Raw genomic sequence first — 57671 nt, 5'->3', positions numbered from 1 at the left:
GCGCTGATCAAGGTCGGCATGCTGCCGCGGCTGGCGATGAATCCCATGACCGGCTTGCGCGACCTTGGCGTGCAACGGGTGCTGAAAAAAATGGGGCCGGCGGTATTTGCCGTCTCGGCGGCGCAGATCAGCCTGCTGATCAACACCAATATCGCCTCGCGCCTGGGCCACGGCAGCGTGTCGCTGCTGACCTATGGCGATCGCCTGATGGAATTCCCGACCGCCCTGCTGGGCGTCGCGCTGGGCACCATCTTGCTGCCCAGCCTGTCGAAAGCGAATGCCGACAAAGACCTCACCGAATATTCATCGCTGCTGGATTGGGGCCTGCGCCTGACCTTCCTGCTGGCGCTACCGTCCGCGGTCGGACTGGCTACCTTGTCAGTGCCGCTGACCTCTACCCTGTTCCAGCACGGTAAATTCGACGCCGCTTCGGTTGCCGTCACCAGCCAGGTGTTGATCGCCTACGGCGTCGGCCTGATCGGCCTGATCGTGGTGAAAATCCTGGCGCCGGGCTTTTATGCCAAGCAGGATATCCGGACCCCGGTCAAGATTGCCGTCGGCGTCCTCATCGCCACCCAGCTGATGAACTACGTGTTCGTGCCAATCTTCGCGGTGGCCGGGCTGGCGCTGTCGATCAGCATCGGCGCTTGCCTGAACGCCGGTTTCCTGCTGTGGAGCCTGATGCGGCGCGGCATCTACAAGCCGGACGCCGGCTGGATCCGCTACTTCCTGCGCCTGCTCGGCGCCCTGTTCCTGATGGCTGGCGTCGCCCTCTGGAGCTCGCAGCAATTTGACTGGACCGGACCGCACACCAGTTCGCTGATGCGGATCGGCGCTCTGTTTGCCGTGATGGCGGCCTGCGGAGCGACTTACTTTGGGGCGCTGCTGGCCATGGGATTCCGTTTCCAGGATTTCAAACGGATTGCACGCTAGGACGTCAGCGTCAGAGAAAATAGTTTGCCGGTGGACTGTTACAATCGAATCGAGAGCGAAGGGCGCGTACACGGCACGCGCTCTTGATTTGGCTGTAACAGTCCACTAGGATAGGGGTCATGACGATCACATCTCTGGAATACTTTACCTCGCTGGTGCAGCCCGCCAGCGATGTTCCCTTGTTCGAGGCAGCGCTGGCGATTGCCCAGGATGTCTATCCCCAGCTGGATTTCGACGCTCCGCAAAACGAGATGGACCGGCTGGCCAACACCTTGCGCCAGCGCCTGGCGGCAGATACCACCGCTATCCAGAAACTACGTTCGCTAAATCACTTTTTCTACCAGGAGCTGGGATTCGCGATCAACGTCAATCATTATTACGATACCGACAACAGCTACCTGCACCGGGTCATCGCCAAGCGGCGCGGCATTCCGATCTCGCTAGCGCTGATCTATATCGAACTGGCGCAGCAGGTTGGACTGCCGGTGCAAGGAGTCTCGTTCCCTGGCCATTTCCTGATGAAACTGACAGTGCCGTCGGGCGACATCATGATCGACCCTGCCAACGGCGCCAGCTTGTCGCGCGAGGAGCTGGAAGAACGGCTGGAGCCTTATCTGCCGACCAGCAACGATGAAGAAAGAGCGGCCAGCAGGCTGTCCCTGATCAGCTATCTGCAGGCAGCCCATCCGCATGACATCCTGGTGCGCGTACTGCGCAACCTGAAAGCGATTTATCAACAAGGCAATCACTGGCGAAGGCTGCTGGAAGTGCAGCAACGGCTCCTGATCCTGCTGCCGGACGACGCTGTCGAACGGCGCGACCGCGGGCAGGCCTTTGCGCAACTGGATTGTCCGCAAGCCGCTTTGGAAGATCTGGAATACTATCTGGCGCAGCGGCCGCATGCAGCTGATGCGGCGCTCTTGCGGCAGCAGGTCATCGACTTGCGCGAAGCCAGCCGGCGCCTGAATTAGCTGGACGTCGTTTAACTCGGTTTAAATCATGCAGCGACCGCCGCCGGCCACTCGCTGCGCAGCAGCGACAACTGCAGCATGTCGTGATACTGGCCGCGCCAGTACCCTGCCTGGCGCAAACATCCTTCATCGACAAAGCCAAGCTGGCGCAACAGTTTGAGCGACGCCAGGTTATCGGGGTGGACCATGGCCTCGATGCGGTTCAGCGCCATGTGCTGAAAGCCCCAGCTCATCACGGCGGACAACGTTTCCCGCATATAGCCCTGCCCCTGCGCGTGCGCCGCCAGCTCATAACCGATCATGCATTTGCGCCATGCCGGGTTCCATCTGAACAAGCCGCAGGTGCCAAGCAAGCCAGGCTGCCGGCGGGACTGGATCGCCCAGCGCGTGCCCGGATTCTCATCCAGGCGCCAGCTGGCGAATTTCCTGATCAAGCCTTGCGCCGCAGCCAGGTCAGGCAGCGGATCGGTGCCGAACCAGCGCATCAGATCGGGGTTGCCGTGAATCGCAAAGATAGCTTCAGCGTCTTGTTCGACCGTCTCGCGCAACAACAGGCGCTCGGTGTGAATCACCGGAAACACATATTCTCCACTCATCGTCGCCGCCCCCTCTTGCTGCGTCAATCCTTGCTGCATCAGCCCTTGCTGCGCGCCTCGATCACTTCCCACTTTTCCAGGCTCTCCAGCAGCAAGCCGTCGATTTCCGCAAAACGCTCGTTGAGGCGCTTCACTTCTTCCGGCTTCTGCTTGTACAGATCGGGATCTTCCAGCTGGCCGGTAATCGTCTTTTGTTCTGCTTCCAGCTTGGCGATCAGTACAGGCAGCTCTTCCAGTTCGCGCTGTTCCTTGTAGCTCAGCTTTTTCTGCTTGGCTACCGGCGCGGCCGGCTCGGCTGGCTTCACTTCGGCTTTCGCTTCGCTCTTGGCCTTGGCGATCACCGCCGACTGGCTGGGACGCACGCGTTCCCAATCCGTATAGCCGCCGACATATTCGCGCCACATGCCATCGCCTTCGGCAGCAATCACCTGCGTCACCACGTTATCGAGGAAGGTGCGGTCATGGCTGACCAGGAATACGGTGCCGTTGTAGTCTTCCAGCAGTTCTTCCAGCAGTTCCAGCGTATCGATATCCAGATCGTTGGTCGGTTCATCCAGCACCAGCACGTTTGCCGGCTTGGCGAAAAGACGCGCCAGCAGCAGGCGGTTGCGCTCGCCGCCGGAAAGCGATTTGACCGGCGAGCGCGCACGTTCCGGCGCGAACAGGAAATCGTTCAGGTAAGTCATCACATGCTTGCGCTGGCCGTTGATCTCGACCCAGTCGCTGCCCGGCGCGATGGTGTCGGCCAGGCTGGCGTCTTCATTCAGCTGCGCGCGCATCTGGTCGAAATACGCGATCTGCAATTTGGTGCCCTGCTTGACCGTGCCGCTGTCCGGCTGGTCTTCGCCCAGGATCAGTTTCAGCAAAGTGGTCTTGCCGGCGCCGTTCTGGCCGATCAGGCCGACCTTGTCGCCGCGCAGGATGGTGGCGGTGAAATTATTCACGATCACCTTGCTGCCGTATGCCTTGTTGATGTCGGTCAGCTCGGCGACGATCTTGCCGGAGCGTTCGCCGGAGGAGACATCCAGCTTGACCTGGCCTTGCTGCTCGCGCCGTGCGCTGCGCGCCAGGCGCAAGGCTTCCAGCCGGCGTACTCGGCCTTCGTCGCGGGTGCGGCGCGCTTGCACGCCTTTGCGGATCCAGATTTCTTCCTGCGCCAGGAATTTGTCGAACTTGGCGTTCTCGACTTCTTCGTTTTCCAGCTGCTCGGCCTTGCGCACCTGGTAGGCAGTGAAATTGCCGGGGAAGGACAAGATGCGGCCGCGATCCAGTTCGATGATGCGGGTGGCGACGTTATCCAGGAAACTGCGGTCATGGGTGATGAACAGCACGCTGCCCTTGTAGTCGCGCAGCAGACCTTCCAGCCACATGATCGAGCTGAAATCCAGATGGTTGGTCGGCTCGTCCAGCAGCAGGACGTCCGGCGTGCTGACCAGGGCGCAAGCCAACGCCACGCGCTTTTGCATACCGCCGGAAAGCTGGCCCATCAGCAGGCTCTTGTCGAGGTTGAGGCGGTCCAGCGTGGTTTCGACCTTGTTGGTCAGGCTCCAGGCGTCGGCGGCATCGAGCTTGCTCTGGATCTCGTGCATGCGCTCCATGATGGCGTCGTCGTTGTCGCCGCCGAACTGGCCGGTGAGCGCATCGTATTCGTTCAGCAGGGCCTGCATCTCGCCCATGCCAGCGGCGACGGCGTCGAATACCGACATGTCCGATTCAAAATGCGGTTCCTGATCGACGTAGGCGATCTTGATCCCCTGCTGCATCACCATCAAGCCGTCGTCCAGCTTGGAGACGCCGGCGATGGTTTTCAGCAGCGACGATTTGCCGGTGCCGTTACGGCCGATCAGGCCGACCCGCTCCCCTGCTTCCAGAGAAAATTCCGCGCGGTCCAGCAACGCGACATGACCAAATGCGAGTTGCGCATTGGAGATAGAAATGACAGCCATAATTTGGATGAGACCAGAAAAAGAAAGACCTGCCGTCTACCGGGATCCGGCAACACGCAGTCAATTGGATGAATGAACCGCACATTGTACCCATACTGGCGCGCCCGGTTATACATTTGTCGCTTTCATCCCTTTCCACCGCCTGTATTCCAACAGAAAAAACAGAAAAACACAGAGCGGGCCCCTGTCGCCGGCCTCTGTCCGGCTGCGGCTCCTGCCCAACAATACGTTACCAAATTATTTCCCCGCACATATTGTCAGCGAGAAACTTAAGCCCTATATTATTTCTACGTGGAAATATATATCCGGGTAGAGATATAGGCCACGGCGCAGTACGCATTACTTAAATTAAAAACAATATAGCTGCAAAAACAATGGCAAGAGATGCAGCCATGCGCCGCTTGCCGCTCATGTTCAAACAGGGAGAAAACCATGGATCCATTGCTAGGCCAGTTGTTGACGCCCAGGTATGACGCTGCGCTAGTGCTGCTGTCGTACCTGATTTCATTCTGGGGCGCGTTACTGGCTCTGCAATGCGCCAAATCCATGTTCCGCAAAGACGGCACGCTGGACCTGGGCATGACTGTCTGCGCCGCCGCCTCGCTGGGCGGCATCGGCATCTGGTCCATGCATTTCCTTGCCATGCAGGCTTATCGCCTGTCCGTCCCGATTGCCTACGACGTCTGGCTCACCTTGGCATCGCTGCTGGCCGCCATCCTGATTTCCGGCATTGCGCTGTATCTGGCAGGCAGCCACGGCAAGTTCAAGATCGGCGGCTGGCTGGCCGGCAGCCTGCTGGCAGGCGTGGGCGTTTGCGTCATGCACTACATGGGCATGTATGCAATGAACCTGCGCGCCACCATGTCATTGAATCTCACCACAGTCGCGATCTCCATGGTGATCGCCATCGTCGCCGCCAGCGCCGCGCTGTGGCTGGCCTTTAACCTGCACCAGCTATTGCACAGGATAGCGGCGGCGCTGGTGATGGCGCTCGCGGTGTGCAGCATGCACTATGTCGGCATGTACGCCGCCAACATGATCTGCACCACCGACGCTCCGTTGATCCCGCTGAAAATCGGCGGCAACTATCTCGATGTCTCTGTCTATGCCGTCGCCGGCATGCTCTCCCTGTGCATCTTCTGGGTGGTGCTGGGACGCAGCATGGATGACAACAAGCTGGCCGAACCCTTGCACTGAGGATCAGAAAAGCAGCCTCAGAGATCAAAGCGTTTCATGACGCCGACTGTCATCAGGTCGGCGTCGTTTTTATTCCTGAAGGTAACCGCGCGCCCGAAACTGGCAAAGCCTTTCAGGTTGCTGCCAAGATCGCGCCCAAGCTGCAAGGTGATCAGGCCGTTGACTCGCCAATCGCCGCCATCCCTTTTATTGGCCGCCAGATAAGGGCCGGCGCCGGCGCTGATATCCCAATGCTCGGCAATCGGCTGCACATACCAGCCTTGCATCGCCACGCCCTTGCGGTCCACTCTTACCCCGTCGTCGCCTTCCTCTATGCCGGAAACCGAGGCAGCCCATTGCCCGTAATATTTTTTTGCTTCAAGCGCGTAACTGAAACGTTTCCCCGGTCCCGATTGATTGGTCTGCGCAAAACCTCCCAGCGCCGCCAGCCACAACGAATGGTCGGCGGCTGCATCAGGCGCGCTCACATGCGCGGCGCCGAGCTCCTTGCCGATGCCCAGCAGCAAGGCATCCGAGGAAGGCGCTCCGGGTGTGAGCACATGGTTATACGCCAGCCGTATGCTCAAGCCGGGCGAATATTGGTCCAGTCGGCCAAGCAGCGCCACAGACAGCAAAGCTCCCAGGCGCGCGTCATCGTGCTCGGCGCCGTTGACCGTGGTTCTGTTCATGCTGAAATAGGGACCGGCGCCAAGTTCCAGGCCGAAATGCGGCTGCAGGTTTTTCCGGTACACCGCCTGCAAGGCATAGCCGTCGCGATGGTTATTGTCGGGATGGCCTTCGTTGTAATACACATAATCGAGCCGCATCGTATCGCCTGCCGGCATGCGCCCGAAGAAATCGACATCCTGTCCGAACCTGATTTCCGCCGCGCGCCAGCGCATGGGCTTCTGGCCATCCATGCCGACGCCGTAGAGGATGCCGTTGCCGAGCGCGACCGAGGCATAGCTGCCGTTGCGGTCCGGCGTCCCCTCGGTTGCGGCGGAGGTTTCTGCCGCGTAGATAAAAGGAGGCAGGCAAAGCAGCGTACACGCCAGTGCAAGCTTCTGAAATTTTCTGTTTTTATCAGACATGTGGCTTCCTCATATGAAGAACATCCTTCTGTGACGATCAAATTAAGCGACCCGATGATGCAGGTCTATCTATATGAGTCAATCAAGCCGAATTTGTTTCATGTCGTTTTTACATTCCAATTTCAATAATGCATGTTGAAACAACATGGCCTGGATGAAAAACAGGGACGTCAAGCGCCCCTGTTTTTCATTGCCGCGATATTGCTTCAGGGTTGCACTGCGGGCTTGCCCGGTCCGATATAGGTTTCCAGCCAGCGGTTCGATTCGGCCAGCATCTGCATGATCGATTCGCGTGCGCGATAGGCATGCGCTTCGTTCGGCAGCATGACCAGACGCGCTGTCCCGCCCAGGCCCTTGATGGCCGCATACATGCGCTCGCTCTGCACCGGGAAGGTGCCGGGATTATTGTCCTGCTCGCCGTGAATCATCAGCAAGGCATCCTTGATCCGGTCGGCATAATTGAACGGCGACATGGCTTGGTAGACGTCCCTGGCTTGCCAGTAATTGCGTTCCTCGGCCTGGAAACCGAACGGCGTCAGCGTACGGTTGTAGGCGCCGCTGCGGGCGATGCCGGCCTTGAACAAACGCGTATGCGCCAGCAGATTGGCCGTCATGAAGGCGCCGTAGGAATGGCCGCCGACCGCAATGCGGTCGCGGTCGGCGACGCCCAGCCGCACAACTTCATCCACCGCCGCCTCGGCGCTGGCGACCAGCTGCGCCACGTAAGTGTCGTTCGGTTCCTTGCTGCCTTCGCCGACGATCGGCACCGAAAACTCATCGAACACGGCGTAGCCCATGGCCAGGAAAGCCTGGGGCCGCCAGAAACCGATGCGATTGAAACGATACGGTGAATCGGTCGTCTGGCTGGCCGCTTCGGCCGATTTGTATTCGGCCGGATAAGCCCACATCAGCATCGGCAGCGGACCATCGCGCTTGGCATCGTAATTGGGCGGCAAGAACAAGGTGCCGGTCAGCTCCACGCCATCCTTGCGCTTATAGCGGATCAGCTGCTTGCTGACGCCTTGCAGCTGCGGCGTCGGATGCGGGAAATGCGTCAGCGCGCGCGGCGCCGACTGCACATCCGCACCGAGCTCGCGCACGAAAAAATTGCCGGGCTCGGTGGGCGACTCGCGCGCTGTCAGCAGCCGCCGGCCGCTATCGTCCAGCAGCACCTGCGGCGCTTCGTAGTACGGCGCTTGTGAATGGAACAGACGCGTGGCCTGCAGCGTTTGCAAGCTGACCTTGTCGAGGAAAGGCCGGTCGCCTTCCGGCGATGCGCCGCTGCCGATACGGAAGATGCTGTCGCCGTCGGCGCTCACCAGCAGGCGCGTTTCGCCATGCTCGTCGCGCACCGTGACCGGCCTGCCGGGATCCTTGTAGCGGTCTTCCGACGAACCTTCGCGTATCAGTTGCGGCGCCCGCTCTGGATGGTCCGGCGCGATACGCCATTCCTTGACCTGCCGGCTCTTCCACCAGTACTCGTTCAGCAGCGCCAGCTCGCCATTGCCCCAGTGGATACCGGCATAGCGCGAATTCAGACGCGCCAGCGTCTGCGGCGCCTGCTCGAACGGCGCCGCCTGCATCAGCACCAGGTCGCGAACCTCAGCCTGGCGCGCCGGATCGCCGCCATCCTGCGCCTCTGCCCAGACCAGGGTGGCCGGCGCATCGTTGCGCCAGTCTATCCTGCGCACACCGGTAGGCACGGCGTCGTTGCCGGTCGGCAGGCCTTCCACCAGCGGCAGGCTGGCGATTTGCTTGACCAGCTTGCCGCTGCGGTCCAGCACCTCGATCCGGCGCGGAAAACTGGTAACCGGCACCTGGTAGGAAAACGGCCGCTCGATGCGCTGGCGCAGCACATAACGGCTGTCCGGCGACGGCTCCAACGCCAGCGTCAACGCCGGCTCTCCCAGCTTGACGACCTTGCCGTCCAGGTCGATCAGCGCCGCCTGCGCGCACAAATAATGCTCAAGCGTGAGCGCATCGTCCTCGTTCTTCAACAGATCCTGATAGGTAGGATTGCTCTTGACGCCGGCACCCGCCAGCGTCATCTGCGTATTCGGGCCGCGCGGAATGCCGTCCGACAGCGGCGCCGCACCTTCCACCCGCAGTTGCACCAGCAGCTGCCGGCTGTCCGGCATCCAGCGATAGCCGTTTCCCGCGACCGTATTCAAGGACAGCTTGGTCAAGCGATGCGCGCGGCGCGCGGCGACATCGACCAGCCATAGCTCATTGGCGCCGGCCTTGGCATCGACCTGATTGAAAGCGATATAGCGCTGGTCCGGCGACCAGCTTGAACTGGCGATAGCCAGCGGCTGCGGCAAACCCTGCAGACGGATTTCCTTGCCGCTGGCGATATCCAGCAACTGCAGATCGCTGCCAAAGGAAAAGCGGCTTTGCGCATAGGTGCGCGGGTTGATGCGCAAGCCCGCCAGCTTCAGCTCGGGCTGGGCGACGGCGTCGATGCCGGGCAAGGACGGCGTCTGCGTCAATGCCAGCAGGTCGCGCCGCGGACTCACCGACAACTGCGGCGGCAGCGGCGCATCCACCACGGCTTGCAGAGGCAGCGGCGGCAGCTCATAGCCGCCTGCTGTTTTGGCCGCAGTTTGCGCCATGATCGCTGGCGGCTGCGCCACCAGCAGGGAACCGATGAGGGCGAGACCTTTGGAAGACAATTTCATATCGATGGCTATGTGGGTTAATACGATGAATGAATGTAATAGACCGGATCAAGTGCGATGTGACGCTAGCGCCGGACTAGCGGCCGGCAAAACGCCGGGGCGTCCATTATGACCGAACTTTTCCGGATGACAACAGTGGCGCTTCGTCTGCCAGAAAGGCATTGGCGTGCCGAACGCCCGTTCCGGTGAAAAGCTTCAATCTGGGTATACTGCCTTTTCAAAAATCCACATCGGGAAAATACCGTGCTCCTCAAGACCTGGCTGCTATTCGTCACTACCGTATTCTTCATTTCAGCCACGCCGGGGCCCAACATGCTGCTGGCGATGACCCATGGCATCCACCATGGCGTGCGGCGCACGGTTGCAACCTGCCTCGGACTGATGTGCGGGCTGGGGTTGATCATGATCTGCTCGGTCGCCGGCCTGGGCGTCCTGCTGGCGACTTCGGAAAAACTATTCTCGATCGTGAAATATGCCGGCGCCGCCTACCTGGTCTACCTGGGCATCAAAACCTGGCGCACCATGCCGCAGCAATTGCAAGAAAACCCCGAAGGCGGCGGCAAGCACAAGCCCTGGACAATGTTCCGCACCGGCTTCTGGGTGGCATTGAGCAATCCGAAGGCGTTCATTTTCTTCGCCGCCTTGTTTCCTCAATTCATAGATGCCAAGCTGTCCCAAGGCCCTCAGCTCGCCATCCTGTCAGCGACGTTTTTCGTGATTGAAGCGTGCTGGCAGTTCGCCTATGCCAGCGGCGGCGCCCGGCTGTCAGGCTGGCTCAGCAGCGCGCGGCGCCTGAAGCTGGTCAATCAGGTATCGGGGGGCGCTTTCGTTGGGGCTGGCGTGCTGCTGTCGGCGATTTCCCGTTCTTGAGCAGTCGCGAGAGCAACAAAATCCCGATGTACCGACCAATAAGAGAGCAAGCATCGCTTGGACTGATCCAACGCAACTCAGTAGCTTTTGGGCTTTCATGAAACGCAATAAACGCTTGATTTACTCAATATTTCAATTATTATTGAAATATGAAAACAAATTCAGCTGTTGCCGCCCTAGCGGCGCTTGCTCAAGATTCGCGCCTGGCGATCTTTCGTGCATTGGTACAAGCCGGGCCTAACGGCCTGCCCGCTGGCAAGATCAGCGAAGCCATCGGCATATCCCCATCGTCGCTATCGTTCCACATGAAAGAGCTGACGCACGCCGATATGGTGACGTCTCGTCATGAAGGACGATTCGTGATCTACTCCGCGAACTTTGCAACCATGAGCGGCCTGCTCGCATTTTTGACCGATAACTGCTGCGGGGGCAATCCCTGCACGCCTACTCGCAATTTTGCCTGCCTCACTCCGGAAGACGCGGCGTCATGAAGCCCGCGCCTGTCTCCGCCGCCGCAGACGACCGGGCAGATGCCAACCGGCGTACTGCGGGCGGTTCCATGAATTTTTTTGAGCGATATCTGACCGTTTGGGTGGCGCTTTGCATCGTTGCCGGCATCTTGCTTGGGCAGCTCTTTCCTGTTGGGGTGCAAACGATAGGCTCGCTAGAAATTGCAAAGGTAAATCTGCCGGTCGGCGGCCTGATCTGGGTGATGATTATTCCCATGCTGCTGAAGATCGATTTCTCCGCCTGGAACCAGGTCAAAGGACATGTCCGCGGCATCGGCGTTACCTTGTTCATCAACTGGGCTGTCAAACCATTTTCGATGGCATTGCTTGCCTGGATATTTATCCGCCATTGGTTTGCGCCATATCTGCCCGCTGATCAACTCGATTCCTACGTAGCCGGCCTGATCCTTCTGGCGGCGGCGCCATGCACAGCCATGGTGTTTGTATGGAGCCGGCTCACAGGCGGCGATCCGTACTTCACGCTGTCGCAGGTTGCGATGAACGATCTGATCATGGTGTTCGCATTTGCGCCGCTGGTCGCTCTGCTGCTGGGCGTGTCCAGCATTTCCGTGCCATGGGCAACGCTTCTGACCTCGGTGATGCTGTATATCGTGGCGCCCGTAATCATCGCGCAACTCTGGCGCAAATCTCTCCTGCGCGGTGGCCAGGCCAATTTTGACAAGCTGATGGAACGCATCCAGCCCTGGTCGATTGCGGCGCTGTTGCTGACCCTGGTTCTGCTGTTTGCCTTCCAGGGCAATGCGATCATCGACCAGCCGCTGGTCATTGCATTGCTGGCGATTCCTATCTTGATACAGGTCTTCTTCAATTCCGCGCTGGCTTACTGGCTCAATAAAATCGTCGGCGAAAAGCATGCGATTGCTTGCCCCTCTGCGTTGATCGGCGCCTCTAATTTCTTCGAGCTGGCCGTGGCAGCAGCGATCAGCCTGTTTGGCTTCAAATCCGGCGCTGCGCTCGCTACCGTAGTTGGGGTATTGATCGAGGTGCCCGTCATGCTGCTGATTGTCGGCATCGTGAACCGCACCCAAGGCTGGTACGAAGGACGTTGATACATGACCGGCTGACTAGCCGCCGGCCTTACGGAAAGCTGAACCATGAAAATGACGATTTATCACAACCCCGAATGCGGCACATCTCGCAATACATTGGCGTTGATACGCAATACCGGTGTCGAGCCTGAAGTGATCGAATACTTGAAGCAACCGCCATCACTGGAAACACTCGCCAGGCTGATCGCCGACAGCAGCCTGACGGTACGCGAGGCCATTCGGCAAAAGGGCACACCCTATGCTGAACTTGGGCTGGATGCGCCAGACCTGACGGATAGGCAATTGCTGGACGCCATGCTGGCGCATCCGATCCTGATCAACCGGCCATTCGTCGTCACGCCGAACGGCACCCGCCTATGCCGCCCGTCCGAGCTGGTGCTGGATATCCTTCCATTGCCACAAAAGGCTGCGTTTGCCAAAGAAGACGGCGAAGTGGTGATCAACGCGGAGGGGCAGCGCGTTAAGTAATCTGCCTGATCTATCCATCGGTGCGGTGCAGCCGATGCAAGGTGAAACACTGGCGGCAATCCTGCCACGCCAAAATTAGCTAAGCAATACCAACTGAAGCGTCTGGTCGAATGACTGGATAGCCCTGCACCTGCTTGCATGCAAGGCACGGCCCCGCCAGAACCCAGGCGCGATCGTGCCTTTATCAACTCAACGGCGTGAAGCCAGCGCCGGCTTGTCGGCGGCGCCCGGCGCCGACCAGAGCTGATTGATCTGCGCAGGAATGGTCTGGTCCGTCGGCGGCACGCCGCTGTTGCATGGATAGATCGCGACCGTTGACGACGGCGTCAGCCGGCCGTAAGAGATATCCAGGCATTGCGTGTTGCCGATGACCGGATACGATGCCGCCGCTCCGCTGGCCGGCTTGGCGTTGACCAGCATGCCATTGAGGTAATAAGTGAAATCCTGGCCTTGGTTGCTCAGGTCACGCGCTTTCAGCACCGCCTGCCCTCTGTCCGCCGTCAGGCAGGAGGCTTGCCCGGACAGGCAGACGCGGTTATTTTTCAAGTCCCGTTGCCATAACTGCTGAGCTCCGCCGTTGCAGCTTTCAATCGTCAGCGAGCTGCCGTCGGCATGCCCGGCCAGGCAAAGACCTGTCGCCTCGTTAACGAAAATCGGCCCGGTCGGCGCGATGTCAACCGGCGCCTGGCTGGCGGCCACGGAAATCCGGTACATGGCATTGCCGTGGGCCGGCAGCGCCGGCACCTTGAAAGTATTGGCCGCCGAAACGGTGCTGGTTCCCGACCAGAGGTCGGTGATGGTCACTGTCGTGCCGGCGGCTGCGGAAGCGGGATAGCCAAGGGTGGCCAGGCTGAACGTGGTGGCCGCAGATGCGCTTGCGCCTTTGTTCAGGACCACGACCGCGGTATCGTGGTTGGCGAGAGGCTTGACCACGATGTCCATGCCGCTATCGGCCGCCGCGGTCGATTGCCAGGCGATGTAGCCGCCGGCGCCAAGCGGGTCTTGATCGACCTTGATGATCGCCGCATTGGAAAGAGTCTTGAGGGCCGAGCGGAAGTGATCGTCCAGATGCTCGTTGGCGTTGTACATGGGCACGTGGCCGATCTCGCTCAGGTTGGCGGCCGTGAGCTTGCGGATGTCGGTGCTCAGGATCAAGGGCGCCCCCAGGATGGACCACAGCGCGAACTGGCTGCGTTCTTCATCGGCGGTCTGGCCATTGTCGCCGATCAGCAGCTGGTCGGGGTCGTTCCAGCGTGCAGGAGCGACATAGCGGGCAAGGTTCGCCGCCTGCCGGAAGCTGGGATAAATGCCGGCGTCATAGCCGCCCGAGGTGGTCCATGGGTCTACTGCGTAACCGGTGGTCGGGTCGACTGAATAATTGGCTATGTCGCCGCTAACGCGCCACATTTGCCCGTAGCCGCGCACGAAATCCATCACATCGTAGAACTGCGCGCTTTGCTGACCAAACGCCGCCGGCAATGAAATATCGAAAAGAATCTTCGGGCTGCTGCCGCTGCCTGATTGTGCGGCCAGTGCGGCAGCCATCTTCTGCACATTGGTTTTGGTGCCGCCGCCCCCTGCGCCACAGTTGTCATACTTCAGAAAATCTATGCGCCACTTTGCAAATGCGGCAGCGTCATTCGTTTCATTGCCGCCTGAGGCCGGATAGACCTGGCAGGTTGTCTGGCCGGAGCTGCTATACAGGCCGACTTTCATGCCCAGGCCATGTATATAGCTCACGTAATTTGTCAGGTCACTGTCAAATCCGGGCTGGTTGTTTTTCAGGAAATTGCTGTAATTGTTGGTGGCGGACTGCGGCTGAGACGGATCGTTCAGGGTCCACCAGTTGCCGTACACCCAGGCCCGCCCGCCCTGGAGCGCAGCAGGATTGCCGCGCTCTTCCTTATCCATCCAGCAGTCGTCGACGTTGAGCTGGGTATAGCCCTTATCCCTCAACCCTGTATCGACCAGGGCCTGCGCCTGGTCAAGCATGAAGTGTTGAAACGAATAATGCGATTTCCTGGGGTTGCCCAGGTCCTGGTTCAAGGGCGCATTCGCCGGCAACGGCGTGGCAGACGGCAAAGCCGTCTGCGCGTTGCACAAGAAACGCGCCCAGGTGGTGAAACCCATGGGCGGGGTTCCGGCGAATGTCGCCTGTCCCTGCGCAACGGTTGCCAGCGATTGCGCGCCAGCCGGTATGGCAAAAGCAGCATTACCGGCCAAGGCAGACTGGCCGCACAGCGCCAGCATCAATGCCGCAAGCAGCGCTGCAAGCATGCGCCAGTCGAATGCGGCGATTTGCCGAAGCAGTCGCTGTGGCCGGCTGACATCGAGGGGGTTACCGCTTTTCAAATGCTCAGTTTTCATTTGCTTTCCTCTTTGATGATCAGCCGGCACTCTGACAGCTGACGATGTGGAGCCTCCTCGGAGAGAGGCTAAGTCATAAGTCATGCTTGATTTACCAGGTTCAACAGTGGCTGCTGACAGCTATTTCACGAAACTGCGTCCGTCGGCGGCGAACAGATGGCATTGATCGGCCATCAGGTCTACCGCGATTTTTTCATGCAGGCGGACCGTGGAATTACCTGCGACCTTGATCACCAGCGGCAGCGCCAAGCCGATGTTCAGGTGGATATAGGTTTCGCTGCCGAGCCGCTCGATCACCTCGATTTCGCCCTCGATTGCACCATTTTTGGAGAGCGTCACGTGCTCCGGCCGGATGCCAAGGGTGACGGCCTCGCCTTGCCCGGGCAGGCCGGCGCGCGGCGGCTGGACTTTCACCTGACGCTGGTTCGCCAGCAGGATGGCGGAAGCGTCCGCCGTCGTCTGTGCTTCGATGAAGTTCATCTTGGGCGAGCCGATGAAGCCGGCGACAAAGCGGTTGGCCGGCTGCGCGTAGAGTTCCAGCGGCGAACCGACCTGCTGGACGATGCCGCCATCCAGCACGACAATCTTGTCGGCCAGCGTCATGGCTTCTACCTGGTCATGCGTCACGTAGATCATCGTGGTACCCAGCTGCTCATGCAGGCGCGCCAGCTCGATCCGCATCCTGGCCCGCAGTTCCGCATCCAGGTTGGACAGCGGCTCATCGAACAGGAAGACTTTCGGGTCACGCGCAATGGCACGGCCGATCGCAACCCGCTGGCGCTGCCCGCCTGACAGCGCTTTCGGCTTGCGGCCAAGCAGGTGCTCGAGCTGGAGTATCGTTGCCACCTCCAGCACCCGTTGCGTAATCTCGGCCTTCGACTTGCCCGCCAGGCGCAGCCCGAAACCCATGTTTTCTGCCACAGTCATGTGCGGGTACAGCGCATACGACTGGAACACCATCGCCAGTCCGCGTTTGGCTGGCGCTATATCGTTGGCGAGCTGGCCATCGATCCATAGCTCGCCGCTGGAAATCGATTCGAGGCCGGCGATCATTCTCAGCAAGGTGGATTTGCCGCAGCCGGAGGGGCCGACAAACACGCAGAATTCGCCCTCCTGGATATCCAGCTCAATGCCTTTCAGCACCTCGACGTGTTCATATGTTTTCCGTATGTCTTTCAATACTACCGAAACCATCTTTTTCTCCACGGTTGCTTTATATTTAGCGCCTCGCCGGTCGGCGAGATGTCCCAGTTGCAGCTATTTCACGCCGCCCATGGTCATGCCGCCGATCATTCGTTCCGACAAGAACAGATACAGGACGACGGTGGGAACCGTCACGATGGTGACGCCGGCGAACAGCGCGGCCCAATCGCCGCCGGAGTACTGCATGGAATTGATGAGCGAATAGAGCCCGAGCGACAAAGTCCTGTTTTCCGGACTGTTGATCAATACCAGCGACAACTGGTATTCGTTCCATAGCCAGACGAAATTCAGCAAGGCCACCGTCGCCACGCCGGGCATGGCCAGCGGCAGCATCACATGCCAGAAAACCTGCCAGTCGCGGCAACCGTCCAGGATCGCCGCGTCTTCCAGTTCATGCGGCAGCGAGGAAAAGAAACTGGTCAGCACAAACACGGTAAACGGGATCGACAAGGCAATATAGACAAGGATCAGGCCGCTCAGCGTATCGGCCAGGTGGATGTAGGACAGGGTTACGAACAGCGGCACGAACAGCAAGGGCACGGGAATTCCCATGCCGACGATGAAAAAATTCGTAATCCCCTCACGCCCGCGGAAGCGCGCCCGCGACAAGACGTATGCCGCCGGCGTTGCGACGATGAGCAAGATGAGCACAGACAGGCACACCACCACGATGCTGTTGGAAAAGTAGGCGCCGAACTGGTTGGTGGTCCAGACCTTGACGAAATTGTCGATGCTCCACGCTTCCGGCAGGCGCCATGGAAACTTGAAGAGGTCGCGGTTTTTCTTGAAAGACGCCAGCACCACCCAGCCAAAGAAAAACACAGTGAACAGGCTGGACAAGGTGAGCAGCAAGTAAGAGACGGCTTGCATGGCGTTGAATCTGCCCGCAAGACGCGAGATTCTCGACCGCGCGGTCTCGGCCGCGCCGCCGGGTTGGGATATAGGCGCCATGTCAATACTCCAGCCGTTCGTGCCGCATCAGGCGGCGGCATGCCAGCGTGATGGCAGTGGTGACCAGCAGCATCACGACGCCGATCGCGGTGGCGTAGCCCAGCGCGTAGATCGGTTGGCGCTGGCCGAAGCCCTGTACATACAGGTAGATCGCCATGGTGTACAAGTTGCTGTCGATATTGGGGCCGCCAAATGCGTAGGGGAACTCCATCGTTTTCAACGCCTGGATCAGCCACAGTACATAGGTAATCGCCAGCACATCCCAGATCATCGGCAAAGTGATGTGCAGGAAGGCCTGGACATGGCCGGCGCCGTCCAGCCGCGCGGCCTCATAGATATCGGCAGGGATCTTGTCTGCCCCCGCCATGATCAGGATCATGAAGAATCCTGAAGAGAGCCAGACCAGCCCCAGCAGCATCGACCAGAACACGTTTTCCGGCGCAGTCCAGGCGATGCCGGCCAGCGTGTCGAGCTGAAGATGCTTCAACAGGCTGAACAGCAAGCCGTAACGCGGCATGAACAGGAAAGACCAGAAACTGGTGATGGCGACGACAGCGACAATATTGGGCATGAAAATCGCCGCGCGAAACAGCTTGCGCCAGCGGATGCCGGAATTGATCATCATGGTGTAGCCGAATGCCAGCAGGAACACCGCGATGCCTCCGACCACCATGATCAGCAGCGTATTGACGCCCGCCTTCCAGAACACCTCGTCGCTCAGCAGCTTGGCGTAATTCCCCAGGCCGACGAAGCGCCTGGCGTCGCTGAAGCCGGAGGTATCAAAGAAACTTAGCACGATGGCCTGGATTGCCGGAGCGATCACCAGCCCTATATAGAAAACCAGCGCAGGCAACAGGAATGATCCAATCATCCGCTTGCGCATCATTTGGCGGCGCTCCGCTGGTTTTGTGCAATCGGCTGCCCGGCCGCATGGGCGTTCCAGTACTCCCTGGTCTTGGCCTGCAGCGTCTTGACGAAACTTTCCGGCGTGATCTGGCCGAGGAACATCTGGTTGTGCAGCGGTTCAAAGATGGTGGCGTAGAAATCCGGCAGTTTCGTCTGCATGCCGCCGACCAGCGGCGTCAGCGCGGTCGCCTTGCTGGCCTGGAGATAAGCTGAGGCCAGCGCTCCCGGCCATTTGACGCCCTGCCTTGTCACGCCGACGTTGCCGGCTTCCGCGATGGTTTTTTGTGAAGCTTCGCTCAGCACGAATTTCAGGAAATCGATGGCCTGGGTAGTGTTTTTTGAATTTTTCAGCACCACGAAGCTCAGCAGCGCCGCCTGCAGATCGGTAGATTTGCCGGCGCCGCCTTTGACCGTCGGGAAAGGAAAACTACCCCACGCGAAATCCTTGCCGGCGGAATCCGCCAGTTCGGTCGGCAGCCAGGAGCCGACCAGCTCTGCGACAGTCTCGCCCATGGCGATGGTTTGCTGTCCTTGGGGATATTGAAAGCCGCGCGCATCGGCGCTGATGCACTTCTTGTCCCATAGTTCGCGCTCCATGCCGGCTGCGGCAAGCACCGCCGGATCGGCCCAGGCTGCCCCGGACTTGTCGTCGAGGATTTTGGAAATGGCGCCGGATCCCTGCAGTCTTTCCAGCAGATAGGAAAAATACAGGGCGTTATACGAAGCGACGTTGCTTTCGATCGCCAGGCCGTCGAGCTTCTTTGCCTGCGCCTTTTGGCACATCAGCAGCAAGTCCTCCCATGACTGCGGCACGGCTGCGCCGATTTGCGTCAAGGCCTCTTTGTTGTACCAGAAATTGACGGTGTTATAAATGTAGGGAGCCTGGTAAAACTTGCCGTCCTTGGCAAACAGCTCGGCCGTCCCCGGCATCAGGATAGTCCGCAGCGGCGCGGCGTCGCCCGGGGCCTTGCCGTCAAACAAGGCATTCAGCGGGAAAGCCTGGCCTTCCCTCACCAGGCCCGCGGCAATCTGGTCGGCATCCTGGTCGACCAGGTCGATCTGCGAACCTGCGGCAATCGCGCCGCGCACCTTGGTCTGGTTCTGGCGGCCATTCCACACCACCTGGAAGGTCACTCCCGGATTAGCTTTTTCATAACGACCGATAATCGTCTTCAGCGCTTTCGCTTGCGGCTCGGCCTCGTTCCACATCGACCAGTACACCAGCCTGGTCGCGGCAAATGCGGGTTGCGCCGCCAGGCATACCAGCAATGCGCCCACGGCCCGTGCAGCCATTCTTCGATTCAGCATCAACATCGGTTTGTCTCCCCCTGGATTGCACTCGCCTGGGGATATCCCATGCCGTAAGCGCATCGTTATGAAAATACTGCATCCCTGCAGAGGCGCTGGAAACTACCCTTCCTGCCGCCCAGTGCCCGCAAGGCCTTAACCAGCCAAATACCGACTACATATTTGAATATCAAATAACTCAGAACGTTTACAACATACTCGACAGAATCGTAAATTATTTACATAAATAGTCAAATTAAAATTTGTAACCGACCAAAATATTGGTAATTCATCGATATTACGACACTTTTTGCGCCATTTATATTTTTGTTGACCGCTTTAAAGTAAATAATTTACACTCAAAATCATTCAAAAATCAACCATGCCGCGTTGTTTCAAGAGAGAATCAAGTAGCCTTGCCGAGGCCGCGCAAGCCCGCCTGGATCAAGATGACGACCTACGAGAGGTAAGCCAATGATTGTTGTGCACGAAAAGACCATCCTGATTACCGGTGCCGCCGGCGGCATCGGCCAGGCGCTTTGCCAGCTCTTTGGCGCTGAAGGCAACCGCATCATCGCGCTTGACCATAATCGGGAAGCGGTAGAAACGCTGTGTGCAGCGCTACGCGCAAGCGGCATCTCCGCTGCCAGCGTAGTGGCCGACATTACCGTCATGGCCTGCATCGCGGATGCGCTGGCGCCGGCCATCCGCGAGCTCGGCCCTGTCGACATCCTGATCAACAATGCCGGCGGCCTGACCGGCCTGCCGAACGGCGAATCTCTCAGCCTCGGCAAGATGACGCCCGAAGTCTGGAGCAAAGACGTCGCGCTGAACCTGAATGGCGCCTTCCATTGTGTGGAAGCGGTGCGCCAAGGCATGATCGCGCAGGGCGGCGGCGTCATCGTCAATATCGGCTCGGTCAATTCGTTGTTGACCTTCGGCTGTCCGGCTTACAGCGCGGCCAAGGCCGGCCTGGCCAGCTATACGCGCGCGCTTGCCACCGAGTTCGGGCAATACAACATCCGCGCCAACACCATCCTGCCCGGCACCGTCCGCACCGAAGCCTGGGAAACCATGGAAAAAAACAACCCGCGCGTATTTGAACAGCTGTTGAAGTGGTATCCGCTGCGCCGCATCTGCACCCCTGCAGACGTCGCCCAGGCCGCCTACTTCCTGGCATCCGATGCGGCCCAGGCCATCACCGGCGCCGAGCTGGCGCTGGACGCCGGGCTGACCGCCGGCAACGGCGTCATGGCGGCGGAGATCACCTCCGCTGCATTCTGAACACCTCATCCGCCAATGGCAATCGCGCGCCTTGGTCAACCTCGGCAATGACGTCGTTTCCGCTATCCGGACCATTTAAACCATGACATTTTCCGACACCTCATCCGACCTGTTCAACCTGATCCGCTCGCGCCTGCCGGAACTGGCGGATGCCCAGCAGCGGGTGGCTACCACCATCCTCAACGATCCCGAATGGGCCATGCAGGCGCATGTGTCGGAGATCGCGCGGCGCTCTGAAGTGAGCGATCCGACCATCGTGCGCTTCTGCCAGGCGCTGGGCTTCCGCGGCCTGCGCGACTTCAAGCTGCGCATTGCGCAGCAAGTCGCGCTGGGCAGTTCGGCGCTGCACCGCACCGTCACGGCAGACGATTCAGCGGCAGAACTGATCGGCAAAGTCTTGCATAGTTCGGCTGACATCCTGCTCGATGTCGAGCGCCAGCTGTCCCCTGCCCTGGTCGAACAGGCCATCGCAACGCTGGCGAATGCGACAAGGGTGGATTGCTACGGCGCCGGCACTACCTCTGGCTATATAGCATCTGATACGCAAGGCCGGCTGTTCCGGCTAGGACTGAATGCCCATGCCTATACCGACGCCAACATGCAACTGTTTTCGGCAGCAACGCTCGGCGCCGGCGATGTGGTGATCGCTGTGTCGCATTTCGGACGCATGCCTTCCTTGCTGGAAGCGGTCGCGGTCGCGCGCGAACAAGGTGCTACGGTGATCGCCATCACCCAGCCCGACACACTGCTGGCAAACGCCTGCGACCTGGCGCTGACATTTTCCCTGCCGCCGTCGGTCAATGTGTATGTCGGCAGCGATTCTTGCGTCGCCCACCTGTCGATTCTCGACGTACTCATCGTCGGTGTGGCGTTTCGCCGCGGGGCTGCCGGTGTCGGCCAGCTCAAGCGGCTGCAAGACATCCTTTCCCCGCACGGGCTGGAGGTTTTCCCGCCGCGCAAGACCCAGAAAAAAACATCACCATGAATACACCGACCTCCGTCAACGCCAGCCAGCACCTGCTGATCAAGGGCGGCAGCATCATCGACGGCAGCGGCAAGCCACGCTATCAGGCCGATATCAGGGTACAGGGAGACCGCATTGCTGAAATCGGCGTGAACCTGCCAAGCGACGGTGCCACCGTCTACCAGGCAAGCGGCCAGGCCGTCTCGCCCGGTTTCATCGACGCCCACACACACGACGACCAGGCGCTGTTGTCGGCGCCCGAGATGCTGCCGAAGATCAGCCAGGGCGTGACCACAGTTGTCATCGGCAACTGCGGCATCAGCCTGGCGCCGCTGGTCCATGCCAATGTGCCATCGCCGCTGAACCTGCTGGGCGGCACCGACAAGCACGTCTATCCGACCATGCGCGCCTATGTCGCAGCGCTCAAAAAGGCTGCCCCCGCCGTCAATGTCGCCGCGCTGGTCGGGCATTCGACACTGCGGGTCGCGGCCATGGCGAATCCCTACGGCGAGACCAGCGGCGCGGAACTGCTGGCCATGTGCGCCCTGCTGGAAGAAGCCATGGCAGCCGGCGCCACAGGCTTCAGCACCGGCCTTTACTATCCGACCAATTCAGCGGCAACCATCGATGAAGTGGTCATCCTGGCGACGATTGCCGCCAAGGCCGGCGGCATTTATGCGACCCACATGCGCAGCGAGTTCGAAGATATCCTGGACGCCATGGAGGAAGCATTCGTCACCGGACGCCGGGCGGATATTCCTGTCATCTTGTCGCATCACAAATGCGCCGGCCATGCCAACTGGGGCCGCACCGTCGAGACGCTGGCAAAAATCGACGACGCCCGGCGCGGGCAGCAAGTGGCCCTGGATGCCTACCCCTATATCGCCGGCTCGACCGTCCTCGACAGCAATTACGTCGACGGCATCACCGACATCATGGTGACCTGGTCGGAACCGCATCCTGAGATGACCGGGCGCTATCTGGGGGCGATTGCGGCTGAATGGCGCTGTACCCAGAAGCAAGCCTGCGACCAGCTGCAGCCGGGCGGCGGGTGTTATTTCCAGATGTGCGAAGAAGACGTCCAGCGCGTGCTCGCCTATCCGCATACGATGATCGGCTCCGATGGCTTGCCGCACGATCAGCATCCCCATCCGCGCCTGTGGGGCACGTTCCCGCGCGTGCTGGGCCACTATGCGCGCGACCTGAAGCTGTTTTCGCTGGAAGAAGCGGTACGGCGCATGACCGGCCTGCCGGCCGCCGAGTTCCGCCTGCGCGACCGCGGGCTTATCGCACCAGGGAAATTCGCCGATCTCGTGATATACGATCCGGCCCGCATCCAGGACAGGGCGACCTTCGAAGCGCCGCTGCAGACAGCGGACGGCATCGCGCTGGTGATGGTGAATGGACAGCTATCCTATGAGGCAAGCACAGGCGTCGCCGCGCAGCGCGCCGGCCGCTTCCTAAGCCGCGACGGCTGCGCTGATTGAGTACACCAGGCCAGGCCTTTTCCGGCTTCAGGGATAGTCTTGTGCGAGAAAGTCGCGCCGATTTTCTCCAGCGCCCTGCACGAGCGATGAGTCGGCACCTGATCGGACAGGAGTAGCCGCTTCCCTTCCCATTCCTTACCGCGTTTGGTAGGCGACACTTCCTTTTCGTAGCGGCGGAATGCGTCTTCACAGGTCTTTCCTTTTACGAGACCGCTTGCCTTGTCCGTGCGCAGTTCAGTGTCGCGCATTGCCGCCCACGCTGTCGCTTGGGCCTTGGTGGCGAACGTACCTGAATCTCGCTGCCCCTGGATCTCGAGGGAAGTCCAGCCATCATGCAAATTTCACAGCGAAATGTAACAATCAACATTGAATAGTCAATAAAATATCTACGATGTAAATTTGGTTGTCGATGATTGCAAAAATCGCATGATTTTTGGGGTTACTGAAATGCATAATTCATCGGGTACACTTGCCGATATAGATCCTGTCTCCGCCGGGTTCGATATAGACCGGGATGGTTTTGTTTCTTACAAGAACTCACTGCTTTTTTTGCCACCCAAGGAGCGCGGGGCTTTCCGTTTATTGTTAAACGCTTGGCCGAAAGTCGTTTCCAAGGAAGTCTTTTCAAAAGATGTCTGGGCTGGGCGTATGTCAGATGAAAGTCTGGCCCGATGCATCACGCAGCTGCGCCGAGCTCTCTCCAGTCTTGGCGTCGTGGAGATTGACGCCCTTTATGGCCAAGGTTATCGTCTGGCGGTCTTGTCGGATAAGGTACGGCGATTGGCAGCTGTGCCGGCGATGGTCAATTCCCGCAAATCTGATGCGGCAAAACCCCATGCCGCGTTAATTGAGGCTTGCATTCACGCCCGACAATTACTTGAACCTCGTTCGCTGGATGCCTTTTCCCAAGCTGAATCAATACTCAAAAATGTCATCGCCAAGGCCCCCGACTATATGGTGGCCAAGCTGTTGTTGGCACAATACATAGCCGAGAGGGCATTTTTCGATGGGAATATACAGCGTTCACAAATCGATGATGCTCTTGATCAATTAAAAATCGTTCAAGATGCCGAGCCATATTTGCAAGGCCTGCAATCACAGAGAGGTTACCTTCTTGATTGCAAGTGGCATTTCGATGAGGCAAGGGTTGCGCACCAACAAGCGTTGCAAATGTTTCCCGACGATGATGTCGTCTATTATCGTTATGGTTGGCATCTAATATATACCGCATCGTCCGCGGCCGTCGACGCTATGCGCTCTGCCGCTCAACTCAATCCATTCTCGCCGAATATCGCCATTGGACTAGTACGTGCCTGCGCTTGCGCAAACATGGATCCAGCCGAAGTACTCGCGCAAGCACGAAGCGCATATTTATCCCATCCAGATAGTCCTTCGGCTTATGTGGCCCTACTCTACACGCTAGCCTGGGTGGATCCGCAACCGGAAATCGCTCATGCCGCACGTCATTTCGTACAAAAAAATCGCTATGCGCACTCCCTCACCTCCAGGGCCGTAGCATACATACTGGCGCGTTGCGGTGATCATGCAGGGGCGCTAGAAGTCATTGAAAAACATAGCAGTGCCCATGGGATACATCTGGCGGCATTAATTGCCATGGGAATGCTTGACGAGGCGATGATAAAAGTGAAGGCTGCTGCTGAAACCGGATTTGGCGTCTTGCCTTTTTCACTCAACGTTCCAGAATGTACGGCGTTGAAACAACATCCTGACTATCCTTGGGTGCATGAGAAAGTATTTTCCCGAATGCCCAAAAAATAAATTTAGCGGCAAGCCGAATATGACGTTTCTCGTGATGCAATTAATACTGATCTAAAGTTCTGAATCCTCCAGGCGTTTCATCAATCAAGAAAACTAGGGCCTGTTAACATTTAATTTGGGAATGCGAACGCGCGGCAGGTGTTGCGTGCCTAGGTGCGGCGACGCGACGTAGCGATGCTACCGCAAGAAGCCGCAACAGCGGCATGCGATGCCTGCAGCCGTTCCCGGAGGGTGCAAGGATCAGGTTCCTATGAAACTTCGGCGGCTGTCGTGCAGTTTGATTTATTCAATGTATTTTCCAGTTGTCCACTCTCACTGTTGACAGGTTGAGATGCATGTCCAATGCATGCTACCGTCGCTCACCGTCGACGATTTCAACGCAGTCACTTGAGGCTTCAACGGTATCCGCAGATCGACAACGGCTCTGGAAACACTGGTCGCCGCTCTGCGGTTTTGTTGTTTCAGCTGCACATCAATTTTTGGTCTTTTTGGCGCACCCTCGTTGCTATTCCCACTCACAACTGAAAAAGGAATTCACATGACCAGCCCACTTACACTGATGATGCCCGTCATCCCGGGAACCAGCCTGATGACGATTGCCGCCGCCCTGGAAGGCAATAGTAAAAAAATCGACGATGCCCTCAACGGCATCGGTACCGTCCACTTTGCCCGCTTTCTGCTGCTGGATCGCTCTCAAGCCAATCTGCAGCCCACCAGTGCGCCCTCCAACTCCTTGCTGATCGGCGTCGTCACCGAGTACGACGGCAATTTCAATGCCTATATCAGCGATTTCGTCGCCCAACTGGGTCCCGTGTTCGATCAACTGCTGTCACTTGTCGTCGGCGGCGCCGCGCTGATCCCGGTCGCCAATAATGTCGCCGCATTCCAGGCTTTCATTACCGCCAACGATGCTTCGCAACACGCGCCAAATGTCTCGCTGTATTCCGCTTATCCGCAAACCGTGCAACAGATCCTCGCCGCCTTCTGATTTTTGCCATTTTCATACTGCTCGCATGAGAGATGAGATCCGGCCTGACGGCCGTTCTCATGCGTCACCCAACCTGACTTCAACGCCGGGAGCGATAGCATGGCCGATCCTGTAATCGATTACGACGACGTACAAGGCACCATCCTGCGCGGCTATCGCGTCGATCTGGCGCGCCATTTCGTCCTGTCCATCACCAATCCGCAGGCCGCAGGGAAATTGATAGGCGCGCTGGTGGACGGCAGCGGCGGCCTGCCAAAAATCACCACGGCCAGACACATCCAGCCCAAGCCGCCGTGCTTTCTCAACATCAGCTTCACCTGCCCGGGTCTGGCCAAACTCGGCCTCAACGCCGAGCAACTCGCCACATTTGATGCGTCCTTCCAGCTTGGCGCGACCAGTTCGGTCAGCGCACAGGCAGTCGGCGACGTCGGCTCCAGTGCGCCGCAAAATTGGATAAGCGGATTGCAGGACGGCGCCAAGGTGCACATACTGTTGAGCTTGTGGGTGACGGAATCCGCGTCGGTATTGGAATCGGTATCGGTCACGTTGCGCGCCGCATTTAAAGGCTGCATGGCTGAGCTGTACGCGCAGGATGCGCATGCCCTGCCAGACAACAAAGTCCATTTCGGCTATCGCGACAGCATTGCCCAGCCGACCGTGATTGGCGCTCCGGCGACCAAGCGCGAGGCGCCAGACGATCAGCCGGCGGTCAAGACCGGAGAATTTCTGCTTGGCTACCAGAACGAACTGGGAGGCGTCTACAAGGTATCGCCGCCCGAGTTGTCAATCAACAGCAGCTACGCGGCGTTTCGCATCCTGGAGCAGGACGTCGCCGGGTTCGATGCCATGCTCGCCGAGCATGCCGAGGAAACCGGACTTGACACGGAAATGCTGGCTGCCAAGATATGCGGGCGCTGGCGTAACGGCAACCCTCTGGAGCTGACGCCAGACGCGCCGGGCGAACTCCTGCCGCCATCGAAATTGAACAATTTCAACTACGTCACCGGCGTAGCGCCGAGCGATGACACCCTGGGCCTGATTTGCCCGATAGGTTCGCATATCCGCCGCAACAACCCGCGCAACGGCGCAGTGAACGGAACCGACAGCACCCACCATCGGATTGTACGGCGCGCCATGCCCTACGGGCCGTCTTACGATCCACTGCAACCCGTCGACGCGCAGCGCGGCCTGACCGGCTACTTTATCAACGCCAGCATCCACAACCAGTTCGAATTTCTCACCAGCGAATGGAATCTGACACACCTGTTCGTGAAAGCGGCCACCGGGCCAGGCGGCTCAAATGACGGCAACGCGGTCTATAACATCAGCGGCGAGGACGTGTTCCTGGGCGTAAATGATCCCGCGAACAGTTCGTTCACCCTGGCCGAGGTAGGCCCGCGCGGTTCCAACAACAAATTGATGAAAAACTTTCCCCGCACGATTACCACGCGCGGCGGCGTCTACTGCTTCTTCCCCAGCATCACCGGCCTGCGTTATTTGGCGCAGTTGCCTTCCACAAGGTAAGCATGTGGGCGATGGTTTGTGTTTTCCGCCAACAAAGGCGTCGATAAGGGGAGAGATGTAAATAGATAATGAAAGACGGTATAAAACAAAAAAACCGCATCAGCACTAGGGCCTGTTAACAATTAATTCGGGAGATGCGTTCAAGCCAAAAGTGTGCTGGCAAGGCGCGTGACGTAGCTGGGGCTGAAGCCCCAGCAAGCCATGCAACGCGGCCAGCACACTTTTTGTGCTTGAACCCTCCGGGAACGGCTGCAGGCATCGCACGTCGTTGTTGCGGCTTCTTGCCGTAGCACCGCTACCTCGCGTCGCCGCGCCTAGGCACGCAACGTCTGCCGCGCGTTCGCATTCCCAAATTAATTGTTAACAGGCTCTAGATAAGCAAATGAATAACTACAAGTACAACTCAGTCGATTACGCCACAGGTGTCCTGCGAGAAATCTATCGTAGCGAGGCAGTTGCGCCGACGGACTTTGGCACCGGCAATCTGTGGCGAGCAAAGAAGGACAGGTCTTGGCCACAAGTTGAAGTGGAGGTACTCGAATCACGCTGACCTTGGACGTAGAGCTGAACACGCCAAACGTTCCCATATTTTTAAATGATGCCATTTCGCAATATTTTCGAAAATGGTAACAGCAAAACGCGGGATATTACGGGTTTTCGTGGGGATAGCGAAAGGGGAAGAATCGCCGAAAAGCCTTTAAATACGTGGCTTACGGCTGACTATTGGAGATTTCGAAAAAGGGACTTGGTCCCGCCAACAGGAATCGGACCTGTATCTAGCGCTTAGGAGGCACTCGTTCTATCCATTGAACTATGGCGAGATTGGATATATTTCCATTGATATTTTAGCTATTCCTCCTATGAAGCACTCATTCGATATAATCGTGTATCAGACTGTCAGTGATACAAAGTGATATAGAGAGTGATACATGGCAAGCATAGTAAAAATCGGCGTTTCTTGGCGTGCGCTTATACGTCGCAAAGGTCATAAAGGATTGTGCAAGACATTCCAGACCAAAGCCCAAGCCGAAGCATGGGCACGACAACGCGAAGCCGAGATCGACCGCGGCGAAATTGTAGCAGAGCCTGGGGTACTTCGTGTTAATGAAGTGATACAAGCGTATCGAGAGCTCCGGGATCAGTCCCGCCCTATCGCGGACACCGCCAACGAACATTACATGCTGCGACGCCTGGCAGATGGCCTGGGCGACAAGCGCGCAGGAGCGCTTTCCACCCAGGATCTGGTTTCATATTGCCAAATGAGAAAGGAAGAAGGTGCAGGCCCATACACGATCAATATGGAACTAAGCAAACTTGGCACTGTGATGCGCTATGCCGGGTCGTTCCTCAAAATAGCACTCCCTGACGTCACTGGCCAGGCTCGCCCCCTTCTCAACCACCTGGGGCTAATTGGTGGTGGCGGCAAGCGGGAACGCCGACCAACGGAGGATGAAATAATTGGCCTACTGGATCAACTTAAGCAGCCATACAGCGACCTCGTCAGATTTGCGATCGCTACCGCAATGCGGCGGGGCGAAATTGTCAAATTGTGCTGGACAGATCTGGACTCAGAAAAGAAGTTGATCTTGGTGCGTGATAGGAAAGATCCGCGCAAGAAACAAGGAAATGATCAATGGGTGCCGCTTCTTGGCGATGCATGGAATATTGTGCAACGGCAGTCACGGGATAACGACCGTATATTCCCTGTGCACGAACAGACCGTATCCAAATATTTCAAGGAAGCTTGCGAAGATCTCGGCATTCCAGATCTGCATTTCCATGACCTGCGGCATGAAGGCACGTCGCGACTGTTTGAAGAAGGCTACGAAATACAACAGGTATCGCTGGTAACAGGCCATAAAGACTGGCGTCATCTACGGCGGTACACCAATCTCAAGCCAGTGGATCTCCACCGAGAAAAGAAGGTCCCCGAATAAACGGCTTCCCTCAGAATTCTTCATCCGAAAAAAAGCCGCGAAGAAAATATCGCGGCTTTTTCGTTCTTCATCCGGCTAAATTCCGAGCACTCGTCCAAGTGCTCGGCAACATCCCGGTAATCGGCCCAGCGCTTGCCGCCGTCTATATAGGTTTTTACTGGGCACGTTCCGGCGCTCAACTGGTTATAAAGCGCTCCTTTCGTTATACCCAAAAGCCCCGCCAATTGTTCGACATTTAGCCGCAGGCCAAACCGCTCAACGATAAATGCTTGAGTAATTAGACTCATGCTTGATTCCCTTGCTTGTCGTTTTGAAATACCCAGCACATCATTGATTTACTCCCCAAGGGGTTGTCTCGGGCACGGATCTGGCTATTGACCACCCGCACCTCCATGAACTTGCGCCGGCGGCTGGTGCGCAGCACCTTCTTGAGATCACCGATCACCGGGATCTGCTGGCGGCGCTCGGCGGCAATCTGCACAAAGTGGTTCAGGTTGACCGCGATCAGCTGGGACGACTACAAACTGTTTGCCAGCCGCCCTTCGGCGACCGGCCGGTCTGGATCGGCTACGACCCGTCACTGACCAGCGACAGCGCCGGCTGCGTGGTGATTGCGCCGCCCCTGGTCGCCGGCGGCAAATTCCGCATTCTGGAACGCTTCCAGTGGCGCGGCATCGACTTCGAGGCACAGGCCAAGGCCATCAAGGAGATGACGGCCCGCTACAACGTCGCCTATATCGGCATCGACACCACCGGCATGGGCGTCGGTGTGTATCCGCTAGTCAAGCAGTTCTTTCCGCTGGTGACGGCGATCAATTATTCGGCGGAAGTCAAAACCCGCATGGTGCTGAAGGCGCAAAACATCGTCAACAAGGCGCGGCTGGAGTTCGACGCCGGCTGGACCGACATTGCGCAGTCCTTCATGACCATCCGCAAAACCCTGACTACCAGCGGGCGGCAGGTGACCTATGATGCCGGCCGCACCGATGAAACCGGCCACGCCGACCTGGCGTGGGCCTGCATGCATGCCCTCGATCACGAACCATTCGAGGGCGCCAACGAGAACACCCAATCCTTTATGGAGTTGTACACATCATGACCAGAAAGCAGCAACGGCGCGCCGTGCAACGTGCCGCGACATACACGGCGCCGGCAGAACCTGTACCGGCGCCAAGCGCCGGCAGCGGCATGCAGGCATTTACCTTTGGCGAACCGACGCCGGTACTCGATCAGAGCGAGGTGCTTGATTGCTTCGAGTGCTGGCTCAATGGCAAGTGGTACGAGCCGCCGATCAGCCTGGCAGGTCTCTCGAAATCGTTTCACGCCAGCGTCCATCACAGCAGCGCCATTTATTTCAAGATCAACATCCTGGCCTCGACCTTCATTCCGCACAAATTTCTGTCCCGGGACGCCTTTAAACGCTTTGCGCTGGATTTCCTGACCTTCGGCAACGGCTATCTGGAAAAGCGCGCCAGCCGCAGCGGCCTGCCCCTGCAGCTGAAACACTCCCTGGCGAAGTACATGCGGCGCGGCAAGGATCTGGACACCTACTATTTTGTGTCGGGATGGCAGCAGGAATATGCCTTCGACAAGGGATCCGTTTTCCATTTGATGGACCCGGATCTGAACCAGGAGGTCTACGGCGTGCCGCAATATTTAAGCGCACTGCAGTCGGCCTGGCTGAACGAGGCCGCCACCCTGTTCCGGCGCAGGTATTACAAGAACGGCTCCCACGCCGGCTTCGTGTTCTACATGACCGACGCCGCGGCCAATATCAAGGATGTCGACAACCTGCGTGAAGCCATGCGCAACAGCAAGGGACCGGGCAATTTCCGCAATCTGTTCATGTACGCGCCGAACGGCCATAAGGACGGGATCCAGATCCTGCCGGTGTCGGATGTCGCCGCTAAGGATGAGTTTTTTAATATCAAGAGCGTCACCCGCGACGACGTGCTGGCCGGCCACCGCGTACCGCCCCAGCTGATGGGAATCATGCCAAACAATGCAGGTGGCTTCGGCGCGATTGAACCTGCGGCCCGGGTATTTGCCCGCAACGAGCTGGTGCCGCTGCAGTCACAGTTCATGGCGCTCAACGATTGGCTAGGCGTCGAGGTAGTGAAATTTAATGAATACGAATTACTGACAGGAGAGGGAAACAAGCAATGAGCGACATCGCAGACCGTGCCATCTGGCGCATTGAGAAAGACGTGCATAACGCCATGGCACATGTCAGAAGGCAGCCTATGCTGGAAAGTGACGGCCGTTGCCATTTTTGTGATGAAGCCATCGCGCACGCGCTGCTATTTTGCAATGTGGGTTGCCGCGATGACTATCAGAAAGAGCAGGCTGCGCTAAGGCGTGCCGGACGTTGATTTCGTCACTTCGCTAGCTTTCCTCTTTGCTTCAAGGCGAGAGGACAACTTCCGCGCACACCTTACTCGCCAAAACATCTGCCAGGAAAGCCAAGAAAATATCAAGAGAAACGCACCAATCGCTCCCATGCCCCAACGCTGTTGAGACAGCAAGGAATTGAATGCTTTTTCTTGATCTTGTTTTGGTGCTTTAAGTACGTCGCATGCTAATTTCACATCCTCCTTAGACCATTTCGAGAGTTTGATAATCTTCGTCTCGTTGGCATCACAATCGTCTAGGTTGAACCGAACCTTATTGGAAATCGGCTCTATCACGGCGTCCGCATGATAATAAAACCAACGCTGACCGCCCTCATTAAATTGCAATAAAACTTTGCCAGCGCAGGCGAGCACAATAGCAAAAAGGGCCGTATAGCCAAGAACCGCAAATAAAATTGCTCTCCAAGCCGTTCCCCATTCAGACGGCAATATTTTCTTGTCGATAGTCAGAGTTTTCGGGTCAAAATAGTGATCGCATGCCGATATTTCCCCTATCTCAACATCTTGCTGATCAGCCCATACCGTTACGCTTTTAACAATTGGCAAGGTACGCAAAGGCATGCCTGTCAAAAACCTGAATCGCATAAGCGAATCTCTTCTTTCAAAAAAATCATTCAATTCTTTATCAAGAAATTGACGTTTTCCATGCAGTAGTAACCAAAGCCGCGCATACAAAAAATGACTCGATCTGGCTCGATAACAGGCAAAAATCAGCAGCGCTATAGGTAAAAGACATGAAATCACTACGGTGCCTGATAGTCCCAACTGACTAAATAACCCTGTAATCCAAGTAAATACACCTTGAAACTCCATTACCTAACCCTCCGGTTGCTTTTCATTTGTTTTGAAATGTGGATTGCCGCGATAACTATCAGAAAGAACAGGCCGCATTACGGCGTGCTGGACGATAGCAGCGCTAATCCGTTCTGCTCCCGGTGATTGTTGCGGACCTGCCCTCAGGATCGACAACAACATGCAAGCGATGACTTTGCATTTCACACACTGTCATCGCGTCATCCGTCATGATGGTCAGTCTGCCGCCACCATCGAAATGCAACGTTCTAATCGTTAGATCACCAGCTCACCACTGCTCATCACCGACAATGACGGCAGTATCAGAAAAAATAAGCTCACAGCCCGCCGTCATAGTCACTTCCTGCACGCCGTCCGGAGTCGTCTCCAGGCTAAATCCGTCTGCAGCTTCTAGCAGCACCCCAGCAGGACCGTGACTCACCAGATAACCTGTAGTTGTTTGATACAAATTTGTCTCACCGTTCTCAGGAGGCAGCGCAGGGTCCAGATCGTTCAAAAACAACTTCTTGCTAAATTCAGTCATGCGGTGAAACCTTAGATAGAAGAAATGAGCGTCGCCCCGCAGGCGGTCAGATCGTCGTGATAGGCAAGCCACTTACCGGCATGCCGCTTTCCGCTACCAGTGGGCAAAATCTCAAAATCACCTTTGCACTGCGGACAATGCGTCATGCAGGTTTCACCAGCCACCGGAATACCCAGAGCCTTGGAACCGTCCAGGGCGGTGATGACAACGCCGCCGTGGCTGGTTTTATCGCCCAGCCTGATGACGCCGTGATTTTGCGAATTTTTCATGCTTTCCCTGGTTACGCGTAGTTCTGCTTCGGCGCATTTGCCATTGCGTTGAGTCGCGTATCGCTACCGCGATACACGCCCCGATAACGTAAATAACCCTCACCTTCAACGATGCCACGCATCAGTTCGCCACCCAATTTTTCGATGAATGCGGCATAGGAATCGTGCACATAAGCGTCATAGAACCCGCCGACAGCTGGAGGTAAATCCTTTTTGACGATTATTCGATAGATCTCATTGGCGTGTCGGTTATAGCCGGCACGCGCGCCTTTCTCTTCCGCGCTTGGAAACACACGTGGAATTAACTCAATCTGTTTAGCAAACACCTCTTGCCCTCGCTTATAGTATGTCAAGCCGTGAGCATCAACGGTACTCGCATATTTCACACTAGTGAGTTGTTGAAAGTAATTTGCCTTATTCACCTGGTAGCGCCAGGTCAGATACAACAAACCATGCTGACGCAATTGCGCATCAACTGTGAGATCGTTTCCGATGCCGCAACTAGCAAAATAACTTTCGACAGAAGAACGAACTTGCGGATCTAGAGCAAACTGCGCAATCAATGGATTCTGGTCATCTTTACCCTGCGGGGTTACCTCCAGCCAAGCTTGACCGAGGGAATGAAATTCACAGGTCTTTCTAGCAGCCAGATACATATCGTTGAGTGGCAGTTGCGCGAGCTTCTTACTATCGTCCGCGGTCGGCGTCACAGTTCCAGAACCGCCTGCCGCGTAATTGATTTGCACGGCCTTGCCTTGACATCCTGGCGGATATCCACCACCAACATCACTATGCGCGCCCGGGTAATAATGCTCATGACAATTGGGAGGTAAGGTATTGTCACGGCAAATGCTATCCGACGGGAACACAGTGCGGAATTCATGTAGCGCCACATAATGGACACAGTTCTTAACAGCTGGATGGATCTGCAAATTCTCCGGCGTAGCCCAACTCCAATGACCCTCGCCGTTGTTGGCATTAGTTATCCCAACCGATGCAACTGTATCCATCAGCCCCAGCATACGAACGAAAGAGGGAATACCGAACAACTTGCCGTCGATCAGAAAATACTCGTGCAACCAATTGGTAAAAACCCGCGCCTGTGCAGAGCCCCTAGAAAATCCAAATATATCTATATAGACGCCAGCTACACGGGGCAAGGTTTCTGGCGTCTTGAGCTGCCGACTGAGCTTGTTAGCACATTCTTTTAAAAATGTACTTCTGTTTTTTTCGTGATCCACCAGACCAGATTGCAGGCCCAATGCCTCGAGTATTTCATCTTCTTTCGGTGTACTCGGACGTGGCCACTCATTAGGATCTTCTGGCTTCACCCACCGGTCGGTACAAAGAACTTGCATTTGCTTATCATCGAACATCGTTCTATTGTGATTCACAAAACGATGGACCGAATTCAATACCTGCAACAATCCCCATATGATGCGCGGCTCCCCTCCCTTGCCTGCCGCAGACTCGCGAGGATCCCCACCAGATGTACCGAATTTTCCAGGTGATGGTGTGCCGACACCCTCAATGTAATGCGCGAAAAAACCTTCTGCCCATTCATCTTTATAGGCGCCAAACAATCGAGCGACATTGCTCTGGGAAAGAGACGGTGCGTCACGCTCCATATTGTTATCGGTGCCGTCAAAAAAAATACCGATGTTTAAATTAAAATCGCAATGTGATCCACATTCAAGTGGCAAGGCCGGCGGACAAGTTACCTGAGCTGGCTCCAGACAAGATTTTGCATTGGTCATTTTTATTTTCCCTGCACAGGTGCTGGCGCTTCGTCAGCAAGTGGAACATAGTCAGGAGCTGGTGCGACCGGATATGCAGGCCCAGGATAGTTAGGACTTCCGGTCCCTTCACGGGCGTACCACACTTCAACACGATGCCCGGGCATAAAGTGAACTTTCAAGCCATCACCGTCTCCTGGGGGAACCGCAAAATGGACAGGAACGGTAGCCTCATGCCAGCGCTCTTCCTTGAATGTGGTGCGATAGGTTTTCCATCTCACGGTTACCGTCATCGACGGCTTACCCGATGTCCATGGGATGTTCATGCAGCATGATTCACCACTACTTCCCCAGCCTGAATATTGATGTCCGCTCATTCTGCCATTTACGTAAAACTCAGAAATGCCAATTCCTTTTCCATAGTGGGCCACCGCAGATATCGATACTGGAATTTGGCCTTCAGGCGCCAATCCATCGGACCCAGCACTAGCACAAGCGCTCAACTGCAAGGCTAGCAGTGCTGGTAACAGCCAGCGGAATAAAACGGATCTAAGATTACTTTTCTTCACTATGCATTCCTTGAGTTAAGAATTCACAACATCTTGCGGCGTCGCACGTGTCAGAAACGATACCCAGTCCCGCTTCTGCAATGCCCGACCGTTTGAACTAAATATTTTCTTTGCGAACTGCAACAACACTTCGCGGTTTCTTGAACCGCTTTGCCGCCATGTGCTCACGCAGTTTTGAGCCAAATTCCAATCATCATATAGATGATTTTTTGTCTCCCGCGGGCCGTTCTTGATCAGGTCAAGTAGCATATCTGGTTCGGCTGCATCGATCAGGACCTCCAACTGCTCACTACTCAACTTAAATTGCTTGTTCTCGGGCACCAGGCTTTCCCGGCCATCCGGAAGCGCCAGAACGACCTCCTCACCACGCCGATCAAGAAACACCCACCGACCTACCAGGCTAGTCATTTCGCCCCACTGCTGCGGCGTTAGAACCCTTGGCAAATACGCCAATATCCGTGTGTCCGCAAAACGGAAACCGAGTAACAGAAAATTTTCATCATAGAAGCAAGTGAAGCGTTGCAGATGCTTCGCCAGGGCGATGAGGTCGGAGCCGCTTTGGAGCGCGGAACAATGCAGCTTTCCAGGGAAGGCCTTCATCATCTCAGCAACAGCGGATTGCGCTGCAGCGCCTGCAGCATCGAGCAAAGCCATATCGATCAGTATGGGACCAGCCAGCCGGCGCTCCTCTCCTGGCATCAGACATGCGTACCAGCTCGCGGCTGTATCAACAAAGACAGAATGTGCGCACAGCGTCTCGTATACCAGCGCCCCGTCGATCAAGAAATAATCTCGCATCATGTTTACAGCCTTGTGACAGGGCTAGCCTGTTTAGCCGCTTTCAACATGCACGGAATACATTCGCTGGTGGGGAATGTTGGCATGTCGACAGATTTGCTTTGCGGCCCGAACGTGTCATGGTTGGCCGCATGATGCTCAACAACGCCTGGCGTGAACCAGCGGTGACCGTCTGGTGTGATGGTGTACTCGGAGCCGCCCACGTTGAAGCTAACGCCCTTTTTAGCTTTGAATCTCAGCCAATCCTCGGTGCTAATCATCTCGATGACTTTTTGCGCGATGATATCGATGTTGTTGTGCTGGGATTCGATGCGAATTTTGCCGGTAGCCGTCGCCAGTACCAGATCCAGTTTATGGACGAAGATGTAGCACTTTTCCAGAATGCTGGCGAACAGCGATTTGCCGGTCGCAATCGATAGATGTTCACCGGCCGTCAATGCAATGTGTTCGCCGCTGGCGACGTGCGTGCTGGCTACTGCAGTCGTAGCGATGCCAGCAGCACTGGCAACGACCAGGTGCGGCTCAGACAGCTCCGGGAAGCCATTGCCCCCAGACGTGCCTTTAATTGCGTCATTTTGTGCTTTTAAGACCTTGCTAACATCGCTTTGATCCTGCCCCTTGTCTTGCACGCCTTGCTGCTGGGCGAGGTCTGCCACGGTTTCCTGCGTATCGCGTGCCTTTGTCAAGCGCTGGACCGTTTCAGACATGTCCTTTGCGTGGCCTTTCGCCCCCGGCCTGGCCTCCGTGGTGAGCAACATGCCCATGCCAGATCTCACCACTCCGTGCGCGTCAGTACGTAAATCGAACCCTTCACCCCGTTCGTCCTTACGCCCTGCATTGTCTTCGATGCGCGTAATGTAGCCGAGAGAAAGCGTCGAATTTTGGTGATCGCTCCTTACCTGCGTTTGTATCTTACCGTTGGAGTCGTCAAAAACCACATGCCCACTACGCCCCCCTGGCGAGTTGCCACCATTCGGCGCCAGTTCCCGGCTGCGCATGCCACTCAGCGCCTGTTGTGTCGGCAATGCCCAGGCCGGCATGTTGACCTGGTTGACCACTGATCCAGTAATGATCGGACGGTCGCAATTGCCGTCGAGTTTCTGCACAATCACGGACTGACCAATGCGCGGTATGGCGACGAAGCCTTGTTGCGCGCCCGACCAGCCGCTTGCAACGCGAATCCAGGCAGAACAATTTTCGTCATTTTTCCCGACCCGGTCCCAATGGAACATCACCTTCACGCGTCCATATTGATCCACATGCAGGTTTTCATTTTTCGGGCCAACGACCGTGGCGGTCTGAATACTGAAGTCTTTGGTGTCTTGGCTGTTGTAGCCGCGGCCTGGCCGCCATGGAGTTTTTTTGCGAATGCACACCAAGGTGTTGCTATAGTCGGCAATCACGTCTGCGTCTTGTAGATAGTTATTGGTCGCATGATGCGTCACGCTGACGATCAAGAATTCGTGATCCTGTTCATCGCCACTGCCCGACTGATTTTCCGAAAAATGGCCTGTCAGACGGAACCAGCGTCCTGGCATGGCAAAACGATTATTGCCACTGCCCTCGAAGTATTTGCCAGGGACCTCGATTTCCTCCATGCGTATCTTGCTGATGCGCTCACCATCCTGCTGATCGACAAAGCCATAGGCGCCGGCGTATTCGTAGGATTCCACCGGCGGCACCGTGTCCTGCTTGTTGACGGTGGGAGTGCTGGCTTCTTTCGTGCGCGGGTCCTTGAAATCGTAGCCAGTCAGCGTGGCAGTCGACGCGATGAATTGCCGAACCGGCGACCAATTGCCGATAGCGTCTTCTTCAATCGCGCCGGCATGGCGTTGAAATGGAATTTCTGGCCGGCCGTCAATCGGCGCGGCATCGGTGGATCGGTCTGACAGCACCAGCTGGTGACCCTTGTCGCTGTGTTCGTACCAATAGTGCCAGCCCAAGTATTCCCAGCGACGGTGCAGATAGTTATGCTGCGACTCGTTGCAAAGAAACGCATCGGTCATCACCGGGTCGGTGTCGCGCAACTTGGAATCCCATACGGCGAGAGCCCCATAGCCTGAAAATATCTGCTCCGCCTGATCGTGCAGCGATTTATTGTGGAAAATGTAGTTATCTTTGCGCGCCGTCAGGAAATGGAGCCACGGCCCCAGCGTCGCTTCATAGAAGGCGATGCTGCCATCTGTACGTTTGAGCCGCACCGTATGGATGTAGCCCGTGAAGCAGCGCATTGTCCCGTCACCGCGTACTAACTCCACACACAGCAATTTCCCGTGCAGTTCCTTGAGGGGTATCAGCGCGTCGTCTGACAGCAATTCGATCTTATAAGAAAAGTCCCGGCTTAAACCTTCGACCGCTTCAAGCTTATTAATTAGCAGCTCAGCCCGCGGACCGTCGTTGTTGACGAAGGATACCCGCAAGATACGTTTGTTTTGTCTGCCATCAATCAGGCTCTGCAGTGTTCGAATTGCATTGGCCATGCATGCTTCCTGTAATGTGTAACGTTTCGTCGTGAAGTGAGTGGCATGGCTTTGCCATGCCCATACTGGGGCGCTGCTTGTCTGTTGCCGAGGGAACAGTTGCCTAGCGTTCAATCCTACATCTATAGCTCATGAGCAACTGCAAACGATTGTGTCAACATTGATATTCAACAACATTGCCTCATAGATAATATATTACCATTGTTTTGAGGCCCGACGCGCAGTCATCCCTCTGCCACGCCTGCCCGCTAAATTGGATGGTTTTGACTCAAATTTTTGGAAGTGACGCACATAGGGGGAACCTTCCGTCTGAGGACCATAGTGCGCCGAAAAAAAGCGACGCAAAATGACGCACCTGGAATGGGAGGAAATGAGATTTTGTATGCTCGAAAGCACACGCCCCTAAATTTATTGTCGCGGCGACTAAGCAGTAGGTTTTATGACAGGCTCGGAATCAGTCTTTTTTTGGATTGTAATTTTTCCCAAATATCATCAGCTACTTTTGCGTTTTCTTCTATTTGTTCATAGGACGCCATATCACTGTCGATTTCGTCGCGCGTGCTACATTCGACCAACAACAATGTAATATCGGTAATGCCACGTCTGCAAATTACAGACGTTAGGCTAATCATTTTCTGTATTTTTTCCCTGACCTCTGGACTACGCTTAATGCTTAAAGCGTCAGCCATCGCTTTGGCTCCTTGCAATGCTTCTGAGATTTCTGAGAACCTCAGCACCACCCCATGATCAGGTAATTCAAAAAGAGGAATTGAACTCAGCAGCATCTTTGCTTCTTTCAAGCGCTCTGCCTGCATCCACCACGCTATATTTTCTTCATGGACCTTGCTGGCGCAGTCGTCGACAATTTGACCAATTGCCGTGAATATCGCCATAAGCGTATTCAAACGCACTCGACGTTCTATACGTTTCGCTTCAAGCGCGAGGCGAGCTTGCTGTCTGTGCTGATACTGGACAACCCCAACTGCCGCAAGAATTGCACCGATAGAACCTATCGCTTGCACCCATGCAGCCCAATCAGATTTACTTAAGTTATATCGAATTCCGACAGCTATTCCCACAGTTAGCAATATTAAAATAAAAGCAAATGCTAAAAAACCAAGTGAAAGGAGCCGTTTGTTCATTGGTAGGGATTGGAGTCAAATATTCAATTAATACAACGAAAGATACCATTGCCTCAGAAGGCACATACAAAACGGTCCAGCTTCAAACTCTGTTTCAATGAGTACCGAGTATGCAACCAGGCAGGAAGATATTGGGCGCAATAGAAAGTGATTTTTGGTGTGCCCTCGGGGAAAGCATAACCTTTATAACCTAGCGATTTTATGCTCAGCAAGTCATTGATTTATATAGACTTAGGTGGTTATGGTTGAACTATAACTTTTGATAACCTCAGACATAACCAGACTTTAAGTCATTGATTTATATAGTTATTTATTTTTATAGAAATTATCTTTAACTTTATAACCTAGTTATGCCAAGGTTATAGTTTTCTGAATCTTACAAAGCCTTATACCGTAAGGGTTTTTAGCCGTTTTCCAAAAAAAATTATAAAGGTTATGGTTTTCCCGAGGGGGTACTTTATTTTAGTGACAGTCAGCAAAAGCCATGAATTTATTGTCTTATAGATAATTTTAAATAGCTCGCTCACTTACATTGCTGTAGGCGCGGATTGCAGATTGGCCACTACACCATGGCGCAGTGCCCGTAGGTATCCGGCGATTTCAAAGCGACCTGACTGCACGTATGACCTGCGCGCCTAATTGGCGGGTGTTCAAGTCGTTTCCCCGTCCGTTCTGCTGCCCCAAGTTCAACTTCAGCGCCAAATCTCTCAACACTGGTTTAACGGGCTGGACCGGCACGCCGTGCCACTCTATCTCTATGGTTCCATTTTCGCGCTGCCGAATGACATGCTCGCCATACGATACCTCGTCAACCACCTCCGTCGTCGGTAAGTAGTTAACCGTCGCCCCCTCAGGCATGAGGCTAATGATGTTGCCGATCGCCGCTAGCGTCCGCAGTCCCCATTGCGTACTGAACGCATAGGTTTTTCCGTCGACATGGAAGAGATCTTGACCTGCTGTGAAATAGCGGGTCAACGACTTTCCTCCACACGCGACTTGAAACTCTTGCTCGTCCAATTGCCCGTCCGACGAGACGAACATCGTGCCTTCCTTCCACGGCACCGCTGCGACAATCTGGCTGGGCGAAACGCCACGCCGCAGCGCCTCTGCCACAATCTCGTAGATCAGGCGGCGCTTGGGTAGGTTCGTTAGGGCTAGATCTCCGATGGACAGGTCGTAACGCGTCCGGTCACGCTCTGTGGCGCGTTCTGCGGCCTGTTCCATCGACTTCTCGCGAACTGCAACCTGATACTGCTCTGCCTCGGGGAGCGGGATGACTTGTTGAATATCGACCAAAATGCGTTGGTCAACAAGGTGCGGCCGCATCTGTACACACCGGAGATCCAAGCCTTGTTTGTTGAGCCACAAAACAGCAGTGGTTAGCTCTTGCGGGAAATCGGATGCTGCCAACACGATCCGTACCGTCTCCGACAAAGCCACTGGCCCTTCCTCCCGCTCCAGGAACTCCCGGACCACCTGCTCCGGGTTCTCCATCGACCCAATGGATTTCAGATATTTACGATGTGCCTCCACAGCTTGCTCGAACCGCATCGTGGAAACCATCGCGGCATACCGCAAGGCCTGCAACTCCATGTGGGCGCCGTCCTCGCGCTTGAGCTCAACGACTACCAACCGGGCTTCTTCGTCTAGGCAGAGCAGGTCGATTCTCCTGTTGGCGCCGACCCAGTCGCCAAACTCCTCTGCCAGAACCATTGTCTTCACTCCCGGCGTGATGGCGGCGATATGCGTGCGCACTGCCTTTTGGATGTTGGCGCGTTCCTGCAGCCCCAATTCCGTGAACGTTCTTTGAGTGATTGGTATAAGGCTCTCCCCCGCAATCTCATAAAGCGCCATATGTTTTCCCCTGATTGTGCGAAAGTTAGAAACAGCATAGCAGTGAAACCTTCGCTGGTCGCAAAAGCCCCCCACCTTCCGCTGCCTAAAGACCTTTACGTATCCGATCTTGGTTATCGTTTTTGTCGGCCGCAACGAGTGAAAAGCCAGCTGTTTTTACAAGCAACGAAGAAGCGTCAAAGCACTTCTCATACTGTTGATTTTGGGCTAATCGAGGAGTGGTTGATACAGGATTGATACGAGCGGCTCGCAGAGCCAGTGATTACGTGGGGAATGTCCCCTTGAACTATGGCGAGACGGGGAAAATCAATGGGGGGAATAAGTCTTTGTTTTCATTGAAAACACTCAATAAATTCAATAACTTAGGATCGTTTTACAGCCTCTCCCTTATCATTCCCGTTAACGCAAAATCAGGCAAGTTAACGTTCTGATTGCTACAGATTTGCTCCCCCCCCCCGAAGACAAAACAGCGGAGATTACGTGGCATCCATGCTAGCAATCGGCAAACGTTGGCGCGCTCAAGTTCGCATTAAAGTCAGAAGCCGAGAGATCGGCGCGCGCTACCGAATTGACGTCGAGTCCGGGAACCCCAGCGTCCTGAAAACGGACCTTGCAACGCTCATTGCCGATTATCAAACCGTCCGCGAAAAATCCGCTCGCCCTGCAGCTCCAATGTCGAACGAGCATTGCATGATGAAGCGGCTAATCCCAAAACCGGGCGACAAGGTCGCCGCCGAACTGACAGCGCAAGATATCGTGAATTACGCCCAGGCGCGCCGGACGGAAGACGGCGTCGGGGGATATTCCCAAGAGGAATACCAGGCTCTTGGTGATTGCTTCCATAGGCCGATCCGAGTTCCGCGGCTGTCGATGGTCACTTCCTCCAGTCCCCCATCACCTGTTGACCGATCTTGGTATGCAGCTGACTTGCTACTGTATGTCATCAATATCGGGAGCCCAACCTGATGCATTCGAGATCGTTAGCGTGTTATTTCCATTTTGGAATACACCCGTTACCTGCACGGTTCCCACACTTGACCATCCGCCGGTGGGAGGAAACGACACGATTGCCGGTGCTGCGCCGTTAAAGCTGACTTGCGCCGAACGCGGCCCCGGATCGCCGTTAGCGTAGCCGATGGTGACGGTATAGCTGCCTGCGGACGATGTTGCAATGCCATTGAAGGTGAGCGTTCCGCCGTTGCCGATATAGCCCACATCCTTGCCGCCCGAGCACGGCTGGCAATTGGCCACGACGGCGCCGCCGCTCAAGGTATTGTTTGCCGCCTCCGCCTCGTACTTCGCATGGAGCTGCTGAGACGCCATGGCAATACCGTCGATGTCGGGAGCCCAGCCTGACGGATTGGAAATCGTCAGTGTGTTATTGCCGCTTTGGAGTACGCCAGTAACTTGTAACGTTCCGACACTTGACCATCCCCCGGTTGACGGGAACGACACGGTTACCGGCGCCGCGCCATTGAAGCTGACTTGTGCCGAACGTGGTCCCGCATCGCCGTTAACGTAGCCGATCGTGATGGTGTAACTTGCCGTGGATGGCGCCGCAACGCCGTTGAAGACGAGCGTTCCGCCGTTGCCGATATAGCCCACATCCCTGCCGCCCGAGCACGGCTGGCAATTCGCCACTACGGCGCCGCCGCTCAAGGTATTGTTTGCAGCTTCGGCTTCATACGTTGCATGGAAAGGCTGGAGCGCTATCGGACCGGCAACGGTCGCGATGCCGCTGATGTCCGGCGCGGCTGTTGCACTATCCACGCTGGACAGCGTAATCGTGTTTTGCCCAGCTTGCAGCAAGGCGTAAGCCGTTACCGTGCCAACGCTGCCGTTGCTGCCGCTTGGCGGGAATGCGAGCGTGCTTGCCAGTCCGCCATTCACACTCAGTTTCGCCTTGAGCGTTTGCGTGCCGCTGTTGACGTAGGCAATCTGGACAAAGCCGCCTGCGTTAGCCGACGTAACGCCGCTGAACACGACTGAGCCAAGGCTGGTCACCTTGCTCCCGCTGGCACAAGAGGCGCACGATGCATAGACCGCACCGCCCGACAGTGAACTCGGCTGATAACTCGTTGCCGACGTGTCCGTGCCGCCGATCCTGAGCATGACTACGCCGCCTGCCGGCACCACGGGGGCGGTGTAGGAGCTGGCATAGCTGCCGAGATCTTTCTGCGCCAATACATCGCGTACGCTGGCCGACGATGGCAGCAAGCCGAGCTGATTCCATGTCACCGTCATGGCAGCATCGGCCGCCGTGTTATTGAACAGAACTACCGCACGCTGCCCAGCGCCGGCCAGCAACCTGGACCAGACTTGCTGCGCGCCGGACTGCGCAACCAGCAGGCCTTGCACTCCCAGCGCATCCTGATCGATCGCAATCACTTCCGGGTTCGTGATCAAGCCGATGGTGGCAGTCGAAACAGGCTTGGCCAGATCGTTGCCTAGGATGAGCGGCGCACCGGAAAGCGCCCATAGGCTGACGTGTGCCTGATCATGTACGGCTGACATTCCCATACCCGCAATCATCATGTCTGGATCATTGTAGTAACCGGTATGCTGTGCCTCGGGATGGTAGTTGCCGGCGAGATTGCCAGTGACAGCGCCAAAATTCGGCACGCCGCTATTGGGACCATAAATATCGCCGGTAGTCCGCCACGATACGGCCAGGCCAGGGGCCCATGCCCACGGTCCCTGCTGATAATCAGGGTAGGCGCTGTTACTGCCGATGGTGCCCCAGTCGCAGATGTTCAGCGCCAGCAAGTGCCCGGTTTGCGCATAGGCGTTCTGGACTGCGGCGGCAACCGCCGTGTAGGCATTCTGCGGATCGTAAGAGGCGCTGCTGCCGCCACAGAAATCAACTTTGACGAAATCGTATCCCCACTGGGCAAACTGTAAGAAGTCATGCGTGTAGTGCGCGTAGTCGCTGCCGACAAAATGTGTCCCGTTTGCCCTAGTGCCGCAACCGACCGGACCGGCATCGATATAAATACCTGCCTTCAGGCCCTTGCTGTGAATGTATTGCGCCATGGCTTGCATGCCGCCTGGCCATTGCGTGGCATCGACAATGAAATTGCCGCTGGCATCCCGCTGGCCGGAAGTCCACCAGCCCTCATCGATATTCACGTATTGATATTTGGGACCGGACGCGATATTGGCGTTCAATGCCGCCAGGCCGTCGGCCTCGGCCTTGATGGTGTTGTAGCTGACGTTTTCTTCCAGGCTATTCCATGACGACCAGCCCATAGGCGGCGATGCAACCGGAATCTGCGGCATGGGAGGGGATGGCGTGTTGCTGGCCAAGGCGGCCACGCTGGCCTTGGCTGCGCTGGCGCCGCCGGTACCACTGTCGCTGCTGCCGCCGCCGCATCCGTACAAGCTCAAGCCAATACTGAAACACAGCGCGGTGATACCCCGCTTGCTATTCAACCAAGTCATGTATGTCTCCTTGAGGAATGATTTGCTGTTTTAGATTGCCGTGCTTTCACAGTATGGGAACTATGGCAATATTCATCCAATGAATTATTGTCCTTAGGCAATATCAAAATTGATATGGTGTCAAGACTGGGGAGTGACTGGTACAGAATTGATGCGAGTTGCTCGCAGAGCCAGCAATTGCGCAGGAAATGCCCCCTTGAACTATGGCGGGACAACGCGCAGCCTGGATCGGCTGCGGTGAAATTGTGTCAGAGCCTGGCCTACTTGGTGTCAATCAAGTGATACAAAGCCGGCAGCGGCGGTTTCCCCGGCCTGGGCCGGTATTGCCGCAAGCCAGTTCCGCACCTGTTCAGCGACCCAATCCCCAGCGTCCAGCGTCAGGTCGTGACCGGCCGCAGCCTGCACCGCCAGCGGCGCCTGCCACAGATGCGCAAGGTTGAGCGAACAGCGCGGATCGATCAGGCGGTCGGCGCCGCCGGCCAGGATCAGCAGCGGCATCGACGGCGCATGTTGCGGCGCGCGGTAACGCATCGCGGCGTACAGCTGGCGCCAGGCATTGCTGTAGCTGACCGGGTGGTCGCGCTGATAGCCGATCCAGGCTGTCAGCACGTCCGCTTGCGTAGCGCAGCGATTGCTGGTCAGCTGCAGCAGCAGGCTTTCCTGTCTGGCGAAATTGCGCTGACGCAGTCCCGGCATGGCGAGGGTCAGCAGTGTCGGATAGTTGCGCGGCCTGAGGCGCTGGTAGAACGGACTGACCGGCCGCAGGCTGGTATTGAGCAGCACGCAGCCCGCCACTTCCTGTGGATAGCGCGCGGCCCAGTCGATGGCGACCATGGCGCCGAGCGACAAGGCAAACAAATGATAAGGCGGCAAAATGCCCTGGCTCACAAGCTGGCGGCGGCAGGCTTCGGTCATGTCTTCCACGCGCGCCGGGCTCCGCTCCTTATGCAGGCGGCCGTTGCCCGGCAGATCGAGCAGTGTGATGTCAGCCTCCGGCACTGTTGTCCGAAACAGCTCTGGAAATTCGCCCCAGTGCCGCGCCTCCCGCATCAGCCCGCGCAGGAACACCCACTTACTCATGGCAGGCAGCGCTTTGCGCAGCACTCGCGGAACTGGCCGGCATCCAGTTCTTGTGGGCGCTGGCGGCATGGGTCAGGAATTCAAACCAGATCAGATGGCTGCGCAGCACCCGATGCAGCCGGCTCGGCGATCTGGGATTGAATATCCCCTGCCGGGAAAACAGCTGGCGCGGATTTTCCTTTACCCAGAGCCAGGATCCCATCTCCAGCGTGAGCGGTAAAAATACCTGTTCGCCACCGGGTGGCATCTGCAAGTACAGGTAATCCCACAGGTCGCCGTGGGTCAGATACTGAGAATTTTGAGCCTCGAACAGATAATTGTGTTCCCGATAGGTCTGGTTGAATAAATCGGCAAGGGCGAGAATTTCGGGCAAATGACGAATCGGCGTGCGGCTGTGCGCGTAAGGAAACCAGATGCGGTCTTTGGCGCCGAAGCCGGAATGGCAGTCCAGGGCGATGCTGAACTCGCGGCTCATCAGTTCCTCCCGCACCACGCTGCAAAGCGCCTGGGCTTCTGCTTCCATCGGCGCATCGCTGACGCCGCGATACCATGGCAAGCGTGCGCTGATGCGTTGCCCACCCAGCAGGAAATGCACCTTCTCGCTGGCATCGACCGGGGCATTGCGCATCAGGTCGACGCCGCGCGGATTGCAGCGGGTGCTGTCCCACATGCCGGCGGGATTGACCAGCGGCATGAAAACCAGGCGTACCGAGGCCAGCTGGTGATGCAGCACCGCGTCCCATTTCATACGCGACAGTAAGCTGCGCAAGAAGGCCAGCAATACCCGGGTGCCGATCTTTTCGAGGCCGTGCACGCCGCCGAAGAAGCCGACCGCGGGCGCAGCCGGATCCTTGCTGCCGATGCCGAGGACATAGACCGGGAAGCGATGGCCCTTCAGTTCGATGTCGCACACAATCCTGCTGTCCAGGTAAGGCTGGCCTTCCTGGATGATGCGTTCCAGCTCGATCAATTCGGGTAAATTGAAGTCCATTTTTTGGAGCCTCCGCTGACCGATGAACGATGGATCGGCACAAGGTAAACTTTTGCGCCATGTCGCCGATATTGTCAAGGAAATAGCTGAAAACCGCATACTCGGTGCGGTAGGATAGCGCTTTCGCCCTTGCGCAAGAATCGCGTGCAGATGCAGTGCGTGCAGCTTTTTCAACTCATTTTTCAACTCACTACAGAACCACAGGACATCCATGAGCACTTACGCCTTCCGGCTCCTCAACGTTTTCGCGGAATCCACTTTCGGCGGCAACCAGCTGTGCGTATTTGAAGATGCGCGCGGCATGGACGACGCCACCATGCGGGCGCTGGCGCTGCAGTTCAATCTCTCGGAAACCACCTTCATCCTGCCTTCGGAACGGGCCGATGCAAAGGTGCGCATCTTCACGCCCGACTATGAAATGCGCTTTGCCGGCCATCCGACGCTGGGCACGGCCCAGGTGGTGCGGGAGCTGGCCGGCACTGGCGATGCGCTGACGCTGGAATTCAAGGCCGGCGTGGTGCCGGTGCGCGCGGAAGGTAATGTCTGGACCTTGACCGCACCGCAGCCGGACGGCTTGAAGACCGCGCCGGAGAACATGACAAGCGCCGCTATGGCAGCATTGCTCAGCTTGCATCCGGATGATGTGCTGGATGCGCCTTTATGGGTGGATACCGGCAGCGACCAGCTGCTGGTGGCGTTGCGCAGCGTCGATGCGGTACAGCGCGCCTGTCCCGACAGCGGGCGGCTCGATGCCTGGCCGGTCAGCAGCCTCGAACGCAAGACAGTCTATGTGTTTGCTTTCGATCCTGAGCGTCCTGGCCGGGTCGTATCGCGTTATTTCTTCGCCAAGGCAGGCGGCGGCGTGGTCGAAGATCCCGGCACCGGCTCGGCCTGCGCCAATCTCGGCGGCTGGCTGATCGCCAAGGGCCATGCGCTGCCGCTGCAATATCAGATTGAACAGGGCGCGGCGGTTAAGCGCCCTTGCCTGCTGCGCCTGCAAGTAACGGCCGACGCCGCGATCCAGGTGGGCGGCAATGTCATCGAACTGGGTCGCGGCACCATTACCTTATAAGCGCATTCACGCCTCAGGCGCGCGCCTGCGACCAGCGCCGGTAGCGCCGCGTCAGCCGCCGCGTACGCAACTGGTCGACAATCAGGCTCAGCAACGGTGAATGATTGCCGCTCGTGCTGCGGCTGGCGCCCAGCAAGCGCAAGCGGCGCTTGACCAGGGCCATGCGCGCCAATGCCGCCATGACCTGGTCTTTCCAGTCGACTTGCGGACTTTGCGCAGCCTGGTCGCCGCCTGCCCGCCATTGCGCCGGCAGAGCAGGCGCCAGCGCCAGTGCGGTGGCCATGCCGGCCACGGCTACTCCGCCGGCCAGCACCTGCTCGGCAACTGCCTTGCGCCGGATGCCGCCGGTGGTCATCAGCGGCATCCGAGCGACGCCGGCCAGCTCTTTAGCGAACTCAAGAAAATAGGCTTCGCGCGCCAGGCTGCGGCCATCGGCGGCCTGGCCTTGCATGGCCGGGCTTTCATAGCTGCCGCCAGACAGCTCGACCAGGTCCACGGAGAGTTCGTTCAGCCATAGAATCACTTGCCGCGCATCGTCTTCGGTAAAGCCGCCGCGCTGGAAGTCGGCGGAGTTCAGCTTCACCGCCACGCAAAACCCGTCCGAGACGGTTGCTCTTACCGCGCGCACCACATCGAGCAACAGACGCGCCCGGTTGGCCAGGCTGCCGCCCCAGTCATCCCGGCGCTGGTTGCTGAGCGGCGACAGGAACTGCGATATCAGGTAGCCATGCGCAGCGTGGATCTCGACGCCGTTGAAACCGGCCCGCTCGGCGGCGGCGGCAGTGGCGGCGAAACGGCCGACGACTTCCTCGATCTCGGCGGCGCTCATGGCTTTCGGCTGCACAAACAGCTTGCTGTGCTTGCCCATGTCGAGCGCCACTGCCGAAGGCGCCCAGGCGCGGCCGCCCATGGCCGCCATCACCTGGCGGCCGGGATGGTTGATCTGCATCCACACTTGCGCGCCCTTGTGCTTGGCGGCGTCGGCCCATTGCCTGAAAGGCTCCAGCGGGGTATCGGCTTCCAGCACGATGCCGCCGGGACCGGTCAGCGCCGCGCCATCGATCATGACGTTGCCGGTAATGATCAACCCGGCGCCGCCCTCGGCCCAGGCCTGGTACAGACGCCGTATCGCCGGACCGGGCAGCTGTCCCGCGTCAGCCATGTTTTCTTCCATGGCGGCCTTGGCCAGGCGGTTGGGCAGCACGCTGCCATTCGGTAGTTGCAAGCTTGAAAACAGGGCTGATTGCATGGCGGATCCGTCAAAGAAAGGTGGAAATACTGTATCCTAAGTTTAAAGTCAACTTGAAGGTCAAGCATTATGAAGATCGGGGAACTGGCGGAAAAAACCGGCGTGGCGCCCTCCGCCATCCGCTACTACGAACAAAGCGGCCTGCTGCCCAGGGCGGAACGCGGCGCCAACGGCTATCGCGAATATGCCGATGCAGCGGTGGAACGTCTGCGGCGGATCCAGATGGCACAGGGGCTGGGCTTTTCGCTGGATGCGATACGCAGCGTGTTTGCCAGCCATGAAGACCTGGCCAAAGATGAATTGCTGAGCAAACTGGATGGCCGGCTGCGAGAAATCGAACAGCTCATGGGTACCTTGCGCCAGCAGCAGCAACACTTGCTGGCCCTGCGCGTTGCGCTGCGTGAAAGCTGGGCCGAAGGCGAGTGCCTGAATGCAGACGCCTTGGCGCAAGACAAACTTGCCAAGCCGGCCCGCCCGCATCGCCCTAAAGCCAGCGCCCACGGCTGAGCGGCGGTACAAGGAGCGCGCCAGCCCCGCCTGCGGGAGCGTCAGGGATTTTTGTATTCGTGGTATTTGCGCGGATCGCCGCGCACTTGATCGGCCGGATACTTGGCGCGGTTAAGCACCATTTTTTCCGCCACTGCCGCGTTGAGATCGATATCCAGCTTGTCGGCCAGGCGAATCAGATAAACCAGCACATCGGCCATTTCGTGCCCGACCTGTTGCAGCTTGTCGGGACCGAGCTCTTCGCTGCTGCCGGTTTGCAGCCATTGAAAATGTTCCAGCAACTCGGCCGCCTCGACACACAGCGCGGACGACAGGTTTTTCGGGGTATGGAACTGATCCCAGTCGCGCTCGTCGACGAAAACGCGTATTTCCTCGCGCAGTTTGGCGAATTCGCCCCCGTATTCCCCCTTGCCTGGCTGATCACTCATGCTGAAACTCCCTGTTGAATTTCCCAACATCATATATGCAGCCTGGACAAAAATACGACCCTGCCCTGACTGTTAAAAATAACAGATTAACAATCGATCCCACACAAAACCCTATCGAAACAGGGAAATGTTTGTTACCTTGCGTATAGGAACATATTCTTACAGACATTTTGTGAACTGCCGTGCCGCCGTTATCTGACGGAATTATCATCTGGACCAAGGATGCATATGGACATGAGCGCAAAAATCGCCGAACGGCCTGAAACCATTCGCCGGGTTACCAAAATCTATGCCGCTTTCCTGATCGCCGGTTTCGCCCTGTCGCCGGCCTTTCTGATCGCCTACCTGTATTTTTTCCAGGACCCTGCGCTCAAATTCGAGAACCACCTGTTCCATGAAATCGCGATTGCCAGCGCCACCATTGAAGGCCTGTTCGTTACCTATGTCAGCTGGCGCTGCTATCTGTCGTCGGGAGAACCGCTGCTGCGCTGGCTGACCCTGGGTTTCCTCGGCTTCACCCTGATCTATGTGCTGCACGGCGCGTTCACTGGCATGGCGCACCACAATATCTGGCTGTTCCTGCTGTATGGCCCGGCTTCGCGGCTGGCGATGGCGATCCTGCTGCTGATCGGCCTGCTGTCTTTCAACCAGGAACCCGACACGCCGGCACAACGGGTCAATCCGCGCTCATGGCTGGCCTGGATAGCGGCGTTCCTGGCGATTAACGTGGCGGTGGCGATTGCGGCCAATTCGCCGATCGCAGGCAGCCCGTCGCTGCGGCTGGCGATGGAGGGCGGCGCGTTGATGTTTGCGGCGATCAACCTCTCCGTCATGCTGGTGGGACGGATCCGCTCGCCGATGATGACGATTTTCGGGATTTCCATCGCCTTGTTTGGCTTGTCCTCGCTAGCCTTCATTCTCGGCAAGCCGTGGAACCATATGTGGTGGCTGGCGCACGCGATCTTTGCCGGCGGTTTCTTCATGCTCAGCTACGGCATCGTCAAGGCGTTTCACACCACGCGTTCGTTCGCCAATATCTATAATCAGGAAGAGATGGTGAACCGCCTGGCGATGGCCATGGTGAGAACCGAAAACGCCCTGCAGGAACTGCAGCGCAGCAACCAGATGCTGGAGCACCTGGCATCGACCGATCCGCTCACCGGCGCCGCCAACCGCCGTCACTTCATCGAACGGGTCGATGCCGAGATCGCCCGCGCCAAGCGCGATAATCTGTCATTCGCGTTGCTGGCGCTGGACCTGGATAATTTCAAGGCAATCAACGACCGTTACGGTCATCAGGTGGGGGACCAGGTGCTGCAGGGCTTCGTGCAGAAATGCACGGAACAGATCCGTCCCTACGATAGCGTGGCGCGCATGGGCGGCGAGGAATTCATGGTATTGCTGCCGCAGGCGACGCAGGAACTGGCGGTGACGATAGGGGAGCGGATCCGTTCGGCGACCGAAAACGCCGTATTCGAAAGCATCCTGGTTCCCAAGCTGACGCTGACGGTGAGTATCGGCGTGTCCCAGTTCGGGCTCGACGGCACCACGATCGACACCGTATTCCGGGCCGCGGATGAACGCCTTTACCGCGCCAAGGACCAGGGCCGCAACTGCGTGATTACGGCGTAAGGCCGGCGCCAAGCGCTGCTGGCTTAACCGGCGCCGGTATTCCGGTATCTGCCGATGCCGATGCCGAAGATGCTGGTCTGATGGGTTTTGCTTTTCACCACGCGCAGCTTCTTGCTCGGGTCCAGCAAGGTGAAGCGCTCCCTGATATCGGCTTCGCTGGGCAAGGAATTGGCACGCCAGCGGATGATGTCGATGCCGGCCTTTTTCAGCGCCTTGTACTTTATTTCATCTTCCTTGCTGACGATCTTGGAGCTGTAGTTTTTAGTATCGATTTCGATCACCGCAACCACGTCGCTGGCTTTATCGCACACCACAAAATCGAGATTCTTCGAGGTCATGGAATCCAGGCCGCCGCTATCCTTGGTGCCCAGGCAGCGGCCCAGGCTGACTTGCGCCAGCACCATATGGTCCGGCAAGGCGCCGACCAGCCGCCAGTACAGGACTTGCTCGTGGTTCGACAGAGGTTTTTTCTTGATGTACTCGCGGCGCTTCTGCTGCGCCGCCTGTTTCTCTCTGGTGAGCACGGTAATAACCGCCAAGATGATGAGCGTCAGCACCGTCAGTACGATGATTGCTTTCATTATTCTGTTCCCCTGGTTGAATGCAGCGGCCATTATATTTCCATATAGAAATATAATGAAGACAAAAATGTAAAGCTAGAGGGATAGTACGAGAGGATGCGGGAGGGATGGCAGCGGGAGCAGGAACGGGGGAAGAAGCAGGCGCCGATGGGCAAGTTGCCGTTGCCGCCATGAAGCTGCCGGCGCGCCGCGCTGACAGCTTCGATAAAGCGATAAAACTATGCCGATAATTATGCAGTTAAGCGCTTAAACCGAAAATCGCGTCGTAGCCGTTCTTGACCCGGTCGATTTCCTTGAGCTCATTGCTCAGCTCCAGGTCTTCCAGCTCTTCCACCGCGTTGTTGAACTGCTTGCGGTCGGCGGCGCCGATAACACGGTAAATCTCTTGCTTCGCATTGAGGACAGCAATCAGCATCTGTTCTTGCCGCACCAGCTTCTCTTCTGCGATGGTGATCAGCAGGTTGGTCATGATGTCTTTGTCGAACTCGGGGATGCTCTTATCTCCGACTAGTGCAGTTTTCAATCTTTTCCTCTTATTTCTATCAATGTGTGTTGCGGTAAAGCGTTTGCTGCAAAGCGCCTGCTGCCAGTGCGGGATTCTACAACGCCTGGCATTTCACTGCCGCGCAGGCGCAGGGTCTTCTACTGTGACCCGGTCCCGCGCAGAGGGTTCCCTTACTCCTGGTGATAGCGCGTCACCAGCTCCACTTCGCTCTTGGAGCCGAGGAACACAGGCACGCGCTGGTGCAGCTTCTCCGGCTGGATATCCAGGATCGCTTGCTTGCCGTCGGTAGCGGCGCCGCCGGCCTGTTCGACGATGAAGGCCATCGGATTGGCTTCATACATCAGGCGCAGCTTGCCTGGCTTGTCCGGTTCACGCGCATCGGCCGGATACATGAAGATGCCGCCGCGGTTCAGGATGCGATGGACGTCCGCCACCATCGAGGCGATCCAGCGCATGTTGAAATCCTTCTGGCGCGGACCGGTGCTGCCGGCCAGCATTTCGTTGACGTAGCGCGTCACCGGCGGATGCCAGTGACGGGCATTGGAAGCGTTGATGGCGAATTCCTTGGTCTCGGCCGGGATTTGCATGTCGCGCTGGGTCAGCACCCATGAACCCATTTCGCGGTCCAGGGTGAAGCAATGGACGCCATTGCCGGTGGTCAGCACCAGCATGGTTTGCGGACCGTAGACAGCGTAGCCGGCGGCAACCTGCTTGCGGCCGGATTGCATGAAGTCTTGCTCGGTCGGCGTTGTCATGCCGTCCGGCGCCTTCAGCACCGAGAAAATGGTGCCGATGGAAACATTGACATCGATGTTGCTGGAGCCGTCGAGCGGATCGAACAGCAGCATGTATTCGCCTTGCGGATAACGGTTGGGAATCGGATGGATGGATTCCATTTCTTCCGACGCCATCGCCGCCAGGTGGCCGCCCCACTCATTGGCTTCCAGCAGGATTTCATTGGAAATGATATCCAGCTTTTTCTGCACTTCGCCCTGCACGTTTTCGCTGTCGGCGCTGCCCAGGACCTCGCCCAGCGCGCCCTTGCCCACCGCGTGGCTGATGGTTTTGCAGGCACGGCCCACTACTTCGATCAACAGGCGCAGTTCAGCCGGGATGCTGTTATGCAAACGCTGTTGCTCGATCAGGTGCTGCGTAAGACTGACACGTTTCATATTGCTCTTTCTTCGTTGTAGCTGTCCGCCGCCGAGCTGGCATGCCAAGGCGGCGAAGCGGCCAAAATCAATTGGCTAATGCCTTGCCAATCACTTCCAGTACATCCTTCGATAAATTGGGCGCTGCCGCCACCCGTTGCAGGGCGCTGCGCATTTTTTCCTGCAGCGCAGGCGCGTATTTGCGCCAGCGGTCCATGCTGCGCGCCAGCCGCGAAGCCACTTGCGGATTGACGCCGTTGAGCGCGATCACCTGGTCTGCCCAGAATTCGTAGCCGCTGCCGTCGGCCGCATGGAAATTGGCTGGATTGCCGCTGCAGAAACTGAAAATCAGGCTGCGCGCGCGGTTCGGGTTTTTCAGCGTGAAGGCCGGATGCTCGGCCAGGGCGCGGATAGCGGCGACGTCGGCGGTATAGGCCATGGCTTGCAGGGCAAACCACTTGTCGATCACCAGCGCTTCCTGTTCGAAGTCCGTATAGAATTTTTCCAGGGCTGCTGCCTTGCCCGGCGCGCTGCTGTTGGTCAGCGCCACCAGCGCGGCCAGGCGGTCGGTCATGTTGTTGGCGTTGTCGTACTGCTGCTGCGCCAGCGCATGGGCGGCGGCATCGTCGGCCTGGATCAGGTACGACAGGGCGACGTTCTTCAAGGCGCGCTTGCCGGCGGCTTCGGCGTCCGGGCTGTAGTCGCCAGGCGTCTGGCTGGCGTGATACGCGGCCAGCAGATCGTCCTTCAGCGCTGCGCCCAGCTTGCCGCGCAGGTATTGGCGCGAGGTGTGGATCGCTTGCGGATCGATCACTTCGGTCTGTTCGGCCAGCAGCGCTTCCGATGGCAGTGTCAACGCTAGCTCGCGGAACGCGGCATCCAGCGTGCCGTCATTCAGGATCAGGCCGAGCGCCTGGCCCAGCGCCGCGCTGTTGGAAGCGGCGCTGTTCATGACTTCTTCCAGCGCGACTACATGACCGGCCTGCGCTGCCTGCTGCACCGCTGTGGTGAGTGCCAGCAGGCTGCGGGTCGCCAGGCGCTGGCCCGCTTCCCAGCGGTTGAACGCATCGCTGTCGTGCGCCAGCAGGAAAGCCAGTTCGGCATCGCTGTATTCGACGTCCAGCACCACCGGCGCGGAGAAATTGCGCAGGATGGACGGCACCGGCGCCTCAGCGACATCGACAAACCGGAAAGTCTGCTGCGCCTTGGTCAGCTCCAGCACGCGGGTCGTTTCGTTGCCGGCCTTGCCTTTGCCGTCGGTGCTCAAGCACAGCGCCATGTCCTTGCCGCTGCTGTCGAGCAGGCCGACCGCGACCGGAATGTGGAACGGCAGTTTCTTGCTTTGTCCTGGCGTCGGCGCGCAAGTCTGCGACAGCGTCAATTCGTAAATCTTCTTGGCGGCGTCGTACTTGCCCTGCGCCTGCACCCGCGGCGTGCCGGCCTGGCTGTACCAGCGCTCGAACTGGCTCAGGTCGCGGCCGTTGGCGTCGACCATGGCGGCGCGGAAATCGTCGCACTCGACAGCCTGGCCGTCGTGGCGTTCGAAATACAGGTCCATGCCTTTGCGGAAGCCGTCGCGGCCGAACAAGGTCTGGTACATGCGCACTACTTCGGCGCCCTTTTCGTAGATCGTGACGGTATAGAAGTTATTGATTTCGACGTAGGAATCAGGACGCACCGAGTGCGCCATCGGACCTGCATCTTCCGGGAACTGCGCCTGGCGCAGGACGCGCACGTCGTCGATGCGCTTGACGGCGCGGCCGCTGTCGGTGCCGACCATGTCGGCCGAGAATTCCTGGTCGCGGAACACCGTCAGGCCTTCCTTCAGGGACAGCTGGAACCAGTCGCGGCAGGTAACGCGGTTGCCGGTCCAGTTGTGGAAGTATTCGTGGCCGACCACCGCCTCGATATTGGCGTAGTCGACATCGGTGGCGATGCGCGAATTGGCCAGCACGAACTTGGTGTTGAAAATGTTCAGGCCCTTGTTTTCCATCGCGCCCATGTTGAAGTCGCCGACGGCGACGATCATGAAGCGGTCCAGGTCCAGCTCCAGCCCGAAGCGCTCTTCATCCCAGCGGATGCTGTTGATGAGCGAATCCATGGCGTGCTGGGTCTTGTCGAGATTGCCGTCTTCCACCCACACCTGCAGCAAGACTTCGCGGCCGGACTTGAGCGTGTATTTTTCCTCCTGGCACACCAGGTTGCCGGCCACCAGCGCGAACAGGTAGGACGGCTTTTTGAACGGGTCTTCCCACTTGGCGTAGTGACGGCCGTCAGGCAGGTCGCCCTCTTCGATCAGGTTGCCGTTCGACAGCAACACCGGATACTGCTTCTTGTCGGCGCGCAGCATGACGGTGTACTTGGCCATCACATCCGGACGGTCCGGGAAGTAAGTGATCTTGCGGAAGCCTTCGGCCTCGCACTGGGTGAAGAAATTGCCATTGGAAACGTACAAACCCATCAGCGAGGTATTTTTTTCAGGGCTCGTCAGGGTTTCAATTTCCAGCACCACCTTGGCGGGCGCGGACGGAATCCGCAGCTTGCCGCCTTCGAGCTGGTACTGGCTGGCCTTCAGCTGCTTGCCGTTGAGGCGCAACTGCACCAGTTGCAGCTCTTCGCCGAACAGCACGATTTCCTTGCTGGCGCTGGCCGGATTGCAGCGCATCGTGATGCGGGTGGCAATGCGGGTAGCCGCCGGATCGAGATCGAAGCCCATGTCGACGCTGTCGACCAAGAAGGCGGGAACGGTGTAATCCTTACGATGGATGGTTGGAGGCGTGACGGAAGTATCGGTGCGCATAGGAGATGGTCGCTAAGGTAACGTAACGGGTTAATGGTGATAACTTCGGTTGACAACTATGGTTGGTAACGACAGTCGGCAACTAAGCGGTCTGCCTGAGCGATAGCCCAGTGACTTGCTTAATGACGTGCTGGTCAATCTTAATCAGTGTTAATAATTCGGGCAGAGAGTGATTCTACCAATCAAAGCGCAATGCATCATCCAATTTGAGGGAGATATACGCTGCATCGCCAAACAATAAATATCAATTAAGCAACATAACAATAGGTAATAGAAGTTGCCATATGGGATGGATTGCCGGTGCAAGTTACAGATCGTGACAATGCGATAGAGCGGCGCTATCAAGACTTGGCTAAAATGCTGTTATCAAGCTGCTCTTTCAGCCTCTAGCCAGAAGACCGCTCGTCCCATGTGTCAGCTGCCGCTCTTGCCTACCAGGCAAGCTTTGGAATTGCGCCGCACATCCCCCCACGAAGAGGAATCGCAATGAAACGCATCATCAGTCTCTGTTTTGCCTCGCTGTTATTGCTGCTAGGCGGCTGCGCCACCGTCGTCAGCAGCAATGTCACCGCATTTAACGAATGGCCGGCGGACTTGCCGAACAAATCCTTCGTGTTCGAGCATACGGATGCGCAGAACAATGACCTGGAATAT

50 protein-coding genes, 1 tRNA gene and 1 pseudogene (2 of these 52 running past the window's edge) are annotated in these 57671 nt (G+C 57.3%); 22 read left to right on the top strand and 30 right to left on the bottom strand.

Going from position 1 to position 57671, the window contains the following annotated elements; translation table 11 throughout:
- Both murJ and KHU30_RS18490 read left to right on the top strand, forming a co-directional pair.
- Positions 1-933 carry the 3' portion of a murein biosynthesis integral membrane protein MurJ gene (gene murJ, locus KHU30_RS18495; RefSeq protein ID WP_211444087.1) on the top strand. The gene continues 618 nt to the left of window position 1, outside the view, so 933 of the gene's 1551 nt are visible here — the last part of the coding sequence; its start codon lies beyond the left edge, outside the window; the stop codon is at positions 931-933.
- A gap of 119 nt (positions 934-1052) precedes the next feature.
- Complete coding sequence (locus tag KHU30_RS18490) at positions 1053-1904, top strand: SirB1 family protein (RefSeq protein WP_211444086.1); 852 nt, start codon at positions 1053-1055, stop codon at positions 1902-1904.
- A 26-nt stretch (positions 1905-1930) separates the two neighbouring features.
- Here KHU30_RS18490 and KHU30_RS18485 read toward each other — a convergent pair whose 3' ends face one another.
- On the bottom strand, positions 1931-2539 hold the full coding sequence (locus tag KHU30_RS18485) for a GNAT family N-acetyltransferase (RefSeq protein WP_230427455.1): 609 nt from the start codon (positions 2537-2539) through the stop codon (positions 1931-1933).
- Positions 2539-4446 (bottom strand): ATP-binding cassette domain-containing protein, encoded by a 1908-nt coding sequence (locus KHU30_RS18480; RefSeq protein WP_211444085.1) that lies wholly within the window; start codon positions 4444-4446, stop codon positions 2539-2541. The genes KHU30_RS18485 and KHU30_RS18480 overlap by 1 nt, the downstream gene beginning before the upstream one ends.
- 432 nt (positions 4447-4878) lie before the next feature.
- On the opposite strand from KHU30_RS18480, the gene KHU30_RS18475 reads away from it, so the two are divergent.
- Positions 4879-5643, top strand: coding sequence for an MHYT domain-containing protein (locus tag KHU30_RS18475; protein WP_211444084.1), 765 nt, complete (start codon positions 4879-4881; stop codon positions 5641-5643).
- A 17-nt stretch (positions 5644-5660) separates the two neighbouring features.
- On the opposite strand, the gene KHU30_RS18470 is transcribed toward KHU30_RS18475, so the two are convergent.
- Together KHU30_RS18470 and KHU30_RS18465 are read right to left on the bottom strand one after the other, a co-directional pair.
- A complete protein-coding gene (locus KHU30_RS18470; protein ID WP_211444083.1) occupies positions 5661-6713 on the bottom strand; it encodes a hypothetical protein in 1053 nt (350 codons plus the stop codon).
- A gap of 206 nt (positions 6714-6919) precedes the next feature.
- Positions 6920-9391 (bottom strand): S9 family peptidase, encoded by a 2472-nt coding sequence (locus KHU30_RS18465; RefSeq protein WP_230427454.1) that lies wholly within the window; start codon positions 9389-9391, stop codon positions 6920-6922.
- Positions 9392-9634: 243 nt separating this feature from the next.
- Between KHU30_RS18465 and KHU30_RS18460 the strand changes: the two genes are divergently transcribed.
- The 4 genes from KHU30_RS18460 to arsC all read left to right on the top strand — a co-directional run bounded on the left by KHU30_RS18460 (position 9635) and on the right by arsC (position 12308).
- The gene (locus KHU30_RS18460; RefSeq protein WP_211444082.1) at positions 9635-10261 is read left to right on the top strand and encodes a LysE family translocator; all 627 of its coding nucleotides are present in this window, start codon (positions 9635-9637) and stop codon (positions 10259-10261) included.
- Between the two features lie 149 nt (positions 10262-10410).
- A complete protein-coding gene (locus tag KHU30_RS18455) occupies positions 10411-10752 on the top strand; it encodes an ArsR/SmtB family transcription factor (RefSeq protein ID WP_211444081.1) in 342 nt (113 codons plus the stop codon).
- Positions 10753-10820: 68 nt separating this feature from the next.
- Positions 10821-11840, top strand: coding sequence for an ACR3 family arsenite efflux transporter (gene arsB / locus KHU30_RS18450; RefSeq protein ID WP_211444080.1), 1020 nt, complete (start codon positions 10821-10823; stop codon positions 11838-11840).
- A 45-nt stretch (positions 11841-11885) separates the two neighbouring features.
- Positions 11886-12308 carry an arsenate reductase (glutaredoxin) gene (gene arsC, locus KHU30_RS18445; protein ID WP_211444079.1) on the top strand — a complete coding sequence of 141 codons (423 nt, stop codon included), beginning with the start codon at positions 11886-11888 and terminating at the stop codon, positions 12306-12308.
- Between the two features lie 189 nt (positions 12309-12497).
- On the opposite strand, the gene KHU30_RS18440 is transcribed toward arsC, so the two are convergent.
- The 5 genes from KHU30_RS18440 to KHU30_RS18420 all read right to left on the bottom strand — a co-directional run bounded on the left by KHU30_RS18440 (position 12498) and on the right by KHU30_RS18420 (position 19028).
- Positions 12498-14675: an alpha-galactosidase gene (locus KHU30_RS18440; protein WP_211444078.1), complete on the bottom strand. Its 2178-nt coding sequence runs from the start codon at positions 14673-14675 to the stop codon at positions 12498-12500.
- A 120-nt stretch (positions 14676-14795) separates the two neighbouring features.
- Positions 14796-15869 carry an ABC transporter ATP-binding protein gene (locus KHU30_RS18435; protein ID WP_211444077.1) on the bottom strand — a complete coding sequence of 358 codons (1074 nt, stop codon included), beginning with the start codon at positions 15867-15869 and terminating at the stop codon, positions 14796-14798.
- Positions 15870-15932: 63 nt separating this feature from the next.
- Complete coding sequence (locus KHU30_RS18430; protein ID WP_211444076.1) at positions 15933-16829, bottom strand: carbohydrate ABC transporter permease; 897 nt, start codon at positions 16827-16829, stop codon at positions 15933-15935.
- Position 16830: 1 nt separating this feature from the next.
- Entirely contained in the window at positions 16831-17700 is an 870-nt protein-coding gene (locus KHU30_RS18425) for a carbohydrate ABC transporter permease (RefSeq protein WP_211444075.1), read from the bottom strand.
- A gap of 11 nt (positions 17701-17711) precedes the next feature.
- Positions 17712-19028, bottom strand: a complete 1317-nt coding sequence (locus tag KHU30_RS18420; RefSeq protein WP_211444074.1) for an ABC transporter substrate-binding protein — start codon at positions 19026-19028, stop codon at positions 17712-17714.
- 468 nt (positions 19029-19496) lie between these two features.
- On the opposite strand from KHU30_RS18420, the gene KHU30_RS18415 reads away from it, so the two are divergent.
- The 6 genes from KHU30_RS18415 to KHU30_RS18390 all read left to right on the top strand — a co-directional run bounded on the left by KHU30_RS18415 (position 19497) and on the right by KHU30_RS18390 (position 27048).
- Positions 19497-20306: an SDR family oxidoreductase gene (locus tag KHU30_RS18415; protein ID WP_211444073.1), complete on the top strand. Its 810-nt coding sequence runs from the start codon at positions 19497-19499 to the stop codon at positions 20304-20306.
- An 82-nt stretch (positions 20307-20388) separates the two neighbouring features.
- The gene (locus tag KHU30_RS18410) at positions 20389-21291 is read left to right on the top strand and encodes a MurR/RpiR family transcriptional regulator (RefSeq protein WP_211444072.1); all 903 of its coding nucleotides are present in this window, start codon (positions 20389-20391) and stop codon (positions 21289-21291) included.
- Positions 21288-22757, top strand: coding sequence for an N-acyl-D-amino-acid deacylase family protein (locus KHU30_RS18405; protein ID WP_230427453.1), 1470 nt, complete (start codon positions 21288-21290; stop codon positions 22755-22757). The genes KHU30_RS18410 and KHU30_RS18405 overlap by 4 nt, the downstream gene beginning before the upstream one ends.
- Before the next feature lie 399 nt (positions 22758-23156).
- Positions 23157-24536, top strand: coding sequence for a winged helix-turn-helix domain-containing protein (locus KHU30_RS18400; RefSeq protein ID WP_211444071.1), 1380 nt, complete (start codon positions 23157-23159; stop codon positions 24534-24536).
- Between the two features lie 538 nt (positions 24537-25074).
- Positions 25075-25524, top strand: coding sequence for a hypothetical protein (locus KHU30_RS18395; RefSeq protein WP_211444070.1), 450 nt, complete (start codon positions 25075-25077; stop codon positions 25522-25524).
- Positions 25525-25623: 99 nt separating this feature from the next.
- On the top strand, positions 25624-27048 hold the full coding sequence (locus KHU30_RS18390; RefSeq protein WP_211444069.1) for a Dyp-type peroxidase: 1425 nt from the start codon (positions 25624-25626) through the stop codon (positions 27046-27048).
- 746 nt (positions 27049-27794) lie between these two features.
- Here the strand turns inward: KHU30_RS18390 and KHU30_RS18385 are convergent.
- Positions 27795-27869, bottom strand: a tRNA-Arg gene (locus tag KHU30_RS18385).
- Between the two features lie 108 nt (positions 27870-27977).
- On the opposite strand from KHU30_RS18385, the gene KHU30_RS18380 reads away from it, so the two are divergent.
- Complete coding sequence (locus KHU30_RS18380) at positions 27978-28985, top strand: site-specific integrase (protein WP_211444068.1); 1008 nt, start codon at positions 27978-27980, stop codon at positions 28983-28985.
- Between the two features lie 20 nt (positions 28986-29005).
- Here the strand turns inward: KHU30_RS18380 and KHU30_RS18375 are convergent, their stop codons facing one another.
- Positions 29006-29272 (bottom strand): hypothetical protein, encoded by a 267-nt coding sequence (locus KHU30_RS18375; protein WP_211444067.1) that lies wholly within the window; start codon positions 29270-29272, stop codon positions 29006-29008.
- Complete coding sequence (locus KHU30_RS18370; RefSeq protein WP_211444066.1) at positions 29269-29466, bottom strand: hypothetical protein; 198 nt, start codon at positions 29464-29466, stop codon at positions 29269-29271. Before KHU30_RS18370 ends, KHU30_RS18375 begins: the two co-directional genes overlap by 4 nt.
- Before the next feature lie 28 nt (positions 29467-29494).
- On the opposite strand from KHU30_RS18370, the pseudogene KHU30_RS18365 reads away from it, so the two are divergent.
- The 3 genes and pseudogenes from KHU30_RS18365 to KHU30_RS18355 all read left to right on the top strand — a co-directional run.
- Positions 29495-30084, top strand: a pseudogene (locus KHU30_RS18365) (phage terminase large subunit family protein); the annotation flags it as partial.
- Positions 30081-31151, top strand: a complete 1071-nt coding sequence (locus KHU30_RS18360) for a phage portal protein (protein ID WP_211444065.1) — start codon at positions 30081-30083, stop codon at positions 31149-31151. The pseudogene KHU30_RS18365 and the gene KHU30_RS18360, both read left to right, overlap by 4 nt.
- A complete protein-coding gene (locus tag KHU30_RS18355; RefSeq protein ID WP_211444064.1) occupies positions 31148-31357 on the top strand; it encodes a hypothetical protein in 210 nt (69 codons plus the stop codon). Before KHU30_RS18360 ends, KHU30_RS18355 begins: the two co-directional genes overlap by 4 nt.
- Here KHU30_RS18355 and KHU30_RS18350 read toward each other — a convergent pair.
- The 9 genes from KHU30_RS18350 to KHU30_RS18310 all read right to left on the bottom strand — a co-directional run bounded on the left by KHU30_RS18350 (position 31337) and on the right by KHU30_RS18310 (position 41580).
- Positions 31337-32209: a DUF6216 family protein gene (locus KHU30_RS18350; RefSeq protein ID WP_211444063.1), complete on the bottom strand. Its 873-nt coding sequence runs from the start codon at positions 32207-32209 to the stop codon at positions 31337-31339. The two genes, KHU30_RS18355 and KHU30_RS18350, sit on opposite strands and share 21 nt — an antisense overlap.
- Before the next feature lie 268 nt (positions 32210-32477).
- The gene (locus KHU30_RS18345) at positions 32478-32732 is read right to left on the bottom strand and encodes a hypothetical protein (protein ID WP_211444062.1); all 255 of its coding nucleotides are present in this window, start codon (positions 32730-32732) and stop codon (positions 32478-32480) included.
- 11 nt (positions 32733-32743) lie between these two features.
- Positions 32744-33001, bottom strand: a complete 258-nt coding sequence (locus KHU30_RS18340; RefSeq protein WP_062112478.1) for a PAAR domain-containing protein — start codon at positions 32999-33001, stop codon at positions 32744-32746.
- Between the two features lie 11 nt (positions 33002-33012).
- Positions 33013-34758: a T6SS phospholipase effector Tle1-like catalytic domain-containing protein gene (locus tag KHU30_RS18335; RefSeq protein WP_211444061.1), complete on the bottom strand. Its 1746-nt coding sequence runs from the start codon at positions 34756-34758 to the stop codon at positions 33013-33015.
- A 2-nt stretch (positions 34759-34760) separates the two neighbouring features.
- Positions 34761-35306, bottom strand: a complete 546-nt coding sequence (locus KHU30_RS25245) for a DUF3304 domain-containing protein (RefSeq protein ID WP_211444060.1) — start codon at positions 35304-35306, stop codon at positions 34761-34763.
- Between the two features lie 15 nt (positions 35307-35321).
- On the bottom strand, positions 35322-36107 hold the full coding sequence (locus KHU30_RS18325) for a DUF4123 domain-containing protein (protein WP_211444059.1): 786 nt from the start codon (positions 36105-36107) through the stop codon (positions 35322-35324).
- A 2-nt stretch (positions 36108-36109) separates the two neighbouring features.
- Positions 36110-38584, bottom strand: a complete 2475-nt coding sequence (locus KHU30_RS18320; protein WP_211444058.1) for a type VI secretion system Vgr family protein — start codon at positions 38582-38584, stop codon at positions 36110-36112.
- Between the two features lie 437 nt (positions 38585-39021).
- Positions 39022-39726, bottom strand: coding sequence for a hypothetical protein (locus tag KHU30_RS18315; RefSeq protein WP_211444057.1), 705 nt, complete (start codon positions 39724-39726; stop codon positions 39022-39024).
- Positions 39727-40326: 600 nt separating this feature from the next.
- Positions 40327-41580: a PDDEXK family nuclease gene (locus KHU30_RS18310; RefSeq protein ID WP_211444056.1), complete on the bottom strand. Its 1254-nt coding sequence runs from the start codon at positions 41578-41580 to the stop codon at positions 40327-40329.
- A gap of 480 nt (positions 41581-42060) precedes the next feature.
- On the opposite strand from KHU30_RS18310, the gene KHU30_RS18305 reads away from it, so the two are divergent.
- Positions 42061-42546: a hypothetical protein gene (locus tag KHU30_RS18305; protein ID WP_211444055.1), complete on the top strand. Its 486-nt coding sequence runs from the start codon at positions 42061-42063 to the stop codon at positions 42544-42546.
- Here KHU30_RS18305 and KHU30_RS18300 read toward each other — a convergent pair.
- From KHU30_RS18300 to KHU30_RS18290, 3 genes are all read right to left on the bottom strand, one after another.
- Positions 42511-45021 (bottom strand): carbohydrate-binding protein, encoded by a 2511-nt coding sequence (locus tag KHU30_RS18300; protein WP_211444054.1) that lies wholly within the window; start codon positions 45019-45021, stop codon positions 42511-42513. The two genes, KHU30_RS18305 and KHU30_RS18300, sit on opposite strands and share 36 nt — an antisense overlap.
- 270 nt (positions 45022-45291) lie before the next feature.
- Positions 45292-46101, bottom strand: coding sequence for an alpha/beta fold hydrolase (locus KHU30_RS18295; RefSeq protein ID WP_211444053.1), 810 nt, complete (start codon positions 46099-46101; stop codon positions 45292-45294).
- Positions 46094-47092: a M14 family zinc carboxypeptidase gene (locus tag KHU30_RS18290; protein WP_211444052.1), complete on the bottom strand. Its 999-nt coding sequence runs from the start codon at positions 47090-47092 to the stop codon at positions 46094-46096. The genes KHU30_RS18295 and KHU30_RS18290 overlap by 8 nt, the downstream gene beginning before the upstream one ends.
- A gap of 211 nt (positions 47093-47303) precedes the next feature.
- Here KHU30_RS18290 and KHU30_RS18285 point away from each other — a divergent pair, with 211 nt between their 5' ends.
- On the top strand, positions 47304-48164 hold the full coding sequence (locus KHU30_RS18285; protein WP_211444051.1) for a PhzF family phenazine biosynthesis protein: 861 nt from the start codon (positions 47304-47306) through the stop codon (positions 48162-48164).
- 13 nt (positions 48165-48177) lie between these two features.
- Here KHU30_RS18285 and KHU30_RS18280 read toward each other — a convergent pair whose 3' ends face one another.
- Positions 48178-49413 carry an NADH:flavin oxidoreductase/NADH oxidase family protein gene (locus KHU30_RS18280; RefSeq protein ID WP_211444050.1) on the bottom strand — a complete coding sequence of 412 codons (1236 nt, stop codon included), beginning with the start codon at positions 49411-49413 and terminating at the stop codon, positions 48178-48180.
- A gap of 69 nt (positions 49414-49482) precedes the next feature.
- On the opposite strand from KHU30_RS18280, the gene KHU30_RS18275 reads away from it, so the two are divergent.
- Positions 49483-49920, top strand: a complete 438-nt coding sequence (locus KHU30_RS18275; protein ID WP_211444049.1) for a MerR family transcriptional regulator — start codon at positions 49483-49485, stop codon at positions 49918-49920.
- A 41-nt stretch (positions 49921-49961) separates the two neighbouring features.
- Here KHU30_RS18275 and KHU30_RS18270 read toward each other — a convergent pair whose 3' ends face one another.
- Positions 49962-50348 (bottom strand): nucleotide pyrophosphohydrolase, encoded by a 387-nt coding sequence (locus tag KHU30_RS18270; protein WP_211444048.1) that lies wholly within the window; start codon positions 50346-50348, stop codon positions 49962-49964.
- Between the two features lie 228 nt (positions 50349-50576).
- Here KHU30_RS18270 and KHU30_RS18265 point away from each other — a divergent pair, with 228 nt between their 5' ends.
- Positions 50577-51980 carry a GGDEF domain-containing protein gene (locus KHU30_RS18265; RefSeq protein WP_407928103.1) on the top strand — a complete coding sequence of 468 codons (1404 nt, stop codon included), beginning with the start codon at positions 50577-50579 and terminating at the stop codon, positions 51978-51980.
- A 23-nt stretch (positions 51981-52003) separates the two neighbouring features.
- On the opposite strand, the gene KHU30_RS18260 is transcribed toward KHU30_RS18265, so the two are convergent.
- The 4 genes from KHU30_RS18260 to pepN form a co-directional block, all read right to left on the bottom strand.
- Positions 52004-52561 carry a DUF2726 domain-containing protein gene (locus tag KHU30_RS18260; RefSeq protein ID WP_211444046.1) on the bottom strand — a complete coding sequence of 186 codons (558 nt, stop codon included), beginning with the start codon at positions 52559-52561 and terminating at the stop codon, positions 52004-52006.
- 238 nt (positions 52562-52799) lie between these two features.
- Positions 52800-53084, bottom strand: a complete 285-nt coding sequence (locus tag KHU30_RS18255; protein WP_098495752.1) for a hypothetical protein — start codon at positions 53082-53084, stop codon at positions 52800-52802.
- Positions 53085-53236: 152 nt separating this feature from the next.
- Positions 53237-54238, bottom strand: coding sequence for a class 1 fructose-bisphosphatase (locus tag KHU30_RS18250; protein WP_211444045.1), 1002 nt, complete (start codon positions 54236-54238; stop codon positions 53237-53239).
- Between the two features lie 67 nt (positions 54239-54305).
- Positions 54306-57017: an aminopeptidase N gene (gene pepN, locus KHU30_RS18245; RefSeq protein ID WP_211444044.1), complete on the bottom strand. Its 2712-nt coding sequence runs from the start codon at positions 57015-57017 to the stop codon at positions 54306-54308.
- Positions 57018-57503: 486 nt separating this feature from the next.
- Here pepN and KHU30_RS18240 point away from each other — a divergent pair, with 486 nt between their 5' ends.
- Positions 57504-57671 carry the start of a DUF4136 domain-containing protein gene (locus KHU30_RS18240; RefSeq protein WP_211444043.1) on the top strand. It continues 474 nt past the right edge of the window, so 168 of the gene's 642 nt are visible here — the first part of the coding sequence; its start codon is at positions 57504-57506; its stop codon lies off the right edge, out of view.

This window comes from Collimonas humicola, from assembly GCF_018304945.1.
In the GTDB taxonomy this organism is placed as follows: Bacteria; Pseudomonadota; Gammaproteobacteria; order Burkholderiales; family Burkholderiaceae_D; genus Collimonas; species Collimonas humicola.
This window is presented reverse-complemented; position numbering and strand designations above follow the sequence as displayed.

Bases quoted from the DNA above. Each gene is read 5' to 3' on its own strand.
- KHU30_RS18490 (WP_211444086.1), top strand. From the start codon at position 1,053: ATGACGATCACATCTCTGGAATACTTTACCTCGCTGGTGCAGCCCGCC.
- KHU30_RS18485 (WP_230427455.1), bottom strand. From the start codon at position 2,539: ATGCAGCAAGGATTGACGCAGCAAGAGGGGGCGGCGACGATGAGTGGA.
- KHU30_RS18480 (WP_211444085.1), bottom strand. From the start codon at position 4,446: ATGGCTGTCATTTCTATCTCCAATGCGCAACTCGCATTTGGTCATGTC.
- KHU30_RS18475 (WP_211444084.1), top strand. From the start codon at position 4,879: ATGGATCCATTGCTAGGCCAGTTGTTGACGCCCAGGTATGACGCTGCG.
- KHU30_RS18470 (WP_211444083.1), bottom strand. From the start codon at position 6,713: ATGTCTGATAAAAACAGAAAATTTCAGAAGCTTGCACTGGCGTGTACG.
- KHU30_RS18465 (WP_230427454.1), bottom strand. From the start codon at position 9,391: ATGAAATTGTCTTCCAAAGGTCTCGCCCTCATCGGTTCCCTGCTGGTG.
- KHU30_RS18455 (WP_211444081.1), top strand. From the start codon at position 10,411: ATGAAAACAAATTCAGCTGTTGCCGCCCTAGCGGCGCTTGCTCAAGAT.
- arsB (WP_211444080.1), top strand. From the start codon at position 10,821: ATGAATTTTTTTGAGCGATATCTGACCGTTTGGGTGGCGCTTTGCATC.
- arsC (WP_211444079.1), top strand. From the start codon at position 11,886: ATGAAAATGACGATTTATCACAACCCCGAATGCGGCACATCTCGCAAT.
- KHU30_RS18440 (WP_211444078.1), bottom strand. From the start codon at position 14,675: ATGAAAACTGAGCATTTGAAAAGCGGTAACCCCCTCGATGTCAGCCGG.
- KHU30_RS18435 (WP_211444077.1), bottom strand. From the start codon at position 15,869: ATGGTTTCGGTAGTATTGAAAGACATACGGAAAACATATGAACACGTC.
- KHU30_RS18430 (WP_211444076.1), bottom strand. From the start codon at position 16,829: ATGGCGCCTATATCCCAACCCGGCGGCGCGGCCGAGACCGCGCGGTCG.
- KHU30_RS18425 (WP_211444075.1), bottom strand. From the start codon at position 17,700: ATGATTGGATCATTCCTGTTGCCTGCGCTGGTTTTCTATATAGGGCTG.
- KHU30_RS18420 (WP_211444074.1), bottom strand. From the start codon at position 19,028: ATGGCTGCACGGGCCGTGGGCGCATTGCTGGTATGCCTGGCGGCGCAA.
- KHU30_RS18415 (WP_211444073.1), top strand. From the start codon at position 19,497: ATGATTGTTGTGCACGAAAAGACCATCCTGATTACCGGTGCCGCCGGC.
- KHU30_RS18410 (WP_211444072.1), top strand. From the start codon at position 20,389: ATGACATTTTCCGACACCTCATCCGACCTGTTCAACCTGATCCGCTCG.
- KHU30_RS18405 (WP_230427453.1), top strand. From the start codon at position 21,288: ATGAATACACCGACCTCCGTCAACGCCAGCCAGCACCTGCTGATCAAG.
- KHU30_RS18395 (WP_211444070.1), top strand. From the start codon at position 25,075: ATGACCAGCCCACTTACACTGATGATGCCCGTCATCCCGGGAACCAGC.
- KHU30_RS18390 (WP_211444069.1), top strand. From the start codon at position 25,624: ATGGCCGATCCTGTAATCGATTACGACGACGTACAAGGCACCATCCTG.
- KHU30_RS18380 (WP_211444068.1), top strand. From the start codon at position 27,978: ATGGCAAGCATAGTAAAAATCGGCGTTTCTTGGCGTGCGCTTATACGT.
- KHU30_RS18375 (WP_211444067.1), bottom strand. From the start codon at position 29,272: ATGAGTCTAATTACTCAAGCATTTATCGTTGAGCGGTTTGGCCTGCGG.
- KHU30_RS18360 (WP_211444065.1), top strand. From the start codon at position 30,081: ATGACCAGAAAGCAGCAACGGCGCGCCGTGCAACGTGCCGCGACATAC.
- KHU30_RS18355 (WP_211444064.1), top strand. From the start codon at position 31,148: ATGAGCGACATCGCAGACCGTGCCATCTGGCGCATTGAGAAAGACGTG.
- KHU30_RS18350 (WP_211444063.1), bottom strand. From the start codon at position 32,209: ATGGAGTTTCAAGGTGTATTTACTTGGATTACAGGGTTATTTAGTCAG.
- KHU30_RS18345 (WP_211444062.1), bottom strand. From the start codon at position 32,732: ATGACTGAATTTAGCAAGAAGTTGTTTTTGAACGATCTGGACCCTGCG.
- KHU30_RS18340 (WP_062112478.1), bottom strand. From the start codon at position 33,001: ATGAAAAATTCGCAAAATCACGGCGTCATCAGGCTGGGCGATAAAACC.
- KHU30_RS18335 (WP_211444061.1), bottom strand. From the start codon at position 34,758: ATGACCAATGCAAAATCTTGTCTGGAGCCAGCTCAGGTAACTTGTCCG.
- KHU30_RS18325 (WP_211444059.1), bottom strand. From the start codon at position 36,107: ATGATGCGAGATTATTTCTTGATCGACGGGGCGCTGGTATACGAGACG.
- KHU30_RS18320 (WP_211444058.1), bottom strand. From the start codon at position 38,584: ATGGCCAATGCAATTCGAACACTGCAGAGCCTGATTGATGGCAGACAA.
- KHU30_RS18315 (WP_211444057.1), bottom strand. From the start codon at position 39,726: ATGAACAAACGGCTCCTTTCACTTGGTTTTTTAGCATTTGCTTTTATT.
- KHU30_RS18310 (WP_211444056.1), bottom strand. From the start codon at position 41,580: ATGGCGCTTTATGAGATTGCGGGGGAGAGCCTTATACCAATCACTCAA.
- KHU30_RS18300 (WP_211444054.1), bottom strand. From the start codon at position 45,021: ATGACTTGGTTGAATAGCAAGCGGGGTATCACCGCGCTGTGTTTCAGT.
- KHU30_RS18295 (WP_211444053.1), bottom strand. From the start codon at position 46,101: ATGAGTAAGTGGGTGTTCCTGCGCGGGCTGATGCGGGAGGCGCGGCAC.
- KHU30_RS18290 (WP_211444052.1), bottom strand. From the start codon at position 47,092: ATGGACTTCAATTTACCCGAATTGATCGAGCTGGAACGCATCATCCAG.
- KHU30_RS18285 (WP_211444051.1), top strand. From the start codon at position 47,304: ATGAGCACTTACGCCTTCCGGCTCCTCAACGTTTTCGCGGAATCCACT.
- KHU30_RS18280 (WP_211444050.1), bottom strand. From the start codon at position 49,413: ATGCAATCAGCCCTGTTTTCAAGCTTGCAACTACCGAATGGCAGCGTG.
- KHU30_RS18275 (WP_211444049.1), top strand. From the start codon at position 49,483: ATGAAGATCGGGGAACTGGCGGAAAAAACCGGCGTGGCGCCCTCCGCC.
- KHU30_RS18270 (WP_211444048.1), bottom strand. From the start codon at position 50,348: ATGAGTGATCAGCCAGGCAAGGGGGAATACGGGGGCGAATTCGCCAAA.
- KHU30_RS18265 (WP_407928103.1), top strand. From the start codon at position 50,577: ATGGACATGAGCGCAAAAATCGCCGAACGGCCTGAAACCATTCGCCGG.
- KHU30_RS18260 (WP_211444046.1), bottom strand. From the start codon at position 52,561: ATGAAAGCAATCATCGTACTGACGGTGCTGACGCTCATCATCTTGGCG.
- KHU30_RS18250 (WP_211444045.1), bottom strand. From the start codon at position 54,238: ATGAAACGTGTCAGTCTTACGCAGCACCTGATCGAGCAACAGCGTTTG.
- pepN (WP_211444044.1), bottom strand. From the start codon at position 57,017: ATGCGCACCGATACTTCCGTCACGCCTCCAACCATCCATCGTAAGGAT.